Genomic DNA, 47,500 nt, shown 5'->3' with positions numbered 1-47,500 from the left:
TACCAAGGCGCTTGAGAGAACGATGCTGAAGGAACTAGGCAAATTGCTCGTGTAACTTCGGGATAAACGAGACCCAACCGTGGGCAACCATGATTGGGTGGCACAGACCAGGCGACTGTTTAGTAAAAACACAGGGCTCTGCGAAATCGTAAGATGACGTATAGGGCCTGACGCCTGCCCGGTGCCGGAAGGTTAAGAGGAGATGTGCAAGCATTGAATTGAAGCCCCGGTAAACGGCGGCCGTAACTATAACGGTCCTAAGGTAGCGAAATTCCTTGTCGGGTAAGTTCCGACCTGCACGAATGGCGTAACGACTTCCCCACTGTCTCCAGCATCGACTCAGCGAAATTGAATTCCCCGTGAAGATGCGGGGTACCCGCGGTCAGACGGAAAGACCCTATGAACCTTTACTGCAGCTTGCATTGAGTGTTTGTGAAGCTTGTACAGATAGGTCGGAGGCTTTGAAGCCGGGGCGCCAGTTTCGATGGAGGCACCCTTGAAATACGACCCTGAATTTTTCTGATGTCTAACCGAGACCAGTAAGCCTGGTGGAGGACCCTGCATGGTGGGCAGTTTGACTGGGGCGGTCGCCTCCCAAAGTGTAACGGAGGCGCGCGATGGTGGGCTCAGGCCGGTCGGAAACCGGCTGTCGAGTGCAATGGCATAAGGGAGCCTGACTGCGAGAATGACAGTTCGAGCAGAGACAAAGTGCGGCCATAGTGATCCGGTGGTTCCGCGTGGACGGGCCATCGCTCAACGGATAAAAGGTACCCTGGGGATAACAGGCTGATCTCCCCAAGAGTCCACATCGACGGGGAGGTTTGGCACCTCGATGTCGGCTCATCACATCCTGGGGCTGGAGCAGGTCCCAAGGGTTCGGCTGTTCGCCGATTAAAGTGGTACGTGAGCTGGGTTTAGAACGTCGTGAGACAGTTCGGTCCCTATCCGCCGTGGGTGTAAGAGACTTGAGAGGATTTGTCCCTAGTACGAGAGGACCGGGATGAACATACCTCTGGTGCACCGGTTGTCACGCCAGTGGCACAGCCGGGTAGCTATGTACGGACGGATAACCGCTGAAAGCATCTAAGCGTGAAACCCACCTCAAAACAAGGTCTCATAGAGCCGTGAAGATGATCACGTCGATAGGCCGGGTGTGAAAGTGCAGTACATGCATGCAGCTAACCGGTCCTAATCGCTCATAATCCTCACATCAAACACATGCACAGAAATCAGCCACACTCATAAAACACCAACCTCCACCCACTCTCAAAAAGACTGGGTGGGCTGGAAGACCTGGTGGCCATTGCGAGGGCCCTACACCCGATCCCATACCGAACACAGCAGTGAAATCCCTCAGCGCCTATGATACTGCACCTCAAGGTGCGGAAAAGTCGATGCCGCCAGGTCCCCCAGCCCACTCACAGCATCCTCCCAAAAACCAACATCATACATACCACCGCGGGGTGGAGCAGCCCGGTAGCTCGTCAGGCTCATAACCTGAAGGCCGCAGGTTCAAATCCTGCCCCCGCAACCAATCCCATCATAAATCCCTACAAATCGACCGCTGAACAGATGTTGCCGCGTCATATCAGTCGTCTCATGCCATGCGGCCCGACCCTCGTTAAAGAAGGCCAGGCAATCACGCACGTTTCCATCACACCAGCTTTAATGAACATAACACTAACTCAGAGCTCACAGGGCTCGTTGGGGGAGAGGAAGGGAGATAAATCTTTTTCCCGCAAGGGAGAGTTCTGATAAACGAAGGCGTACGTGACACAGAGATAGCTTCTTTGAATCTAGGCACGTCGGACTGCAGTTCAGTAAAGGTAAACTGCAGCAAGTTCATAACCAGCACGCGAACCTTTCTATCATGCTAAGCGCAACGTATGCTGGCTAGATAAGAATAAAATCAGAACATCGCTTCTTCCAATTGAGTTAAAATTTCTGTTCTTAATTTCTGAAGGGCTGGGTTGTCTCGGTCTCGTGGTTGAGCGTCTTCAATACGGAGATCGGCGATGACGCGTGCTGGACGAGGGCTGAAAATAATCACACGTGTCGCCAGAAGAAGGGCTTCTTCAACATCATGAGTGACCATGAGCGCTGTAAAGCCCTGAGACCTCCAGAGGCGATAAAGTTCAGTTTGCATCGCAAGACGTGTCAGGCTGTCCAGCTTGCCAAGAGGTTCATCCAAAAGAAGAAGACGAGGGTTATTGATCAACGCACGCGCCAGCGCAACACGTTGCGCCATCCCACCCGAGAATGGACGGTACACACTCACGAAACAGTCTGACGACTTTTGCATCAGATAACCAGATCAAGAGTGTGCCGACCCAGAGAATACATGAAAGACAGGTACTTAAAGAGGGCAGCAGTCTTTTTGGGAGCTCCTTTACCCAAGATCTGAAGTCCATGGCTTCTCATATTCTATAAATATATCTACAGAAAAAGACTCTAATCGTTCAGCCCGATCGAAATTCCGGCAAATACGCCAAATCCATCTCCGGGTTGCATTACCGAGAGTTGTTTGCCTCCAGCAATATATCCGGGCACCACAATGGATGCATAATGCTTGTTGGTTAGGTTATTGAACGAGAGGAATACCTGACGATGTTTTCCGGGCCATTCATAACCGATGTTGGCATTGTAAATATGGTAGGATGGGGCAAAGTAGGTATCGTCATAAGACCCGGAAACTTTTGATGAAACCTGAGTATTAAAACCAGCATAAAATCCATTCTTCAGGTCGAGACGGATTTCTCCCTGATAAAAGTGAGCCGGAATGCCCGGGAGTTTATTGTGTCCGAAAACAGCATCGTTTTTGAAATGGAAATCCTGATAGGTATAAGATTGATGTAATCCCAAGGTTCCACCAGACCACTTATACAAATTTGTTTCGAGAGATGCTTCGACACCCTGATGTACGGTTGGAGACGCATTTGAATACGTCGCGTTTCCATAAAGTTGCGACAGAGGGGTCATGACAGACAGGAGTTCATTCCTCACAGAAGAATAATAGTATGTCAGGCTCCATTTATTGCGGAGCCAATCGCCTGTTGTGCCAATTTCATAGGTTGTCGCTGTTTGATTTTCCAGGCTTGCTCCTGTGGCTGTCAGACCTGCAGCAGGTCCGGTTGTATAATTTGCACCAGAAAGCAGTTGCCAGTCGTTGGGGGGCTGAAAACTACGGCTTACGTTTCCATAAACAGAAACATGCGGATTAATGACATATCGAAATCCTCCGCGCGGAGTAAAGCCGACAGCCGACGTTTTAAGAGAGCTCTCTGTGGGATATGTGACAGCGGTTGAGCGCTGAACGAAGTCTAGGGCACCTGCGGCGGTTAGCCAGAAATTATGGAAGAGTTCGAAATTATCCCTGATATGGAAATAATTATCCGTGCCGCCGTAGGTGGCGTGCCGAAGTTTCGTGCCAAAAGGAATGCTCGCGTAAGTGCCGGTACTTGTTCTGGTCCGCGTCGTTTGCCAGGCGTCTAGATCGCTATAAGTGTCGATCCCGAATAAGGTATCGTTGCTATGCCCCCAAACCTTGTCTTTTCGGCTGTAACGGATCACGCCAGCAATCGTCTTGTATCCCCAGATTCCGGCGGTAGTACCATTTTCGATGTCAATCGGGGCATCCTGATAATTAATTCCCAACTCCAGTTTGGAGTGATCATCAATCCGAATGGTCGTCATGTTGCCGTACCATTTCGAACCGGGCTGGATGCGTTTGGAGTGCAGGGCGACATATGTAGATTGTGCCTGCTTGGGGTTATCAATGATCTGATCTCGGGTCAAAAAACCTGGATAACCATTCTGTGTCTGGCGATAGCGGAAGAAGAAGCGCGTGGAGACCTTGTCGTTGAAACGGTATCCATAATTTGCGTTAACACCAAAACTGCTCGCCGCTGTCTGTTGCTGATATCCGCCGCGGTATGATTTTGTAACGCTTATGTAATAGTCTGATTTTCCTATGACTTTCCCGGAACTGATCTGCTGTTTGTTGTAGTTGAAACTGCCCGCTTCGGCTCTGACCTGAAAAAGATCTGCATCATACCCTGTTTGGGTAACGTAATTGATCGCCCCACCGAGTTGTAGACCGCCATAATCAAAGGCATTGGCTCCACGGAGCACTTCTGTGTATCGCACTCCAAGCGTCTCAAAAAGTTCGTAGGGTGTTCCGGCTGGTGTTGTTACGGGAAGCCCGTCAAACATCATCAGAATGCCTGAACGGAAATAGTTTGTTCCTGTCTGGATTCCGGAACCGCGAATGGAAAGCCGCAAACCGTCGCCGCCACCGGAACTTTGTGCAAAAACACCGGGTTGGAACGCGAGGGCATCAGCGTTCGTAAAGTTACGACCTTTCAGAACCTCATGTGCATCAATTACACTGACACCGCCAGGAATAGTACTCAGAGCTGCTTTTGACTGATCCACGACGGAGCGTCTTCGAGTGGAAACCTTAATCGTTTCACTCGAGGGAGCAACAAATGGGCGAGGCGGTGATGCGTTATTCAATGCTGAGGGCGATGTCAGTTTTTTGCCAGAAGCATTTGTCCGATGATAATTTGTATGGATTTTATGCTCTGCAGCCTCGCTCATGAGCGGGGTCATAGCGACTGCGCTTAACAGGATTGAAGACAGACGCGCATGAGACATGCCAAAACGAAAATCTGTATGGGAATAAACCCGCTTTTTCTGGTTCTTCATTTCAAGCTCATTCCGGACGGGGAATTCATGCCCCGTATTACTGGTGTTTTATTTAGATCGCGGAGCGCGGAATTTGTGTGAATATTACGTGTGTCATGGCAACGAATAATAATCGGTTCCTTCTTCCTCTCACATTTGAAGGGAGAGGCAGAGGGCTGATACCGTTACTTTGACTTGGATCTGACGTAATTCACTGAAAGACTTTTCGCCGTTCAGGCGTTACCGCACTTACATCGCATTCTGATATTCCTCGTCGAAGAGAACCATAGATTATGGTTCATATGTCATATTAATTATATGAAAACTTTTCTATACAAAAAAATATAAGTATTATTCAGGTGTTTCATGAGTATTTCTGAATATATTGGGTGTAAAAATAAAATTTTTATCAATGATATCTGCTCGTTAAGAGATCTAACTGCGATCTGGCTCACCTCCAGATCGCTGAAGAAACTTCAACATGGGACGTTAAAAGCCCTTCTTTTAAAAATCCATCGGCAATCTGTTGTTGCTCCTGTATGACGCCCGCCTCCATCGGTTTATAGCCGAAATCTCTGGTTTTGATTGCCGAGTAGACGGTATCGTAAGGCAGTCCTGTCTGCTTCGCGAGAAGATGCGAGACTTCGGGTTTATGGCCCTGAGCCCACGCATCCGTTTGAGCGATTTGATGAAGTGCTTCCCGCAAAAGGCCCGGCTGATTGTCTGAAAATTCACGACGTGCGAGGAAAAACTCTCGATTTGCGACAATATTCTGCGCCGTTGTCAGAATGCGAGACCCACTGGAGAGCGCTCCCGACAGATAGGGGTCCCATATCGCCCAAGCATCAATTTGACCGCTTTCAAAGGCTGAACGAGCAGATGGGGGTGTAAGATAGGCCGGTTTGATGTCATGAAAAGACAGGCCAGCTTTATGGAGCGCCTGGAGCAGAAACCAGTGAACGTTAGATGCGCGATTAAGCGCGATCCGTTTGCCCTTCAGATCTCCAAGAGTTTGGATTGAACTGTCTTTCGGAACGAGAATAGCCTCGGCGAGAGGGGCAGGAGGCTCATGCCCGACATAGACAAGTGCATCAGGTGTTGCCGCCGATGCGAACACGGGAGGAGCATCGCCGGTCTGCCCTAAATCCAGCGCTCCTGCTACCAGAGCCTGCAACAATTGTGGGCCTGCGACGAATTCTGACCATACGACATTCGCTCGGTTAGCCAGAGCTTTTTCCAGCGCGCCAGATTCCTTGAGAATGACCAGAGTGCTGTAACGCTGATAGCCGATACGAATGACGGGTGTTGCTGCGTGCGCTGTGGACGCAAAAGTGAGTGCAAGACTGCCAGCCAAGAGGTTGCGGCGGTTGATAAGGCGATGTGTATCAGTCATGGCGCTGCCGTGTTGTATTGTGGTTCGGATGTTCCGAAGAGCTTTTCTCGAAGAGTCCCAGGCTGATATTCTGTTTTATACCGGCCTCGTTTCTGAAGTTCGGGGACAATATATGTCACGAAGTCCTCAAAACTGCCTGGTGTGATGGCGTAAGCGAGGTTGAGGCCGTCAATCCCGGTGTCTTCAATCCATTTTTCGATCTGATCCGCAACTTTTTGGGGACCACCGACAAACGTTACGCCCATTCCGCCGATTGCCGCATGTTCTGCGAGTTCCCTGACGGTCCAGACCCGTTTCGGATCAACAACAGTCAACGCATCAATTGCAGAGTGAATGGCATCATTACGGATATGGCGAACGGGGTCGTCCAGGTCGAACGTTGAAAAATCGACGCCTGTCCAGCCTGACATGAGCGTCAACGCACCTTCATGGCTGACATATTTTCTGTACTCCGCCCATTTTTCCACAGCTGCCTCGTCGTTCTCGGCCGTTACAATTGTGACAAGAGAGAAGATCTTGAGTGATTTTCTGGAACGTCCGGTGCGCTGAAGTTCCGCTTCCAGTCCTGAAACGGCATGCCGGGCGACTTCTTTGGAGGGGCCGGCGATAAAGACGCATTCAGCATAATCACCAGCGAAGGCCCGGCCTTTACTGGATGTCCCTGCCTGATAGAGGACCGGCGTTCGTTGAGGCGAGGGCTCGCAGAGATGGATTGCATCGACCTCAAAATACTTTCCTTTGTGTTGCAGGCGATGAACTTTCGTCGGGTCTGTAAAGATTCCATTTTCCCGATCTCGCAGAACTGCACCGTCCTCCCAGCTTTTCTCCCATAAGCCTCTCAGAACCTGCATATAATCGCGTGCGACGTCATAGCGTTCGTCATGTGACGTCTGTTGCTGCTGACCAACGCCCTTTGCCGCGCTGTTCAGATAGCCTGTCACAATGTTCCATCCTATCCGCCCGTTGGTCAGGTGATCCAGGGTACTGATGCGGCGGGCGAAGGGGTAGGGGTGCTCGAAAGAGAGAGTTGCCGTCAGTCCGAAGCCAAGGTTTTTGGTGACAGCGGCCATGGCGGAAATCAGCATGGCCGGGTCATTGACCGGGACTTGGGAGGCATTGCGCAAGGCCGCGTCCGGGCCAGCTCCATACACATCGTAGATGCCAAGAACATCTGCGATGAAAAGCCCATCGAACAATCCCCGTTCAAGCGTCTGGGCGAGATTCGTCCAGTATTCGAGGGTGTTGTAATGCCATGACTGATCGTCCGGGTGCCGCCACAAACCGCTGGCCTGATGGGAGACGCAATTCATATCAAAAGCGTTTACGGGGATAAGAGACACATGCGCTCCTTGGAAACGATCACGGTGAGAAGACGAGGTGTGGCAATGCAGATAATATGGTTCAGGTTCACTCAGCCTTCATTGAGAAGGCCAGACTGCTGAAGGGGTTTGTTTTTCCGGGAGAGGGGCCTCAGAACAGACTTCAATGTGTCGTCTCCATCCGGGTCATAATTGAAGACGTCCCAGCGGATGATCTGATGCAATGTCAGCCCGATTAAGGGGGCAGTCAGAATGAACCAGAACAGGTTTGTGCCGAAATGTGCATAGAAGTCCAGGAAGAGCCCACATGGCCATGGTGGCTCCCAGGCCAGAAATAAGCCGGTTCATACCGATGCCAACGCCTCGGATTTCTGTTGGATAGGTCAGGGTGGCGTAAATCATCTGCTGACAGCCCGGCCCGAAACCCTGACCGAAAAGATAGCCCGCAAATCCGCCGAGAACCGCTATGACGCCAGCCGTGGAATGCGGCGTTCCGACGATGGCAAGTGTTCCGATAGACGCAGCCTGCAGGATATAACCGGCGATATTGACTTTGCGGGAAGACATGTACCGTGCAAGGCGGACCCCAATCAGACCGCCTGTAAATGCAAAGACGAGGTTCAGGATGATGGATGTGATCAGAACCTGTTTGCGATCGAGGTGCAGCATTCCGGCCAGCAGGCTGGGCGCGCCGAACGCGATTGCTGCATAGGAATAGGCACTGACAATGGAAATGACACTGACCAGAATTCCGCGCCTGAGCAGCGGCTGGCGAAACAAAGGTAGAATTCCGTGAGAGTGTGGCTGGATCGGCGGAGCTTCGATCTGAAGAACTGGATCAATGCCATGAGACGCCCGCAGAATCTCGGCAGCTTTCTCCAGATCGCCATTTCGGGCAATCCAGATAGGGGATTCACTCATGTACCGGTTACGGACAAGAATGATCAGAAGGGCAGGAAGAGCACCGAAAGCAAGTGACGCGCGCCATAGCCAATCCGGATGAGTGGCCGGAACGACGGCATCAAGGGCAAAAACAAGGAAAAAGCAGAGCGAAGACGCTGCATACCAGGTTGGGCACCATGCGGCGGCGCGGCTTGCTTTGCTCCCTTTTCCGCTGAGTTTCGAAAATTCGGACAGAAAAGCCATGGCTACTGGCAGGTCCATGCCTACTCCGAACCCCATGGCGAAACGGGCAAGGATCAGGATGGTGGCTGTGGGCGCCATACCGGCCACAAGGGCTGCGATAACAAAGCAGATCATGTCCGCCATGAACACGGCGTATCGGCCTATCCGGTCCGTCAGCCAGCCGCCAGCGATACTGCCAACGACCGTTCCGGCATTCATCGCTGCTGCAACCATACCAGTGGCAGATGTTGAAAGACCGAAATGTTTTTGTACGTCTCCAATTCCGTAGGACAGAGTGGTCAGATCATACGCATCCAGAAAGACCCCGCCGAGAGCAAGAGCAACGATGATGTTGGCATGTCCTCCGCTCTGCGGTCCGGCATTGACGATGGCCGAAATATCGTCAGCATGACGGATGACAGGACGAAGCGTGCTGGATGTGACAGTTTGAGCAGACGTCATGAATCCACCTGTTCAACGTATGTTGAGTTCTGAAGGTTATCAGCCAGTCGGGCTGCTACGGATTGAGCGTTGGCTGTCACTTCCGGCAGGCCCATAAGCTCGCCGAATGTCCCGCGGGAGAGTGGTCCGGCAACGAACAGGCCGGATACTGGCAAGCCGTCAACAAGTGCGGAGTGGTCTTCATCCGTCCAAAGCCCAAGACCGACAGGATCTTTCTGCACAAAGCCATCCTCAGCCAGGCGGGAGAGAAAACCAGGTGTTGTCAGAATGCCTGCATGGTCGGGGCCGGTGGTATTGATCAGAATATCTGCATAGACCGTGTGCCTTCTGCCTCCACGCTCCTGAAGGTGTAGGGCAAGATTATCAGAGTGGGCTTCTGCGCTCTCAATTCGGGCGGCAAGAACGGTGAGTAATCCAGTTTCTGCCCTCAGGTTCAAAGTACGTTCGACCTGTGGTGCTATCCGAAAACGATGGACATCCCAGAAAGGCCGAAGATGGCGGACAAGGCGCCGCTGTTCTACGACTGGCAAGGCGGTCCAGATCGTCTTGCCCTGGCGACGTACGGCATCGAGGGTGTCTTGCCATGGCCTTTCAGGGGCAGACGTGAGTGTTTTACGAATGCGTTTGAGCAGGTCTGGCGCTGTCTTCTCGGGAGTGGTGGAGAAATCTCCGAAGAGGCTGGGAGCCCCACGGGAATGTCCCCGAGATCGTAGGCCACGGCGGGAGACTGCGGTAATGGGACCGAGATGTCCCTGGGCAGCCAGGGTCGCTACAACATCCGCCATTGTGAGGCCGGTGCCGATGATGGCAATCCGTGCCCGCGGATCCACAGTTTTGAAGGCGTCCTTCGCCCAGGGATCAGAGATCACTCGCGGGTCATGCGCGATCTCTTTGAGAGGGCCCGGCAGAGCCGGGGCAGGATGCGACGTCGCAATGACAACATGCGCTGCGGCATAAATCATCCCTTGAGCGGTCTGGAGACGCCACTGATCGCCATGACGCTGTACGGACACGACCGTGTCCTGAATATGCTGAAGCGTTTTGTTGATGAGGAACGGCGTTATTCTTTCAAAAAGATAGCGACCGAACTCTGAGCGGGTCGGATAAACCTCGCCCGAGGGCAGAAATGCTTCTGGGTCACAGGTTTTATGACTGTGCCATTTGAGCCAATCTGCAAAATCCTCAGGCTTGTTCGTGTCTATGCTCATCCGTGAAGCGGGCACATTGATGCGATGCTGAGGATCTTTGGTGCCATATGCGACGCCTGCTCCCAGCTTGGAGCGAGGCTCGAAAATCATAACACTGCCGGGCCCCAGGTCTCGGTGTTCGCGAAGCAGATGATACGCAATCATCGTTCCTGTCGCACCGCCACCGATAATTGCAACGGTGGCGGAAGCCGGCTGACGGCTGGTCTGAACTTCCGTTGTCATGAAGACGCTTGGGCTGGACGGTAGGAATTGGCAATCGTCTCCCCGAACGGACCCATATTGTTCTGACCGCCGGTTGCGCGTGTCGGATGGGCGGTCGGAAGCAGCGGAAGGACCAGTTCGCCAAAGCTGTAAGCCTCTTCCAGATGAGGATAGCCGGAGAGGATAAAGCTGTCACAGCCTGCGCGTCTGTACTCATCAATCCGTTCGGCAATGGTGGCTGGATCTCCGACCAGAGCCGTCCCCGCACCACCGCGGACCAGCCCGACGCCCGCCCAGAGGTTGGGGCTGACTTCCAGTTTGTCGCGGCGTCCTCCATGCAGAGCGCTCATGCGGGACTGACCGACGGAGTCCAGCCTTGAAAATACAGACTGCGCCTGGGCGATTGTTGCGTCATCCAGGCGTGAAATCAGGCGATTAGCCGCAGCCCAGGCTTCATCGGTTGTTTCACGGGCAATAACATGAAAGCGGATTCCGAAGCTGACCTCTCGCCCCTCACGGGCGGCAGCCTCACGAACACGAGCAATTTTTTCTTTTACGAGTTCCGGCGGCTCGCCCCAGGTCAGATATTTATCGATCCGTTTTGCCGCAACCTGAATGCCTGCATCAGACGAACCTCCAAAATAGAGAGGAGGCCCACCCGCCTGATGCGGCGGATAAAGGATCTGGCCACCTGCAATATGGAAGTGCTTCCCTTCGTAATCGACGATTTCTCCCTTAAGAAGGCGGGAGTAAATCGACAGGAATTCGTCCGTGATTTCATAGCGGGTTGCATGATCGAGAAAGAGGCCATCTCCCTCGTTTTCTTTTGGATCTCCGCCCGTCACAACATTGATCAGAAGACGACCACCGGACAGGCGGTCCAAAGTTGCTGTCATGCGTGCCGCAAAGGTTGGCGATTGCAGCCCAGGGCGTACAGCCACCAGAAATTTCAGCCTTTCAGTGGACGTAATGAGAGACGACGCAACAATCCAGGAATCTTCGCAGCTTCGACCTGTGGGAAGGAGAACACCATAATATCCAAGACTGTCAGCGGCCCGTGCAACTTGCTGGAGATAAGGCAGGTCAACGCTGCGGCCCCCTTCCTGTGTTCCCAGATATCGGCTGTCCCCATGAGTAGGGAGGAACCAAAGAACGTTGATTTTCTCGGGGACACCCCCGATGACGGTATTTGTGCTCATGAGAAACTCGCTATCTGGGCTTGTACGGGAAGGGAGAGCTGGCGGGCCGGATGGCTTGTCGGAAGACGGTCAAAACCGAAGAGGCGATGACGGAGCGTCTCTGGAGGGCTGTTCTGCTCTGGTAGACGACCACGCTTACGAAGTTCAGGAGCTATCAGCTCTCCGAAATCTCTGGCCGTCTCAAACGTATGGTATTGGCGAAGATTAATGCCGTCGATGCCATCAATATCGAGCCAGTCTTCAACGGCATCTGCGATCTGGGAAGGTGTTCCCGCGACGAAAAAGCGGCCTTGTTCAAAGCTGGCAATCTGATCCAGTGCGCTGCCCACCGTTTGATCAGGACCAAATCGACGTCCCATGTTGCCAAAAGGACGCCCTGACTGCTCAAGGGCTTCTCCGATGGTCAGGGAGCGGTCAAAATGCCGCAAATCGATTTCAGCCTGCGCATGCACGTGAGCGGCTTCGACACTGTAGCGCTCACGGTAACGCTTCAGCTTCTCATGAGCTTCGGCCTCTGTCTTCCCGGCGATAAGTCCAGCCATGACGTAGAATTTCAGATCATTGGGGTCTCGACCGTTTATGGCTGCCTGTTCGCGTGTCCGGGTAATGTTGTGGCGGATTTCCTCGCGGGTCCGGCCACCAATGAAAACAGCTTCCGCATGACGGGCCGCAAATTCAAGGCCACGCTTGGAACCGGTTGCCTGAAATAAAACAGGCGTGCGTTGACGTGTGGGCTGCACAAGGTGCGGTCCCTCAACCTGATGATGTTTTCCTTTGTGATTGATATAATGAACGCGATCAGGATGTGTGAAGACGTCGTTCTCGCGATCAATGACGAGAGCGTCTTCGTCCCAGCTCTGCTCCCAGAGCTTGTAGAGAACTTCCAGATATTCTTCTGCGCGTTCGTACCGCTCATCGTGCTCGATTTCGTCTGCAAGGCCGAAGTTCCGAGCCGCATTCGGGAGGTAGGAGGTCACAATGTTCCAGCCAACGCGCCCTTCTGTAAGAAGATCGAGTGTGCTCATGCGTCGTGCAAAGGCAAAGGGCGGCTCGTAGGTTGTTGAGAACGTTGCAGCAAAACCCAGACGCGTGGTGACAGCCGCCATGGCCGGGATCAGGGAAAGCGGATCAAGGTTTGGAATCTGCACACCAAGGCGAAGAGCAGGATCAAGCCCATTGAAACGGTCATAGACACCAATGACATCGGCAAGAAAAATTGCGTCGAAACCCGCGTCTTCCGCCAGACGCGCCTGTTCCAGCCAGAACCCCATTTCTCCAAACCGATGCCGATTGTTGTCAGGCGCCGTCCACATGCCGTGGACGATGTGACTCACGCACGCCATTTCGAAGAGATTTACTTTTAACTGTTTAGGAGCCGACGCCTTGCTCATGCCGGCTCCTTGGAGAGATTTTTCTTCAGACCTTCCCGGTAGGGCGTCCAAAGAGGAGTATTGTTCAAGGCCAGATCGCCGAGTTCCCGACGGCGCTGTGCCGCAGGATTGTGTGAGGACAGAACGCGGGCATTGCGCCAGTGGCGGTCCAGATTTCTGGTCTGGCTAGTGGCTGATGCGCCGCCAACTTCAAAAAGCAGGTTTGCGGCTTCAAGTGTCTGATCGATAACGATCTGCTGCGCCTTGAATGCGGCCTCTTCGGCTTCGCTAAACGTCACGCTTTCGGTGTCGCCTCTCAGCCAAGCAGGCTCGGCTTCCGCCAACGCATCTGAAACGCGATCGACCAGAGCCGAGGTCGAGAAGGCAAGGGCAGACAGTCGTCCCACAACTCCTTGCACAACAGAGTCTTCTCGTTGGACAACTTTTCCGGGAACACCGAAGGTTCGCGTTCTGGGGCGTACAAAGTCAACGGCATCACGCAGCACGGCGGCCGAAATGCCGGCTAAAGCTGCCAGATGAAACTGCTGATAATAAGCGGCGAGATAGGAGTGTGCAGGAATATTCCCGGGCTCAGAACGATCCAGAATCTGTGTCGGAGGAATTAAAACGTTCTCAAAAACAGTAGTTCCGCTTCCGGTAAGACGCTGGCCAAAGCCATCCCAGTCGTCAAGGCGTGTGACACCGGCAGCGTCTGAAGGAACCAGAACATGCGCGCGCTGCTCTCCCTCTGCGGCCCAGACAATGATCCAGTCAGCATAGAGAGTGCCAGTCGAATAGTACTTTGTACCATTCAGGCGAGACTCATTCCCGTCTGAACTCAGTTGGGTCGATACACCTGTTTCGTCTGAGCGTTCTGCCATCGCCGCACCAAAAAGAGCGCCCTCACGGATGCGATCAAACCATTCGGCTGATTTGTGGGCGTGACGGAGTCTGCCTTCAGTAAAGGCAAAATGGGCACGGAAAATCTGTGGCAGGTTGGAATCTGCTGTCGCCAGATCTTTCAGCAGACTGAAGCTCTGCTTCAGGGAGGCTCCGTACCCACCCAATTCGTTCGGAAGGCGGACGCGTCCCAGCCCCGCAGCTTTCAACTCCTGCACAATATTTCTCACAAGCGCAGGGTCGTGTTCGAATTCCCGTGAGGCGCGCGTTATCGTTTCGATGATCGGCTGAAAACGTTCTTTGGCAGAGGCAAAATTGGCAGAAGAGGACATACAACGACACCTAACGAATATAAGGTGAAATTAACTAGTTTTCGTCGTTTATGATGCGCACCAAACCGGCGGGAGCATAATTTTTAATTCGTCATTCCTCTTATTAATTATTTCAATGGAAACTCATAAAATGGCGTTTTTCCTAGGTTTTATGAGGATAAAAAGCGACTTCCAGATATAACATTAAAAATGCGTTGTTATTAACGTTCATACATTTGGATATGTGAATAAGGGAATCGCCTGTGGGGATGTGTCTCCTCAAGGTCGATTTTTATGTTCCGAGATATCACCCAAATGTTGAGAAACGAGTCATGAAAGCCTTTCACGAGCGGCACACACGTATTCTTCTCCTTGGCATGACCGTTCTTTCAACATGCGCCATGATTCCCGCTGCGTTTGCTCAAGACGCTGAACGAATCAAGCGCACTGGTTCACGCGCGTCTCACATCCGGCCAGTGGTCAACCCTGCGCCATCTCACGCCACAACGGCGCGCTCAAAAAATGGCCCGGTTCCTCCTTCCAGGAGTGAGGATATCAATGTCACTGGGTCGAATGGTGTTCGCGCGGCCGAAACGCGTATGAGGAAAGTGCCAGGAACCTTTACCGTCATCAGTAGCAAGGAGGTTGAGAAGGGAAGGTCAGCCACACTTGAGGATACTCTGGCATTCCAACCTGGTATTTTTGCGCAGGCCACAAGTGGAAGCACCGGAAACAAGATCTCCATCAGAGGGTCAGGAGCCGGTGTGTTCTACGGAGGTTACAGTCTGGGAATGAAATACCTGATCGATGGGTTGACTGTCAGCGGTGTGGGAGGATTCCAGGAAGACCGCCTCAACAATACCGGATACCAGCGAACCGAAGTACTCTATGGAGCCAACGCATTTGATTATGCGGCTACGGCTCTCGGCGGAGGTATCAATTTCGTAACCCATACGGGGGTCTCCGCGCCTGGGTTTATGGCTCATTTCGAAGCCGGAAGTTATGGCACACTGAAAGAGCAGGTGAGCCAGGGAGGGACATTCAGCAACAAGAAAGGTGATTATTACGTCACTGTCGCGCGCACCAATCGTCAGGGATTCCAGAGCTATACGGCGATGCACCGTACGGATGTTGTCGCAAATCTTGGCTATCGTTTTACCGACAAGCTGTCTGCGCGGCTTATTTTTAAATGGGATGAAGGGTTCGGCCATTATGGCGGCTTGCTGACACTGGCCCAGCTTCGCAAAAATCCAAGCATCAATCCAAACGATTGGGGAGGGCGCCCGACCAGGAGCACGATGTTGGGGTTCAAGACCAACTATATCTTTGATGATGATTCCAGGCTGGAATACGGCATAACGTGGAATGACTACCCGCTGTTTAATGGAACGGGGACGCAGCAATTCAATCTGTGGCGTTCCACGGATATTAACAATTCTATCAAATATAACCGGAGCGATCGCCTTCTCGGACGTAAAATCGAGAGTAATATTATTCTGAGCGACGTACATATGGTTTCTGGAGATTCTCGATATTATACGTCTTCAGTTCCATCAACAACTTATAATAGCGAAGACTGGACACTTCATCAGCGTGTAAAATACGGCGGGTCACACGATCTGGTTTTCGCTGCGGGGAATAATTTTAATATTTTTAATCATCTTTGGCTGACCAGCGGTTTTTCAGTCATCTGGATTGACCGTAATATTCGTCTTGTTGATCGCCTGGTCCCGAATTCAACTCTTCAGAGCCGGGAGCATTATAATAATGTCTTCATTACGCCACGCGTCGGCCTGCGGTATGAAATCAATCCAGATATCGATGTCTTTGCCAACTTCAGTCGCCTGATAGACCCGCCAGTGACTTGGAATTACCACGATGTCAAAGGAGGCAGCCCCTATAATGACACAGGAACTGTAGGGCCACTAAAGGCTCAGAGAGCCAATTCGGCTGAAATTGGTATTCGAGGACATGCGGGTATATTTGATGGAAACCTGACCCTTTATCGCAGTTGGGTCAGAGACGAATTGCTATCCGTCGTCGTTACGCGCGCTACAAATACTACAGCCGAAATCACCAGAACGTCTAATGCAAGTCCAACAATCCACCAGGGTATTGAGGCTGGTCTCTCGGCAAAGCTCTTTAATCTACATCAATATGGCGCTTTGACGTTTCGTCAGGCTCTTACGGTCAATGATTTTTATTACAAGCATGACCCACTTCTTGGGCAGAATAAACTCCCATCGATCCCGACATGGCAGTATCAGGCTGAGCTTCAGTATAATAATCCGCTGGGCTTCTATGCGAACTTCGATTTCAGATCGTCTTCCAGCTATTATGTTGATTACGCAAATACATTGAAGGCACCCAGATATGGAATCTTCGGTCTAAAATTGGGGTATGAAGCAAAAAACAAGCTCTGGAGTACTTTTCTTGATTTCCGCAATCTTGGAAACAAGCATTATGCAACGGCCGCTTATACTGCTTACAACCTGAATCATACAGACTCCGCAATGTTTTATCCGGGCGACGGGTTTAGTGTTTTTGGCGGCGTGACGGTACACCTCAGTGATCTGGGGAGGCATCTCTGATGGTGTCGTACGGGTTTCTGCGTCAAAGGATTTATGGACAAGACCTTGGCCAGCGCATGGTGATGTTCGCAGCATGACCAATTCTTCTTACCGCAAGATAGTTTTGGCGCTTGTTCCTGTAGTAGCGTTTCTTGCTGTCCTGTTTTATCTGCAGGATGCAGGCAGCAAGACGCATCATACAGCTACACAGTATGGAACTGTTCCCCGAGGCGGTGGAACCCTTGTCTTCGCAACAGAGCGAGAGCCTCTATGCCTTGATCCTCATGTTTACGGCGATATGCCGCAAGTCTATATCGCCGAGCAGTATCTGGACCGGCTCGTCTCCATGGACGAGCAGGGCATGCTTCATCCCTGGCTTGCAACGTCTTGGGAAGTAGCCGATGGCGGGTTGACGTATATCTTTCATCTCCGGCACGATGTGACCTTCACCGATGGAACAAGGTTCGACGCGACTGCTGTAAAAAGCAATCTGGACCATATGGTGGACCCAGCTACACAGTCCGGTACGGCGGGGGGGTATATCCGCCAATATACCCGGACCGACATACTCGATCCGTACACCGCAGCAGTTCATCTGTCTTCGCCGTATTCGGCCTTTCTGAATGTTCTGGCCCAGGGTTTTCTTGGGATTGAGTCACCCAAAGCTTTGTCGCGCCCCCGTGACGTAAACTGCCAGAGCCCTGTAGGATCAGGCCCCTTCATTATCACGCACTGGGATCACCAGAGCGAGGTCGTTCTCAAGAAAAACCCAGCTTATGCATGGGCTCCTCCCACGGCACGTCATCAGGGGCCTGCCTGGCTTGACGGGATCGTCTGGCGCTTCGTTTCCGAACCGTCAGTTCGTTTTGCCATGCTTCAGGCTGGCGAGGTTGGGGTCATTGACAGTGTGCCGCCTGAGAGCGAAACCCCGGCGAAGTCCAATCCGGACGTGTTATTGCTGATGGCGGACCGACCAGGAAACCCGACCAACGGAACTCTGAACACGCTTCGGCCACCATTCAATGACATTCGTGTTCGTGAAGCATTCATTCGATCCGCAGATATTGATGGTGCTTTAGGGAGCATATTTTTCCATCACTATGCACGTGCTGGAGGCCCTCTGAGCCCTTCCACACCCGATTACAGCCCTGATTTTGAACATACCAAGGATTACGATCCGAAACGTGCCAATGAACTTTTGGATGAAGCAGGCTGGCAAGACAGAGATCCTGAGGGATATCGCGTCCGTGAGGGTAAAAGACTGATTGTTCACATCCCGATTTCCACGGTTCTTGCACCCGCAGATCGTACCCTTTGGGAACAGGTGCAGGCGACTGCGCGCCAAACAGGCTTCGATGTTCGGATGGAGCCTTTAAGCGAAACGGCTAATATCGCGCGGAGTGACGCCTGGGATTACGATGTCCGCATCGGATATTGGAATACAAATACTCCAGACGTTCTTCGTATCGTCTTCGGATCTGCATTCACTAACCATTTTCAGCACGGCATTCATCAGAATGCTTCAGGGTATAGTAGCCCGGCTTTCGATAAGGTCGTGGCGCAGGCATTGGCGACGCAGGATGCCCGGCAGCGCAAAGCACTTTATCGACAAGCTCAAGAGATTATTGCCAAAGCGCACCTCCAAATCACGACTTATTCTCAAACTACGCGTCTGGGAGTGTTCAGCAATGTTCATGATGTACGTATTGAACCTTCATTACGAGTCATCAACTTTCACGATGCCTGGATGACACCATGATGCAACGCCTGATTTCCCGTCGCCTGATCAGTCGGGTTGGCTTGAGCGCCGCGATGCTTTTCGCATCCGCAACGCTGACATTTCTCGCGGTACGCATGATGCCTGGTGATCCGGCAACCATCATTCTTGGTGGGGCTATGGCCAATCCCACACCCGGTGCAGTCGAGGCGATTACAAAGGAATATGGCCTCGATCGTCCTCTTGTCGTGCAGTATGGCTTTTATATATGGCGGCTTTTGCATGGGGATTTAGGCGTTTCCTTCAGTCAGCATCTACGGGTTGCGGAGGTTTTGCGCCAACAAATGCTGCCTACATTGGCGCTCGCAACCATTTCACTGCTCTTCGCTTGGGTAATCGCACTGACTTCAGTCTTCTTCACGGTGCGGCGCGGGCGGATACTCTCGAGCGTTGCAGCCTCTTTTGATATTTCTGCGGCAGCGCTCCCGCCATTCTGGCTTGGAATTGTGCTACTTTGGATACTCGCATTCAGGCTGCATTTGCTACCGCCCGCTGGTAGCTCTTCTCTGTCATCACTCATTATGCCAGCACTTTCCCTTGCCATTCCTTTGGGGGGATTTCTAGCTCAGGTTACGCGTGAATCTCTGGAGATTGCTCTCGATCAGCCGTTTATTCTGAGTGCAAGAATGCGAGGCCTGAGTATGGGGCAGGTTCTGCGACGGCATGCTCTGCGTCATGCCCTTCTTCCGGGAATCGCGCTTTCAGCCTGGGCTTTAGGTGCACTTCTCGGCGAAACAGCAGTCGTAGAAGCTATTTTTTCAAGAAAAGGCCTTGGGCGGACGCTCGTTTATGCCGTTTCCGCGCAGGATATGCCTCTAACAACTGGCATCGTGCTCTTTGTCACAGTCTCATACATATTTGCGAGCCTGATTATCGAAATCATCCATGAAATGGTCGACCCGCGTCTTGCAACATTTCGCGTGCGGAGTGCTTCTCTATGAGTGCCGGGTCGAAAAAATTCATTGTGTGGACGCAGTTGCCCATTGCGCTCTTTCCAGCCACAGCTTTTCTGGCTTTTCTTCTTGCTTCCGCCATCATTCCAAGTGCGATCAGCGCGACTGACCCTTACGCCATCGCGCCACGGCATGCTTTTCTGTCTCCTAACTGGAGCCACCCTTTCGGAACGGATCAGTCCGGTCGCGATATTCTGACACGCGTTATTCATGGCACCCGCCAGTCTCTTCTTGTAGGAGCAGGGGCCGTCGCCGTCAGTTTTTCGGGGGGAATTATCCTTGGACTGGCAGGCGGTCTTGGTCCTCATTGGCTTCAAAGAGGCATTGGAGCTGTTATAGATGTGCTGTTTTCGTTTCCTGCATTGATATTGGCGCTTCTTTTCTCCGCCAGTCTGGGGACGGGGGCGGGACCACTAGCTTTGGCTATCGGGATCGCTGCTATGCCAGGCTATGGTAAGATGATCTTCAGTCAGGTTCTGTCGGTCAGGAATTCGGGCTATGTGGAAGCGGCCCGCGCCCTCGGCCACACGCCATTTTCCATTATTCGACGGCATGTTCTACCTAATGCACTTCGTCCGCTCGTTGTGACTGCGACCATGGGGGTTGGTCAGACGATTGTCTGGGCAGCTGGGCTGTCCTTTCTCGGGCTCGGAGCGCCACCTCCGACACCGGAGTGGGGCACCATGATGTCCATGGGGCGTGATTTTATTGCTGATGCCTGGTGGCTTACCCTGTTTCCAGGTCTTTTCATCGTACTGACTGTGCTTTCCACAACAATCGTAGGTCGCTTTTTGCAACGTCATTTCGAAAGCAGGCCCTTATGAGGTACGTGCTATGATCGGACAGGAACTTACAGTCGAAAACCTCTCCATATCTTTTGAGGGAAAGCAGGTCGTAAAAAACCTTTCGTTTCAGATAAAACCCGGTTCAATCGTGGCTATGGTCGGTGAATCCGGCTCAGGAAAAAGCGTCACTGCGCGTAGTCTGGTTGGGTTGGCTGGAGAAAGAGCGCAGATTACGGCACGAAGCTTGAAATTGGGCGATCAAGATCTTCTCGGGCTGGATGAGAAGGGGTGGAGCTTAATCCGAGGGCAGAAGATTGGCTTTGTGCTGCAGGACACATTAACGTCTCTGGATCCTTTGAGAACCGTTGGGCAGGAAATAGAGGAATCCCTGACGGCTCATCGTCAGTGGCGAGGGTGGCGTAATCGCCTGGCGCGACGGAAGCGAGTGCTGCAACTCTTGGAAAATAGCGCTATCTCTGAACCCGAAACACGTGTGCAACAACGTGCGGACGAGTTGTCTGGAGGGCTGCGCCAAAGGGCGCTTATTGCTTCTGCGATAGCACTCAACCCCGGAATAGTCATTGCAGATGAGCCAACTACGGCTTTAGACGCCAGCGCTGTTTCACGTGTTCTTTCTCTGTTTCGTGATTTGCGGGATGCGGGACATGGGATTCTGCTGATCAGCCACGACATCGCAGCAGTGTCTCAGGTCGCTGACACACTTATCGTGGTTAAAGACGGGCGAATGATAGAGCAGGGGAAGGCTGCCAGGATTTTACAGTCCCCTGCTCAGGATTATACGCGCGTGCTTTTGAATTCGATTCCAGGACAACAGTACAAGCCTCAGCGCGTTACAGTTTCACAAAAAGAAGATGTTCCTCCTCTGCTCGTCGTGAAAGACATCGTCAAGCATTATCCTGTTTCACACGGGTCATCACGGCTTGCTGTCGATCATGTCAGCTTTACCCTCCGAAGAGGACAGACACTTGGTATTTTAGGTGAGTCAGGATCTGGAAAGACGACAACAGCAAAGATTGTGACAGGTTTTCTCAAGCCTGATGCAGGCAATGTATGGTTTGATGAAAAAATGTGGAATGGAATACGGGAGGGCACTCATCAGAGCGTTAAAGAACGAGAGCGCCGACCATACCGACGTGGAATGGGGATCGTTTATCAAGACCCTCTTGGTTCTTTCGATCCACGCTGGACAGTTTGGCGGATTATTGCTGATGCGCTTGAAGCCAGTGGTGTCCCATATCAAGAGTTTCCAGACCGGATTACGTCCCTCTTGGAATTGGTACGATTACCATCAGATGTTTCTCGCCGTCTTCCCCTCTCTCTCTCGGGAGGCCAGCGTCAGCGGATTGCCATCGCTCGTGCTATTGCAGGCAGTCCCAAACTGATTGTCTGTGACGAACCTGTCTCAGCACTGGATGTTTCTGTGCAGGCACAAATATTGGAATTGCTAAAGGAACTACAGGATCGTCTTCAAATATCCTATCTGTTTATTTCTCATGATTTAGGGGTCATAAAAGAAATGAGTGATGAGGTTGTTGTGATGTATAAGAGTAAAATAGTAGATTGCGGCGAAGTCAGGGATGTTTTTCAAAATCCCCGTCATGAATTTACTCAGAATCTTCTTAAAAATATAACGCAATAATCGCATCTGCATGTTATCACGATGTAGAAAAGGGGATGAAATTTTCGATATTTGGAGAAATTCAAATTCGAAATTCGAAATGCGAGTGTATATGTAGGTATCATTGGTTTCGAAATAAAAATGTTTATGAAAAACAGATCCAGGAAGTTTTCTCCCTGGATCTGGTAACTAAAATATTTTCGTCTGATTTTATGGAAGCGTGTAAGCCATGACGTAATCACCGCGGTTTGCGTTGGTGCCCGTGCGGGTAGCGCCACCGACCACGACGACGACATATTGCTTTCCGTCCTGGCCAATGTAGGACATCGGAGCGCCTTGGCCACCAACCGGAAGTCGGTTACGCCACAACTCCTTGCCAGTGTCGTTGTCCAGAGCGCGGATATAATAATCAAGCGTGCCGTGGAAGAAGGTCAGTCCACCTTTGGTGACCAGTGGTCCGCCCATCGTCGGCATTCCCAATGGGATACGCACACCCGGAACAATACCATGCACCGGAGCATCCTGAATGCTACCCATCGGGACCTGCCATTTCGTTTTTCCTGTGGTCAGATCAATAGCGGTCATGGTGCCAAATGGTGGCTTAAAACAGGGAACTCCCAGAGGAGAAACAAACATTGAACGCTCGACACCCCACGGCGTGCCAGTCTGCTCTGAATATTCACCTTCTGCGCTCGGCTTCAGGCCGATACGCTTTGCTTCGTCCTGTTTGATGAACCGGCCCCACTGCGCCATGCGAATATCATTGACGATCAGCGTACCTGTTGAAGCGTCAATTGCGCCACCGCCCCAGTTGGAACCACCGTAATAGCTCGGATAGATCAGAGTGCGCTGCTTGTCGGACAGTGGTGTGAATTCCCCCTGCCAACGCATCTGCTTGAACAGGATCCGGCAGTATAGTTGATCGAGGATCGTGCCGCCCCACATGTCGGATTCCTTGAACGGCGTCGTACCGATCGAAATTGCGGAGAAAGGTTGTGTTGGAGCAATACGCATGCCCGGCATACCATCCGTTGGTACCTTTCTGTATTCTACCGGAACAACAGGTTTCCCATCACGACGATCCAGGACGAAGACTTCACCACGCTTGGTCAACTGGATAATGACTGGGGTCGTGGTGCCATCCTTGCCAGGAAGATCATAAAGGATCGGCTGGGATGTGACGTCATAGTCGAACTGGTCATTATTGGCCGTGCGGAAATGCCAGTGCTCCTTGCCGGTTTTGATTTCGACCGCAACGATGGCGTCCGTGTACTCATCAGAATATGGGAAGCGGTCACCATTCCAGAAGTCCGGTGTCTGGTTGCCGGTCGGGAAATAAGCGAGCCCTAGCTTTGGGTCATAAGCGGCTGTACCCCAGAAATTCGGCGTCTGTGGCGCATAATGTTCGCCCGGAGGAAGAGGGGTACTGTCCTTGGCGCCACGAGAAGCGTCCCAAGCCCAGAGAATTTTTCCAGTCCGGACATCGAAGCCACGGACCACGCCAGAAGGCTCTCCAACAGAAATATTATCGTTGATCTTTCCTCCGACCATGATGACGCCATCTGCAACCAACGGTGCAGCGGTTAAATAATACGATCCGTTTTCTGGGGCATCAGTCAGTCCCTCAAGCAGATTAACAAAGCCATGATCACCAAAGTCTTCACAGGGCTTGCCGGTCTCTGCATCCACCTCAAAGAGACGTGCATCGTTGGTGGTGGAAACGATGCGTTTACGACATGCGGTTGGCAGATCTGCAGCGGACTGCGCATTATTCTGATCTGTTACGGGCTGAATATCTTCAGCAGGAAGTGTGGAGGTATCTGCATACCCTACACCACGGCAGCGCTTCCAGCCTCTGTTGCTATCCGTAATCCTCAACTTGGGATCAAAGCGCCACCGTTCTTTTCCCGTGACAGGGTCAAGGGCAATCACCTTGTTCAAAGGTGTGCAAAGATACATTGTGTTATCGATCTTGAGCGGCGTAACCTGATATTCAGAACCATCAATGGCCAAATCTCCGGTACGATAAGTCCAGGCCAATTTCAAATCTTTGACGTTCGATTTGGTGATCTGATCAAACTGGGCGAAACGGTTTCCTGCCGTGTCGCGTCCCCAGGCTGGCCAATCATTTCCACTATCCTGTCCCGCTTGTGGCTGAATAACAGGTGCAGGCCCTGAAGAATCAGCCACGATAGTAGGGTGCGGAAAAAACATTCCAGCAATGAACGCACCGAGAGAGCCGAGCAGGACAATCCCCAGACTGTTGGCGACACTTCGAGGAAGTGCTGGACGACCATCTTTTTGGGATAGTCGACGTGCAAGGGCTGTAACGATCAGCGCAACAACGATGAATGCAAGAAGCCTGGGCACAAGCTGCCAGAAGTCAAATCCCACTTCCCAAAGCGCCCAAATTACGCTGACTGCAAGCAACCCAAGAGCCGTATAAAGAGCGAACGCAGCACGTTTGAAAAGGCCAAAACTAATGGCAATAATGGCGGCGCCTGCTAGTAAATAGAATGGTGATCCTCCAAGGAAGAGCAACCAAAGGCCGCCAAAAACCAATGTTAAGCCTAGAACTATGCCTAAAAACTCGACAATCCAGAAGGCTGTCTTTTCCAAGGTGAGCATCAGGAACTTCTCCCAGCCCGTTTTTGAACGGGATCAACGACAATCAATCTTCATAGAGTCTGGCTTAGAAACGCCACCACGAGACGTGTTGTGTCTGTGGGCGCGGAGACGCCCATGGAAAACGAACGTTTTTGTGTTTTACCCTCGGAGATAAAGGGATGAGTGGGTAAAGATCTTAACCAGTCAGTGATCATTACCTGTATCACTCAGTGGTCAAATATCAATCAAATCCTGCTCGAATGAGGGGGTGGGGAAATCACAGTATGGAGAGCATGCATTGAAGAGCGATGAAAACAGTATGCAGGGGGTGAGCCGGGCGGCAGCAATCCTGAGGGTTTTATCAAGCACGCATGTCAGCCTGGGGCACATCGCTAAAGCAACCGGCTTGCCCCGGTCCACCGTTCAGCGATTGGTTAACGCGCTGGCCGTGGAGGAACTGGTGGAAGTCACCAATGACGGAGTGGCTCTCTCATGGGGAATCATGCGGCTTGCGGAAGCAGCGCAATCTAGTCTGTTAACCAAATTCAGAGCGGCTCTTGAAACCCTGTTTCAGGAAACACACGAGACTGTTGACCTGAGTACAATTTATGGAAAGGAAGTCGCATTTGTAGAGAAAATCCACTCTGATCAGGAAATTCGCGTTGTCCCGAAAACGGGCCGCTCTATGCCCTTGCATGCGATGTCAAATGGCAAGGCCATGCTGTCGGTGATGTCAAAGCCTGAAATACGGTCTCTTATTGGTACGAGGCCAATTAAAATGACGGCTCACACGAAAACACATATTCCAGATATTCTTGCTGAAATCGCAACTGTTAGGATGACGGGCTTTGCTTATGACTTCGAAGAGCACAGCGACGGCGTGTGCTGTATCGCCTCTCCTGTCCATCTTCCAGGACACAAGCCTTACGCAATCTCAATTACAGTTCCCTTTTTCCGCTTTGAAGAAAATCTTCCCGTGTTCCGGGACGCCCTGACACGATGCAAAAACAAGATAGAGAAACTCTTCAATGAAGAGAAAAAAAATCGTCCTTCTTAGGTGCTTAGTCTTGGGTTTTGACTGTTTATTTGTCCTATCAATGATCGTCTGTCTTGCACGTGCTTTCTGGGAGCGTGATGCAGACGCGATGATTTGCTTCCTTAAGGTCATAATAACTTAACTTTCAAACGCTAACGTTCCCATGAAAAATTCTCATGGATCGAAAGGTCATTGAGAGGCCTTTGTGAAAAGGAGGACGCCTTGTCCGACATAGCGGTATTGCGTACGCGCTTTGCGCGTCCTCGTACGAGTGACGGGCAGAAGCCTGCTGTCAAAATGCTCTTTTTCATGGTGGGAATGATGGCCAGAAAGGAATGGGGCTCATCATGCTTATTCTGATCGGTGCAGCGCCCACTGCCTATGCGCTCAATCGTGTAATGCCCGAAACGGCCATGCCAGTCCTTTCGGATCCTCGGGTTTATAGCGCGTTGGCCGTGTTTTCACAGGACATCACGGGGGCGGTTGAGGGCTACCAATCCCTCAATGCCATTCCTGCCGCGCAGGTCCTAAACGTTCGTACGGATATGTATCTTGTTTCGGATTCGATCCGTACACTGAACCAGTCTTCCGATTTCAGTGGTGTTGAGGCCGGTCACCTCAAGCGGTTTATGGGGCAACTTAACGCGGGAACGCGTTTTATTCCGACCTGGGTGAAGATTGCAGTTGCCGCCGTGCTAGGGATAGGCACGATGGTCGGATGGAAACGCATTGTAGTGACGGTTGGAGAGAAGATCGGCAAGACACACCTCAACTACGCACAGGGCGCATCGGCCGAGATTGTCGCCATGGGGACAATCGGTCTGGCGGAAGGCTTCGGAATGCCGGTCTCCACCACGCACATTCTGTCGAGCGAAGTGGCCGGGACGATGACGGCTGCGGGTTCGGGTCTGCAATGGCGCATGCTCCGGACCATGGCCATGGAGTGGGTGGTGACGTTGCCAACTGCAATGCTGATCAGCGGTGTGCTGTTCTTTTTCCTGCGACACATCTTCTGAGCAGTTCGCTTCAACGCCCGATATCTGGTGCTGCACGAAGGGTAGCAGGTATTGTGACCTTGCTGTTTTTCTGCATCCTTCAGATGCAGGCGGCTTGGTCAGAGACGCGCCCGCTCGTCACTGATGTCTTGCCCTCTGGTGTGCCGCTTCCGGCACCAGCACCAGCTTTCGAACCGCCCCTTGAAGACCCGAATGCGGAACTGCTCGGAGACGCATACGGTGTCCGTCCATGGCTGCGACATTATGGTGTTCATCTGAACATTCAGGACGTCGAGGAACTCTGGGGCCTTGCCGCCGGAGGACTTCACCACGGCCCGACCTATGATGGCATTACGGCGGTTACGCTCCAGATCGAGACAGATCCACTCTTTGGGTGGCAGAACGGACTGCTGAACGTCAGCGCCCTCCAGATCCGGGGGCGCTCGTTTACCGGAGAGCGGCTTCAGGCGCTGAATAGCGTCAGTGGTTACGATGTCGGCCGTTCAACGCGACTTTTCGAGATATGGTACGGGCAGGGCTTTTTGTCCAACAGTCTTGACCTGCGCGTTGGCTCCATAGATCTGGATACCGAATTTCTTGTCAGTTCGAGTGCGTCCTTCTTCCTTAACGCCAGTTTCGGCTGGCCGCTCTCGACGTCGAGCAATTTATATTCCGGCGGTCCGTCCTGGCCTTTTTCAGCGGTTGGTGGACGCGTGAAATGGAGTCCGGCTTCACCGTTTGTGTTGATGGGAGCCGTCACCAACGACAACCCGACGCACGGTCCGTTCTATAGCAATATCGCAGCGACGCAGCGGGATCCGTCAGGTACATCGTTTTCAACGGCGGGAGGCGCCCTGTTCATGGGAGAGGCACAATACCAGATGAACATGGCTCCGCGCCGGGCGAGCGGAAAGGAAGCTGGCCTGCCGGGGACGTGGAAGATTGGTGGCCTCTATGATACGGGCCATTTCCCCGATCAACGGTATGGTAGCCACAGAGTCCCGCTTGCCAGCCCGGAGAGTTCAGGCACGCCGCTTTATCATCGGGGGAATTGGTTGGCCTATGCCGTGGTTGATCAGATGATCTGGCGGGACAGTCGTGATGCACGCAAGACAATCAACATATTCATGCGTGCTACAACGAGCGATACTGTTCGCAATATCTTTGCACATGAAGTTCAGGCCGGTGTAACGTTCGACGGCATGATCCGCGGTCATCGTGACGATACAATCGGCGTGGCCTGGGGGACCAGCTTCTACACGACTTCTGCCGAGGCGCATGCCCGTGATGCCATTCGCTTCGGCACCAGCACGACGGGGCAACTCCGGCAGGAACATCATGTCGAAATAACGTACCAGGCCGCCATGACACCATGGCTCATTCTCCAGCCTGATTTCCAGTATTTCCGGAATGTTGGCGGTACTTCATTAAGTTCAGAAACTGGCCGACCGGTCCGTGATGGCTTTGTGCTGGGCCTGAACATGACGACCACGCTCTGATGCGCTCCCGGAAGGGAGAGTCTGTTGTGATGTCATCTAAATTTCAAGCCGCCATGAGCCAGCATTGGCTATGTCAGGTAGGGGCGTGCTGCGCCTCATAGGGAAATGGAAGAGAGAGCGATGAACGACGCCATTACGGACGGGTTTTCAGCGGAAGAGCTGGCGCGGATACAGATGCGCCAGGAGATCATTGACGATCTTGACGAGGAATTCGAACTTTCGCTTGAAGAAGAAGCTGTCGGCGGCCCGATTGACGCGACAGATCGCGCTTTTCGCCGTGTCTACTTCCGCGAACTCATCCGATTGCAAGGCGAATTGATTAAGGTGCAGGACTGGGTGCAGGCGACTGGTCATCGTCTTGTCGTGCTTTTCGAGGGGCGCGATGCCGCAGGTAAGGGCGGAGCCATCAAACGCATTACCCAGCGCCTTAATCCACGTATCTGCCGTGTGGCCGCACTGCCTGCGCCGAATAATCGTGAGAAGACGCAATGGTATTTTCAACGCTACGTCTCTCATCTGCCCGCGGCAGGAGAAATGGTCCTGTTTGACCGGAGTTGGTACAACCGCGCAGGTGTCGAGCGGGTTATGGGCTTCTGCACAGATGAAGAATACGAAGAATTCTATCGTTCGGTTCCTGAATTCGAGCGCATGCTTGTCCGGAGCGGTATTCAGGTTGTAAAATTCTGGTTTTCCATCACCGATGACGAGCAGGAAGCCCGGTTTCGTGCGCGGATAGAAGACCCGATGAAGCAGTGGAAACTCAGCCCGATGGACCTTGAAAGCCGCCGCCGCTGGGAGGACTACACGCGGGCCAAGGAAACGATGCTGGAGCGGTCGAGCATTCCGGAAGCGCCCTGGTGGGTCGTGCAAGGGGTGGACAAGAAGCGCGCGCGACTGAATTGCATAACGCACCTTCTTTCCATGATTCCCTATGAACCCGTACCCCGCCCCGAGGTGATTTTGCCGCCGCGTGTTCACCACCCTGACTATGAACGCCAGCCAACACCAGAATTCATGATTGTACCCGAGTATTTCTGAGGCGGCTGTCTGCTCCGGGTTTGTTATCCAAAAAGTCTCCGTCATGTCAGTCGCAACGGGGTCTGTGCCCCTATTTTCTGTCGTGACGGAAGCCGGATTGAAGCTGCCGGACTTCTTTTTATGTTGAAGCGCTTCTGGCTCGCCTGAGCTGGGTTATTCGAGACTTTCGAATTTTCGAGGTGTTTCGGGCTGATCTGCAGAAGACTGCCGCTGAAGGGCGGATGTCCTTCTTCAGATCAGCCCGGTTTCATTCTTCTGTGGATTAGGCCTGACTTTACATACTGAGGCCAAATGCTTTTGTCAGAGTGTCATACGACTGGGACAAAGCTCTCTCCTCTTTTGTAGTGAAGGAGAGTCACGATGTCTTTCATTGCTTTCTCGAGATCGCTGATATTGGAAATACTTCCCAAGGAAAGCCGAACATTTGCTGGAGAAGGACCGCTTACGGCAAAGACACTACTTGGGACGAGTGCCAGACCTCTGTGATGCGCGTAGGCGACAAAGTCAGAACTGTTCCACCATGGAGGAAGATGTAGCCAGATATGCGGACCGTTTGGATCCATTCCTGGACGATCCCCCAGGATGGTTCGGGCAATGGATTGGCGCAGACGTAACTCATGTTTAATGGCTGCAAGGATCTTTGCTGCTTGCCCGGACTGCATCCATTTAAGAGTGAGGGCGCTGAGCAGGCCTGCGTTGGTCAAGGAAAAGGCCCGGACTGCTGCAACAAAACGTTGGTGAATTTCTGCATTGGGAAGTGCAACGTAGGCTGTTCTCAGCCCTGGGCTGAGAACTTTTGCAAGAGTGGCAATATAGATAACCCGCTTGCGTTCAAGTGAAGATAAAGCGGGAATGGGGTTGTCGAGAAGCAGGCTATAGGGGTCGTCTTCAATGACATAAATACCCGCGTTATGTGCAATTCTCATAAGAGACTGACGGCGGGACAGCGGCAAGGTTACTGTTGTCGGATTTTGGAGTGTAGGCGTGCAATATATCGCTTTGGGACGATATGTCTGGCATGCGTCTTCAAGAGCAGATGGAAGAAAACCATTTTCGTCTCCTTCGACTCCTACAAGAAGAATACCAAGCTGGTTCGCGACAGTTCTTAGCCCAGGATACGTCATTTTTTCAGTGAGAATAATGTCGCCTGGTGACGTTAAAATACTGATCGTAGCCGCCAGCGCGGTCTGCGCTCCTGGTGTAACCACAATGTCGTCAGGTCGTCTGGAGCCTATGAGCGGCTCAATCCATTTCGCACCCTGATAACGTTCGTCATGTGTCCCACCAGTGACGCGGTAGGACATGAGACTGTTGATGCTCTGACTTTTGAGCAGGCTTTGGAAGTCAGTCTGTATTAATGTCGTCAGGGAAGGCAGGCTGGGCACAGGAGGCAAATTCATCGTCATATCGACGATACTGGCTCTTGACGTTTGCCATTGGCCGGTAGTTGCTCCAATCCGGACAAATGTACCGCGACCGACAGTCGCATCGATCAACCCGATCTGATGGGCCTCCCGAAAAGCGCGGGTCACGGTCGTGAGATTGGTTCCGAGGGAGGATGCTATCAGTCTCTGGGTAGGAAGACGATCACCCTCGCGCAACACGCCCTGTTGGACTGATAAGGCCAGAGCCTGGACAATACCTTTATAAAGTGGCCCTGTATTCTGTTTTACAAGTTCCTGCCAACTTCGCAAAAGTTCATGCTCTTCCATCATATTTTCTCCGGAAAAAGATCGTAAAAGCAGTTTTGATTGCGAAGAACAGCTCGGCTGTACTGAATGAGCCTGCCCATGGCGATTGCAGATTTTAAGTTCTTGGCGGTAGATTTCGTGAAGACTTCGCTTGTCGGACCTGCATAAAATATTGTGGTAATCTTGCGCTCGAAAATATTTTGCATAAACTCTGGCCGGTTTAGATTTACATGAATATTTGAGCGGGAGATTAGATGCACGCTGATATTATTCTCCTCTCAAAGTCTGAACACACATCAATAACTATGATATCGCGGGTATCTGCCAGAGAATAGGGAAGCCAGAAACAGCAGCAATTTGAAAGGATGCTGTGTTGGCTTGATCCCATATTCTCTTTTGGTAAGGCTTGAGAAAAGTGCCGGACAGTCTTCGTCCAGCTCTGTCATGCTCTTCTAGAGAGTTTCCCAAGAGCCACAAACATTTTGTCTAACGCAGGTCCAATAAAATAACCGATCAAGATAGAAGCGAAAGTCAGAGGCCATGCCCATGCACTGTACCGTACGAACCAGGGCTGCCATTGGAAAATGGAGAGGGCGGCAATGACGATCAGAACGAACCCCCACAATGAAGGAGAAATCAGAGGAGCCAGATAGCGACCGTAGAGGCCGTTATTCTTCTCGGAAATTACTTTCGAAATGCCAATATGATAGCAGAAAATCATAGAGCAGATAAAAGTTCCGAAAAGAGCAAGCCAACTGGTATGAAAATGCCCCTTATCGTCAATTGATGTATAATACAGAGCCAGAGCGACATAAACGTGAGCGAAGAAGAGGCCAAAAACCATTCCGATGAGCCGGTTTTTCAGGATACTCTCTGCTTCTTCGTTCGTGTTGATGTAGATTTCTTCTGGTTTTATTTCATCTCGCGTCATGTCAGTACTCTTCTTAAGGTGGATCTTTAAACGGAGATCTGAGGTCGCCGAGATCACAGGAAACTCACTTCATACGGCATTGTCTTCTCATTTGATGGCATATTCAAATTTATTGACCCATACAAAGATAGGATATTGCTTTATAAAAAGGTTCAATCCTCAAGATTGTCCCCCATAAAGCCATACAATTGTAAGATTTTTATCAAAGAATTTTCGCTAATTTATGTAAGATATTGAAATTGCTAAATTTTTTATATAAAATATAAGTAATATTATAATTGCTTTGTTGGCCTTATGAAGATCCGTCAGGGTAAGATCTCACAAATATATATATCAAAAATAGAAAATTTATCTAGGTTAAAGCAATCAGGCCGTGCAATTCCCTGTACTCTGGTCTAGCCACGCGTGTTGAGCGCACTCATTTTTTAAGTGAAAAGTAAGGTCTTGTAATAATTGACTTTTTACTCTTGGTGTAACCCAGTAGAGATCGACAGAAAGACGACGACCGGGAACGATTTCGATCAGATCGCCTTGAGATAAATACTTTTCTACGAGGGCGAGCGGCTGTAACCCCCATCCAACACTCTTGAGTGTAAAATCAAGGAAGCCTTGCGTAGAGGGAATATAGTGGGTTTTTCGAGGTAGCTGTGTCTTGTGTAAGGCATACAACCATCGTGCTTCCAGCTCATCGTTTCTGTCAAAGCATATACAGGGAGCATTTTGAAACTCAGTCGCGCTCGCTCCGGAACTGAAGTATTTTGCTATAAAATCAGGAGTAGCGCAGGCAATATACTGCATTGCTCCTAACCGGACGGACCTGCATCCTGGGACCGGCTCTGTCTGGGCGGTAATCGCAGCTGTAACCTCGCCTGAACGGAGACGATCGGCTGTACAGGTTTCGTCCTCAACGAGAAGATCCAAGTAAATGGCTGCTTCTGTGGCAAAGCGCGCGATGGCATCTGGAAACCATGTTGCAAGACTGTCGGCGTTCACGGCTATTCTCAGAGTCACATTTGGCTGAGACAAGAGGCCGGAGGCATGAGAAAGGTGAGGGATCTCGGCTTCGAGCAGATGAACTTTATCAAGATGTGTCACCAGAGCCTGCCCCAGGTCCGTGGGTCTGCAGGGTTGCCCGCGAACAATCAGAAGCGCACCCAGTCTGTCTTCGTATCCTCTGACACGTTGAGAGACAGCAGAAGCCGTAATGTTCAATTTCCTGGCGGCGCCGTCAAAGGAGCCTTCCCGGACAACAGCGCTGACGGCTGTAAGAGCGTTATAATCCAACATCAATTAAGGATTGCTTTAGTGTGATAAGAAAAACAAGTTTTCCTTCATTGACTGAACTACGTAAGAAGACTGGATGATGCCTTTCATTATCAGTTTTTTATCCGGATTTGCGCTCTCCGCTTCACTGATTGTGGCGATCGGGGCTCAAAATCTGTTCGTTCTTCGGCAGGGTTTGAAGAGGGAGCATGTCGGTGCAATTGTCTTGTTCTGCGGCTTTTCCGACGCGATCCTTATTATCGCAGGGGTGAGTGGGATGGGGGCGTTACTGAGTGCGCTCCCACAGGTTGCAAAAGGATTTACGATTGCTGGGGCAGGGTTTCTGTTTTGGTATGGCGTGAGAACGCTGCGGCAAGCCGCGCAGTCTGAGAGTATGACAGTTACCGAAGCCGCTTCTGTCTCTTTACCGAAGGCCTTGGCTTCAGTGGCTGCATTTACCTGGCTCAATCCGCACGTCTATCTAGATACGGTTCTTTTGATGGGTACAGCATCAACAGCGCGACCGCTCCATCTTAGACCCTTTTTTGCCGCGGGGGCTGCATCGGCCAGTTTTTCATGGTTTGGGGCGCTGGGATATGGCGCGCGCTTTTTGCAGCCAATTTTTGCAACGCCCCGATCTTGGAAAATTCTGGATATTGTTATCGGATGTGTGATGCTTCTCCTTGCTGCACTGCTGTTGCGACAAACCTTCTGAAGTTTTTGACACTACTGGAAGACTTTGATGAACTGGGTCGCTCTTATTGTTGCTGGTGTCTTTGAGGTAATCTGGGCCTCGGCCATGAAGCAGTCAGAAGGATTTTCGAAGTTATATCCTTCTATAATTACGTTTTTAGGGATGTTGATCAGCTTCGGCCTTCTTTCTCTGGCCATGAAATCTTTGCCTATGGGAACGGCTTATACTGTTTGGACGGGAATAGGAGCGATTGGGGCATTTCTGGTTGGAGTAATCTTCTTGGGAGAAGCGTTTACTTTGGCCAGGGCTATAGCTGCGACTTTTATAGTTTGTGGCCTCATTCTAATGAGGGTTTCTAGTCACGAATAATATTTTATCATAAGTTTAGATAATAGAAATATTTTAATCAATTATTATTTCAATATCGGAATGTAATTTAAAATTAATAGTAATTGTTTGACATGAATCATTTACATGATTGTTTTGGGAATATATTTTTAGAGAAATAAATTCCGGGAAATCAAATCGTGCAAGCGCTTACTACTTTTCTGTCTAATTTTTTTAGTGTGTGCCCGGAAATTGCCCTGTTTCTTGCTCTTGTCCTTGGGTGCTGGATAGGGCGTTTTCGTTTCGGTTCATTCCAGCTTGGTGGTGTAGCTGGCTCGCTTCTCGCTGCCGTCCTTATCAGCCAGATTGGTATACATATTGACTCTGGTATTAAGGCCGTTCTGTTTGCTCTCTTCATTTACGCCGTTGGTTACCAAAGCGGTCCCCAGTTTTTTCGTTCTTTAGGGCGGCAGTCCCTAAAAGAAATTTTGATGGCTGTGGTTCTGGCGGTTACAGGATTAATCACAGTCGTTGCTGTCGCGCGTGTTTTCCATCTTGATAAAGGGCTTGCAGCGGGGCTGCATCACCGAGAAAAAATTGGTTTGCCTCTTGCGCAGGTACAGCAGCTTCGCTGTGCAGCGCGGTAACTTACATTTTGCTGGCTGCAGGCGGTCTCACCCAATCGGCTATTATTGGGACCGCTGGATCATCACTGGAAAAAATTGGTTTGCCTCTTGCGCAGGTACAGCAGCTTCAGGGGAATGTCGCGGTCGGATATGCGGTAACTTACATTTTTGGCTCTATTGGCCCCATCCTTCTGTGCATCAATGTTTTGCCATGGCTTATGAAACGTAGCATCCGCGAAGATGCTATTCGTGCTGAGGCGGAGCAGGCTGGAGGAGTGCACGTCATGGGAGAGGGGGAGGTTCCTGCTTTCCCTCGTTTGGTTGGACGTGCCTACCGCGTGACACAGCCCGATCTGACCATTGAACGCCTTGAAGGAATGGCAGCAGGCATCACGGTCGAAAAAATGCTTCGTGAGGGAAAGTTGATTGCGATAGAGCCTTCCTTGGAGCTGGTCTCAGGAGACCAGATTCTGCTGGTTGGTCAGCGTCCAAAGGTGTTGATAGCGGGGCAGAAAATTGGCCAAGAAATTGGCACATCGCCTGATCTGGAACTGTCTCTTATTCGTCGGGATGTTGTTCTGTCTCGTAAAGATTTTGTGGGACAAACAGTTTCACAATGCGTGCAGTCCCTTTCGACTGCTGTGCGGCATGGGGTTTATCTTGTTGCTCTTTCCCGTGCGGGCAAAACTGTTCCTGTCGCAGGTTCCATGAAGGCTATGGCAGGAGACGTTGTGACGTTACTGGGAACGTCCACGGATGTGGATCGAGCTGTGGCCCAGATCGGTACTGCTCTCCTTCCCAGCTTCAAAACCGACCTGGTTTTCCATGCTCTGGGTGTCGCAGTCGGGTTGTTGATCGGTCTGGGTGTGGTGCATCTGGGGTCAATTCCACTTACACTCGGTAGCGGAGGTGGTGCCCTGCTCTCCGGGCTGCTGTTTGGCTGGTATCAAAGTCGCCATCCTGTTACGGGCAATATGCCCCAAGGTGCTTCAACATTTCTGGTTGACTTTGGTTTGGCTGGTTTTGTGGCTGTAACGGGCTTGCAAACAGGTCAGCAAGCCATTGCCACAATCATGCAGCACGGCATTACGCTCTTTCTTCTGGGGGTAGTTGTGACGCTGGTGCCGCTTATTCTCACAATGCTCTTTGGCCGTTATGTGCTGCGTTATGACAATACGGCGATCTTCGCGGGTGCGCTGGCTGGATCACGGAGTGCTAATCCGGCCTTTGGCGAGGTTTTGAACAAGGCAGGAAATGCCGTTCCTACGACACCGTTCGCCATTACATACGCAGTTGCAAATGTTCTTCTTACCCTTCTTGGCCCCCTTGTGGTCGCATTTTCCTGAGCTTTCAAAAAGGATAGTCAATCATGTCTTTCGATTATTCCAAATTCCGCAATCTCAGTCCTTTTGAACTCAAGGATACGCTTATCGAACTTGCCTCATCCAAGGCAGATCGGGTGATGTTGAACGCTGGGCGCGGTAATCCCAACTTTCTGGCAACGCTTCCGCGCGCAGCATTTTTTCTGCTGGGACAGTATGCCTTGTCGGAAGCGCGTCTGTCTCTCTCCTATCTCTCACCTGATCTCGGTGGTACGGTGCGGATTGAGGGCATTGAAGGTCGATTTGATCATTTTGTTGCCAGCAATCAAAGCCAAAAGGAAGCTCGGTTTCTGGGACAGGCGGTGAGTTATGTCCGGGATCAGATGGGGCTTCCTGCCGATAAATTTCTTGTTGAAATGGTTGAAGGTATTCTCGGCTGCTATTATCCAACACCACCACGTATGCTTGCGTTGAGTGAAAAAATCGTCGGTCAATATGTGCTGCGTGAAATGGTCGGAGGTAGGGTTGCTCTGGATTCCACAGACTTTTTTGCGACCGAAGGTGGCACGGCAGCCATGGCTTACGTGTTCAATTCATTCAAGCAGAACAGGCTGATCAAAAAAGGAGACAAGGTGGCGATCGGTATGCCGATCTTCTCTCCTTATATTGAAATTCCACAGCTTGAAGAATACGGCCTAGAGGTCGTTTCAATACAGGCGGATCCAGCTCTGGATTGGCAGTATCCAGATAGCGAGCTGGAAAAGCTGCGTGATCCGGAAGTAAAAATATTTTTCTGTGTAAATCCCAGTAATCCGCCTTCAGTTAAAATGAACGATGCATCGCTGGAAAAAATTGCTTCTATCGTACAGGAACGTCCGGACCTGATGATTCTTACGGACGACGTTTATGGTACATTTGCGGACGGTTTCCGTTCCCTTTATGCTGTTTGTCCCCGTAATACGATCCTTGTTTATTCCTTCTCAAAGTACTTTGGGGCAACAGGATGGCGTCTCGGCGTCATTGGCATGCACAAGGATAACGCAATCGATGCACAACTCAGGAATTTACCGGTTGATGCAAAAGAAGCTCTGACAACGCGTTATTCCAGTCTGACAACAGATACTGCGGATCTTAAGTTTATTGACAGGCTGGTTGCGGACAGTCGTGCTGTGGCACTGAATCATACTGCTGGACTGTCTACGCCACAGCAGGTGCAGATGGTGTTCTTTTCTCTCTTTGCCCTGATGGATCATGAGGGGCGTTACAAAGCGACACTCAAAAGCCTTATCCGTCGCCGTGAAGCTGCTCTTTACCATGAATTGGGTGTTGCTCCTTCGGAAGACGCGAATGCCGTAGATTATTACACATTGATTGATTTGGAAGACACAAGTCGCGCGCTTTATGGTGAAGACTTTACACACTGGATGCTCAAGCGCGCCAGTACCGGGGAAGTCCTGTTCCGTATTGCAGATGAGACCGGTATTGTATTGCTTCCTGGGGCCGGCTTTGGAACTACTCGACCATCCGCGCGCGCGTCTCTCGCCAATCTCAATGAGTTTCAGTATGCGGCAATTGGTCGTTCATTGCGCATGATGCTCGATGAATATCATTCTGAATTTCTGAAGTCTCAAGGCTGAATTCTGACTGAACCCGAAAAGGGGTATATCTTCTTTTTCGGGAGTGCAGGTTTTGGTGTTATGGCATGCAGAAGCACGACAATCCGTCTAGATCGAAATATCAAAAAGGTGTTTATGTCTATGATTTTCGCGCGTGCCCTGTTTGTTTGTGCGGTAATTGGGGGAGTATTTTTTGTGGCGCCTGTTGTTTCTCACGCTGAAGGGCACGATGCATCTTCCTCTCTCCATAAGGATGCATTGCCTCGTGTGCTCATTTTAGCCACAGGCGGCACAATATCCGGTAAAGCGGATGCGCGTTCTGCTATCGGCTATGATGCTGGCGCGGCAACTGGTGAGCAATTAATCGACAGCGTTCCAGGCGTTGAAAAACTCGCACAATTAAAGGTGGAGCAGGTTTCGAATATTGCTTCGCAAAATATCAATAGTCGGATCTGGTTCATATTGACCGAGCGTATCCGGAAGGCTTTTGACAACAATGAAGCAGATGCTGTTGTGATCACCCACGGGACAGACACAATGGAAGAAACAGCTTTTTTTCTGGATAACGTGATCGGGGACGCGCACCCGGTTGTTTTAACAGGGGCAATGCGCCTGTCTGCAATCAGTGCGGATGGTCCGGCCATATTTACGTAAAAGTGGCAGCCGATCCTGGTACTCGGGACGAGGTGTTTTGGTGGTGTTTAACGGTTGTTTTAACAGGGGCAATGCGACCGAGTACTGCAATCAGTGCGGATGGTCCGGCCAATATTTATGAAGCCGTAAAAGTGGCAGCCGATCCTGGTACTCAGGGACGAGGTGTTTTGGTGGTGTTTAACGATGAAGTACATTCAGCCCGCGGTGTAAGCAAAACGCATACAACTGCTCTTCAAACATTCCATTCACCTAATCTTGGCCTCGTTGGTTATGTCGATCCGGCCAGTGTGCGTTTTGTAAGTCCACCGAAAGTCCATAAATATTTTTCTCTTCCAGAAAATTATCAGCTGCCGCGCGTGGAGATTATATACGCGTATGCAGGTATGGATGCGCAACAGATCGATGATGCTATCAGAGCTGGTGCGAAAGGGATTGTTCTTGCAGGTATGGGGGATGGAAATATTTCTGCAGAAGCCTTGGCGGGAATAGAGCGGGCTACAAAATCTGGCATTATTGTTGTGCGGTCTACTCGCGTTGGAAGCGGCTTTGTCAACCGTGATGTGGAAGTCGATGATGACAGGTACGGACTTGTCGCGTCAATGGATTTGAACCCACAAAAAGCGCGGATACTTCTTCAGCTTGTCTTGTCTAATAGTAAGAATACACCTGCTGAGGTTCAGAGAGAATTTGCTTCGGGACTTTAAATAAAAATAAGGTAAACCAAGGGATGATAGGCGGCATTAAGCCCCATGGGAGGAGCACGTTATCTGTAATATTGACATGTTTCTTCCTTATTCTGGCTGCGGACTTTTTTGCTTCACCTGCATATGCAGGCCAATGGTATACAGGCTCGCTGGTTTCTCCGTCGGGGACTACGCGGGAAGGCGTATTTAATGTTGAGCCTTATTCTTCCTATAGCCAGCCTCTGGGGCGGTTCGGTCCACATGGTCGGACATTACCTGCCGCACATCCAGTACAGCGTATGTTTTCCAATTCGACGCTCTGGAAATATGGTGTTTCCCAGGATTTTAGTATTCAGGTCCATACTATTGTTGATTACGGATGGAAGCATAAAGATGGGCATTCTCATGGCCCAAAAACAGGGGATATTCCTGTTGATTTACTCTATCGTCTCGTTCGGCCCGATCCTGAACACTATATTCCTGCTTTTAATCTGATTGTGGGCATGATTTTTCCTACGGGCGATTATACGAGACTAGGCAACGCTCAGGATGGCGTTGGAAGCGGCGCGTATGTTTTCCGTTTTGCGTTGACTGAGCAGTCGACTTATACTCTGCCAGGTAATCACGAAATACGTCTCCGGGTCTGGAACTGGTTTCGGCGCGCTGTTACTTCGGCCAAACTTGTTGATATGACGAGTTACGGAACTACTGAAGGATTTCGTGGCTACGGTAAGCCCGGTATGAGTGGGCAGACGGGATTTTCATTGGAATATGGGCTAAATCAAAAATGGGTTCTGGCCATGGATCTTGCACGGGATTGGTCCAATGGTTCTACGCTGCATGGACATGATAATAACGGAGCTTACGTTTACAAGGTAGGGACTTCTGCAACGGATTGGCAGATTGCTCCTGCAGTCGAATACAATTGGAGTCGACGCTGGGGAGTGATCATTGGGTCAGCTTTTTATTTTTCCGGTCATAACAAAAATATTCAGGTTTCACCGCAATTTGCTGTTAATGCCATGTTTTAATTCGGGAATGATATTTTGATTTCCTCATTTGAGGATGCGCAGGTTCTTTAGATAACTGTCAGGATTATCGACTGATTCATGAGAGTTCGTAAAGTAAGCTCGATGGTTTTCTAATCGTTTCTCTCTCATGGAAAGGTGTTGATGACTTTCAATTCATCGTCATTAAAAAAAGTCAGTCCTGCACCAATCATAGCTTGTTCATTGACGATAGACAGATCATGCGGTGACACGACAGAAAGAGCCTTCAACTGGGTCGATGAAAAGATGTTGTGCCATTTCTGCTGTAACTCCGAAGCATTTTGGATGGTCAGAGATGGAGGGTTCGAAAAACTCTCTGTTTTTGATGCTTTCTATGTGATTCCCTTTCTTTGGTTTTGGTTGAGGGAATGCCGCTATGAAACAGCTTGGTTTCTTTGATGTTGAAGAGCGGCTTGCCCGTTTGAGCGGGCTTGGCGATCAGCTCGAAGCGTTCTCCCGGACAGTGGATTTTGAAGTGTTCCGCCCTGATCTGGAGCAGGCTTTGGCCTATTCAGACGGCAGTAAAGGCGGGCGTCCGCCGTTTGATTTCCGGTACTGATGTTCAAGATCCTGGTGATCCAGACGCTGAACAATTTGTCTGATGAACGGACGGAATATCTGATCAACGACCGCCTCTCTTTCATGCGCTTTTTAGGTCTGAGGCTGTCGGACCGTGTGCCTGATGCCAAAACGGTCTGGCTGTTCCGTGAACGCCTGACCCAGGCGGGGGCCATTGAAACGATGTTTGACCGGTTTGACGCGACCCTGCGGAACGCGGGCTGTCATGATCGGAAAGATGCCGATGTCGGGCCAGATCCTGGATGCAACATTGGTAGCCGCTCCAAAGCAGCGCAATACGAACGCTGAGAAAGCCGACCTCCGGGCAGGACGTACCCCCGAAGACTGGCAGGACAAGCCGGCAAAGCTGTCGCATAAGGATCGTCATGCACGATGGACACTGAAGTTCACGAAGGCGAAGCGTCAGGATGACGGGACGATCCCCACAACGGATCTGGCCATTCCGTTCTTTGGCTACAAGTCCCATGTCTCCATCGACAGGAAGTTCCGGTTCATCCGGAAATGGAAGACGACAGATGCCGCCGCCAGTGATGGTGCGCGATTGCGAGAAGGGCTGTTGGATAACACCAATACGGCCTCAAGCGTCTGGGCAGACACGGCGTATCGCTCCAAAGCCAATGAAGACTTCATGGAAAAGCAGGGATTTGTTTCGAAGGTTCACAGAAAAAAACCGCATCTCAAACCGATGCCCCGGCATATCCAGAGATCCAATGTCGAGCATGTGCGGTCCTGCAACGATGTCATCCGTGTCGAGCATACAGCGGACTGGCCGTCGGGTCTGTGATCTCTTCCTCGAGATCTACGTGTCAGCATGTCTTTGCCGATCAGAAATCGCAGACGGGACTGTTCATCCGAACTGTCGGTATCACCCGGGCCACCATGAGGATCGGACTGGCCAATATTGTCTACAACATGCGCCGCTTTCTCTTCCTCGAACGATTGAGCGCGAGCGCGTAGTCATCCAGCGGGAAACAGCACTCGATCTGCTCAAAACGCAAACAGAAAACGCCCCAAAGAACCGTCAATCAAATCGCCAAAACCCAGAAATCACGGGCCAAGCACATCAATTGATGGTTCTTCGATCCCTCCATATGGAAAGCCGGTCTTTCTGTGTCTTCTTCCAGGCGCCCAGCAGGATAATCTTGTGTGGGTTAAGCGGAAAAGGAACACAGTTCTTCGAACAGGACATTCATCACTTTATATGGGCCTTTTTTATAAGGAACATGGAATTCCAATGGACCAGCAGACACACATAGAACAGGGAAAATACTGCGATCATGGAGGGGGATTCCCCCTGACGTTCGAGAATGGAAATGTTTTTGGTGCTGTCACTATCAGTGGTCTCCCCGCCATTGATGATCATGACATGGTCTTCCAGGGGCTTGTTCAGTACCAGCACCTTAAAACTGCATAATTTCGTTAGGAGAGAGCCATGAAAATCGGTCTTCACGGGGTTTCGACACATTATTCCAATGTCATGACGGATGTCAGAATCGCAAGAGATACTGGGTATGACTCTCTTGAGATCCTCAGTAGTAAAATTCTTCGTTTTCTCGATAATGAGGGCAATATTCATGAGTTGAAAAAACGAATAAGCGATTTTGGTCTGGAAACAGGGTGCGTGAATGCGCTTTTGTCTATTGAAAGGCACAAGGGCGAACAAAAAGACGAGATGTTGGCAGAGGCCCTGCGCCTCACGAGGGTAGCCGCTGATCTGAATTGCCCTACAGTTCAAATTCTGGCCCTCAACGGCATTGACGATAAAAGCGATACAGAAATCATGGATATCATGGCGCAGAATATCCATGAGATCAGCCTGATTGGCCAGAAATACGGGGTTCGTTATCAGATTGAAGTCGTTGCTTTTACCAAGTTCCGAACGCTCCAGCAGGGCCTCTCCGTCATTGAGCGGGTTGGCCAGCCTAATGTTGGAATGGTTATTGATTTTTGGCATCTGTACGACCGGTGCTACGCCAGAAGACGTGGCTCGCATGGACAAAAACCTGATTTATGGTGTGCATTTCTGTGACGGTCGGTTGCCTCGCAAGGGAGAAGCCTGGGATCAGCTTGCGCAGAGAAATTATCTTCCAGGAGAGGGAGAAGTGGATATGTCAGCGCGCAGCTCTTGTGACCGGTGGTTCCCGTGGTATCGACCGGCTATGATGGTTTATGCAGACGGCTATGATGTTGCCATCCTAAGCAACGAGGCGGCTGCCGCTGCCGTTGAAATTGCAATTCAAGGCTCGTGGCCATCAACAATGAAAAAAATCATTGCTGTTGTCGCCAAGGCTTTTGATTTTTGGTCCTGGATGCCCTAATTTATATTTACTTGGTGATCCATGCCTATTTTTATGAATTAAATGGGATTGCAGAATTTTAAAATAATTACTCTCCTATTTTTGGGGAAGAATTAATCATAGCGGTTGCTCGATCAGAATATCTTCTTTTGAAACGCAAGAAAATTTTTCGGAGCAATCGCTTTCTCTCTGATATTTTGCGAAGGGCGTCGCGTGATACCTTAAGGATTACCAATGTTGTGGAACCGATTATAATCATAATCCGTTGATGGCGAAGTCTTTCCGCAGCTTCACGGCGACGGAGTCTTACGGAAAAGTAGCGGATATTGCTGATTTTGTTGGGTTTCTCGCCAGTCCGGCTGCGTCCTATATCACCGGTGCGTCCCTGCCGGTTGATGGTGGTCTGACCGCCTGATCGCAAAATCCATCCGGACCATCCTGTTTTCTCGTCTTGTGATCAGACCGGCTTCGCAACATCCTGTCAGATGGTCAGGCTGAGTGTGCTGGCAGGATGAGAAGGAAAACAGGATGACGTTCGGGCGCAGGGCCTTTCTGGCAAATACAACGCTTTTTGCGGGGACTTTCGCACTTGGCGCCCGAGCAGCTGCAATGCCGTCTCCCGGTAGTGATGATCTGACGGCGTTCATTTACGCCATGCCGAAAGCCGAAATGCATGTGCATCTTGAAGGGACGCTGGAACCGGAAATGAAATTCCGGTTCGCTCGCCGGAACGGGGTGACGCTCCCTTACAAGACCGTGGAAGAGATGCGGGACAGCTACAACTTCCACGATCTTCAGAGCTTTCTGAAAATTTTCTATGAAGGCAAAAGTGTTCTGCTCAAGGAGCAGGATTTCTATGAGCTGGCCTATGCCTATCTGACGAAGGCAGCATCCCAGAACGTTCTGTACACTGAGATGTTCTTTGACCCGCAGATGCATACGGATCGTGGCATTGCTTTTTCGACGGTCATGACTGGCCTGACCCGCGCGCAGGCAGATGCTCGAAAGAACCTGAAAATCGACTCTCAGCTTGTGCTCTGTTTCGAGCGGGAACTGAGTGCTGGATCCGCCATGAAGACGCTGGAAACTGCGCTTCCGTACCGCCAGCATATTGTGGGGATTGGGTTGGATTCAGATGAGAAGAACAATCCGCCTGACAAGTTCCGGGAGGTCTTTGCCCGGGCGAGGAAGGAAGGCTTCCACCTGACGATGCACTGCGATCTGAATCAGCTCGATACGCATGAGCACATCCGCCAGGTTCTGGAAGACATTCAGGCAGACCGGATCGATCACGGCGGCAATATTCTGGAACGCCCCGATCTTGTCGCCATTGCCAAACGCCGGGGAACGGCTTTCACGGTCTGTCCTGTTGCGTGTGGGTGGCTGCGGGAAAATGGCGAGAATATCAACATCATCCGCGGGATGCTGGATTGTGGTCTGAAGGTAACGGTAGCGTCCGATGATCCGGCTTACATGAAGGGTAACTACGTCGCAGAAAGCCTTGTGGTGGCGCAGGGGGATGCAAACCTGAGCAAGCAGGATCTGTTGACGTTGGCGCGCAACAGTTTTGAAGCGTCCTGGATCGGTTCGGCTCAACGGAAAACCTACCTTGCAAAGCTTGAGGCTTTTCAGCGGCAATGGGCTTGAAGGTCTGGCCAGCGGCTCTGATATGAGATAGGCAATTGTGATGAGGGTTTGATCTGTATTCGGTCTGACCGATCAATCATATTGACAGGAACTGTTTCCTGTCCCTCTCATTCTGTGGGACATAGGTTCCGCAACACAACACGAGCGACAAAGCAGGAGACCTTCTGATGGTTCGCATCAATTCGCCGCTGGCACCGTTTTCGACCGACGCATTCCGCGACGGCAAGTTCCTGACCGTCACGGACGCAGACGTCCGCGGCAAGTGGTCCGTTTTCTTCTTCTACCCGGCTGATTTCACGTTTGTCTGCCCGACCGAGCTGGAAGACCTCGCTGACAACCAGGCTGCTTTCGACAAGCTGGGCGTTGAACTCTACGCTGTCTCCACGGACAAGCACTTCACGCACAAGGCCTGGCACGATACGTCCCCGGCAATCGGCAAGATCAAGTACACGATGCTCGGCGACCCGACAGGCACGATCTCCCGCAGCTTCGGTGTTCTGATCGAAGAAGCTGGTCTGGCTGACCGCGGTACGTTCCTGCTCGATCCGGAAGGCAAGGTTCAGTACATCGAGATCACGGCTGGTGGCGTTGGCCGCTCCGCGACAGAACTGCTCGCCAAGATCGAGGCTGCGCAGTACGTTGCAAGCCACCCGGGTGAAGTTTGCCCGGCCAAGTGGAAGGAAGGCAGCGCAACGCTGAAGCCGTCCCTCGACCTCGTCGGCAAGATCTGATCCTGCCCGGTGAGGCATGACAGCCTCACCATCCTCCTGCCTCTCTTTGGGAGGCAGGATTTAACAAGAATTTTTTCTTACAAAACCGCTGGAGAAAACGATGCTTCAGGACGACCTGAAAACCCAGATGCGCGCCTATATGGAGTACCTGCGGAGCGACGTCGTGCTCGAAGCCACGCTTGGCTCTGACGACCGCTCTGCTGAAGTGCGCGGATTGCTGGAAGATATTGCCAGCTTGTCAGACAAAGTGACGTTTTCCGATGCGGGAACGGCATCGCGCCGCCCCTCCTTCGTGATCCGTCGTGCCGGTTCCGTGGAGGAGGTGACGTTTGCCGGCCTGCCCATGGGGCATGAGTTTACATCTCTGGTTCTGGGCCTGCTTCAGGTCAGCGGCCATCCGCCCAAGATCGAGGCCGATCTTGTTGAACAGATCAAGGCGCTGGATGGGGACTTCCATTTCGAGACGTATTTCTCCCAGTCCTGCCAGAACTGCCCGGATGTTGTGCAGGCTCTGAACGCCATGAGCGTTCTGAACCCGAAGATCCATCATACGGCGATTGATGGCGCGGACTTCCCGGAAGAAGTGGAGCGTCTTGGTATTCGTTCTGTGCCGCAGGTCTATCTGAACGGGGAGCCATTCGCGTCTGGCCGTATGGAGGTCGCGGATATTCTCGCCAAACTGGATGCCTCTTCCGTTGAGCGCGCGGCTGCAAAGCTGAAGGATGTGGCACCGTTTGATGTGCTTGTGCTGGGTGCTGGTCCTGCTGGTGCATCGGCTGCCATCTATGCCGCGCGTAAAGGCCTGCGGACGGGACTTGTGGCTGATCGTTTTGGTGGTCAGGTCATGGATACGGCGGGTATCGAGAACTTCATTTCCGTGAAGGAGACGGAAGGTCCGCAGTTGGCCGGGGCGCTGGAAGCCCATGTGCGGCAGTATGATGTGCAGATCATTGCGTCTCAGAAGGCAGCCAAGCTGGTTCCGACAACGCAGCCGGGCGGCTTGCACGAGATTGTTCTGGAAAGCGGAGCGACCCTGCGGTCCAAGACGATTATTCTGGCTACAGGCGCGCGCTGGCGTCAGCTTGGCGTCCCTGGGGAGGAAGAATATCGCACGAAGGGCGTGGCCTATTGCCCGCATTGCGATGGTCCGTTCTACAAGGGGCGTCCGGTTGTCGTGACTGGAGGCGGTAATAGCGGCGTGGAAGCTGCGATTGATTTGGCGAACATTGTGTCTCACGTCACGCTTCTTCAGCGTGGGGCGCATCTGAAGGCGGACAAGGTTTTGCAGGACAAGCTGCTGAGCCTGCCGAACGTCACCGTTCTGATGAGTGCGCTCACCACGAAGATCGAAGGCGATGGCAAGGAAGTCACCGGCCTGACCTACAGTGATGCGGATGGGGGACTGCATCATATCAAGACGGATGGTGTGTTCGTGCAGATCGGATTGCTACCCAACACAGATTGGCTAAAGGGTTCTCTGGACCTCAGCCCTTATGGTGAGATCGTCATCAACGATCATTGTGCGACATCTGTACCGGGTATTTTCGCGGCCGGTGATGCGACGACAGTGCCCTACAAGCAGATCGTGATTGCGATGGGCGAGGGGGCAAAGGCATCTCTTTCGGCCTTTGATTACCTGATCCGCATGCCAGTTGTTCAAAAGGAAGTAGAGCTGGCCTGATCGGGGATTGGGGAGCGGAAGAAGCGGGTGTATGATCTGGTTATGCATCCCTATCTGCTTCCCCTTCTAGCATTTGCCGCCACGGCGGCGATTTTCACCATTACGCCAGGTCTCGATACGGCCATGACACTGCGAACTGCTACCACATCCGGCTGGAAAGCCGGTTTGGGGGCTGTTCTGGGGATATGTCTTGGTCTCGCTGTCTGGGGGCTGGGCGCGGCGTTCGGTCTGACTGCTCTACTTGCAGCGTCTGAAACGGCGTTTACGGCCGTGAAATGGGCCGGCGCGCTCTATCTGGGATGGATGGGTCTCAAGTTGCTGCTCCATCCACGCACGTCCCTTGCCCATGAGCAGGAAGAAGCGGCTGCCGAACAGCCGACGAACCGGCCCGAAATCGGGGTTGCGTTCCGTCGTGGCCTGCTGAGCAATTTGCTCAACCCGAAAGTCGGCGTGTTTTACATGACATTTATGCCGCAGTTCATTCCCCCGCATGTGAATATTCAGGAGTTTTCCCTGCTCCTCACGGCTATTCAGGCCGTACTGTCCTTTGCATGGCTCGGTCTTCTTGTCGCGCTGACCATTCCGTTGGGGCGGTTTTTGTCCAGCCCTGTTGTGGTGCGGCGGATGGATCGTCTG

Annotated in this window: 34 protein-coding genes, 1 tRNA gene, 2 rRNA genes and 5 pseudogenes (1 of these 42 cut by a window edge); 29 read left to right on the top strand and 13 right to left on the bottom strand. The window is 51.5% G+C overall.

The window, feature by feature from the left end:
- From AC3B6F_RS12525 to AC3B6F_RS12515, 3 genes are all read left to right on the top strand, one after another.
- Nucleotides 1-1,212: ribosomal RNA gene (locus AC3B6F_RS12525) — 23S ribosomal RNA — on the top strand; it begins 1,624 nt to the left of the window's first position.
- 80 nt (nt 1,213-1,292) lie between these two features.
- Nucleotides 1,293-1,406, top strand: a 5S ribosomal RNA gene (gene rrf / locus AC3B6F_RS12520).
- Between the two features lie 51 nt (nt 1,407-1,457).
- Nucleotides 1,458-1,534, top strand: a tRNA-Met gene (locus AC3B6F_RS12515).
- A gap of 375 nt (nt 1,535-1,909) precedes the next feature.
- Here the strand turns inward: AC3B6F_RS12515 and AC3B6F_RS12510 are convergent.
- The 9 genes and pseudogenes from AC3B6F_RS12510 to AC3B6F_RS12470 form a co-directional block, all read right to left on the bottom strand.
- Nucleotides 1,910-2,257, bottom strand: a pseudogene (locus AC3B6F_RS12510) (ATP-binding cassette domain-containing protein); the annotation flags it as partial.
- Nucleotides 2,258-2,451: 194 nt separating this feature from the next.
- Nucleotides 2,452-4,656: a TonB-dependent receptor family protein gene (locus tag AC3B6F_RS12505; protein ID WP_408871204.1), complete on the bottom strand. Its 2,205-nt coding sequence runs from the start codon at nt 4,654-4,656 to the stop codon at nt 2,452-2,454.
- A gap of 481 nt (nt 4,657-5,137) precedes the next feature.
- Nucleotides 5,138-6,079 (bottom strand): aliphatic sulfonate ABC transporter substrate-binding protein, encoded by a 942-nt coding sequence (locus AC3B6F_RS12500; protein WP_489824615.1) that lies wholly within the window; start codon nt 6,077-6,079, stop codon nt 5,138-5,140.
- Nucleotides 6,076-7,389, bottom strand: coding sequence for an LLM class flavin-dependent oxidoreductase (locus tag AC3B6F_RS12495; protein WP_489824699.1), 1,314 nt, complete (start codon nt 7,387-7,389; stop codon nt 6,076-6,078). The genes AC3B6F_RS12500 and AC3B6F_RS12495 overlap by 4 nt, the downstream gene beginning before the upstream one ends.
- 101 nt (nt 7,390-7,490) lie before the next feature.
- A pseudogene (locus AC3B6F_RS12490) lies at nt 7,491-8,985 on the bottom strand (MFS transporter).
- Nucleotides 8,982-10,415 carry an FAD/NAD(P)-binding protein gene (locus AC3B6F_RS12485; RefSeq protein WP_489824614.1) on the bottom strand — a complete coding sequence of 478 codons (1,434 nt, stop codon included), beginning with the start codon at nt 10,413-10,415 and terminating at the stop codon, nt 8,982-8,984. Before AC3B6F_RS12485 ends, AC3B6F_RS12490 begins: the two are co-directional and overlap by 4 nt.
- Complete coding sequence (gene ssuD, locus AC3B6F_RS12480) at nt 10,412-11,593, bottom strand: FMNH2-dependent alkanesulfonate monooxygenase (RefSeq protein ID WP_023943475.1); 1,182 nt, start codon at nt 11,591-11,593, stop codon at nt 10,412-10,414. Before ssuD ends, AC3B6F_RS12485 begins: the two co-directional genes overlap by 4 nt.
- Nucleotides 11,590-12,984 (bottom strand): NtaA/DmoA family FMN-dependent monooxygenase, encoded by a 1,395-nt coding sequence (locus AC3B6F_RS12475; RefSeq protein ID WP_023943473.1) that lies wholly within the window; start codon nt 12,982-12,984, stop codon nt 11,590-11,592. The genes ssuD and AC3B6F_RS12475 overlap by 4 nt, the downstream gene beginning before the upstream one ends.
- Nucleotides 12,981-14,195 (bottom strand): acyl-CoA dehydrogenase family protein, encoded by a 1,215-nt coding sequence (locus tag AC3B6F_RS12470; RefSeq protein ID WP_489824612.1) that lies wholly within the window; start codon nt 14,193-14,195, stop codon nt 12,981-12,983. Before AC3B6F_RS12470 ends, AC3B6F_RS12475 begins: the two co-directional genes overlap by 4 nt.
- A gap of 311 nt (nt 14,196-14,506) precedes the next feature.
- Between AC3B6F_RS12470 and AC3B6F_RS12465 the strand changes: the two genes are divergently transcribed.
- From AC3B6F_RS12465 to AC3B6F_RS12445, 5 genes are all read left to right on the top strand, one after another.
- Entirely contained in the window at nt 14,507-16,765 is a 2,259-nt protein-coding gene (locus AC3B6F_RS12465) for a TonB-dependent receptor family protein (protein WP_489824611.1), read from the top strand.
- Between the two features lie 73 nt (nt 16,766-16,838).
- Entirely contained in the window at nt 16,839-18,503 is a 1,665-nt protein-coding gene (locus tag AC3B6F_RS12460) for an ABC transporter substrate-binding protein (protein ID WP_489824610.1), read from the top strand.
- On the top strand, nt 18,500-19,462 hold the full coding sequence (locus AC3B6F_RS12455) for an ABC transporter permease (RefSeq protein WP_489824609.1): 963 nt from the start codon (nt 18,500-18,502) through the stop codon (nt 19,460-19,462). The genes AC3B6F_RS12460 and AC3B6F_RS12455 overlap by 4 nt, the downstream gene beginning before the upstream one ends.
- Entirely contained in the window at nt 19,459-20,298 is an 840-nt protein-coding gene (locus AC3B6F_RS12450) for an ABC transporter permease (protein WP_489824608.1), read from the top strand. Before AC3B6F_RS12455 ends, AC3B6F_RS12450 begins: the two co-directional genes overlap by 4 nt.
- Before the next feature lie 10 nt (nt 20,299-20,308).
- Nucleotides 20,309-21,919 (top strand): ATP-binding cassette domain-containing protein, encoded by a 1,611-nt coding sequence (locus AC3B6F_RS12445; RefSeq protein ID WP_489824607.1) that lies wholly within the window; start codon nt 20,309-20,311, stop codon nt 21,917-21,919.
- 189 nt (nt 21,920-22,108) lie between these two features.
- Here the strand turns inward: AC3B6F_RS12445 and AC3B6F_RS12440 are convergent, their stop codons facing one another.
- The gene (locus AC3B6F_RS12440) at nt 22,109-24,526 is read right to left on the bottom strand and encodes a membrane-bound PQQ-dependent dehydrogenase, glucose/quinate/shikimate family (RefSeq protein ID WP_489824605.1); all 2,418 of its coding nucleotides are present in this window, start codon (nt 24,524-24,526) and stop codon (nt 22,109-22,111) included.
- A 277-nt stretch (nt 24,527-24,803) separates the two neighbouring features.
- On the opposite strand from AC3B6F_RS12440, the gene AC3B6F_RS12435 reads away from it, so the two are divergent.
- The 4 genes and pseudogenes from AC3B6F_RS12435 (at nt 24,804) to ppk2 (ending at nt 29,073) form a co-directional block, all read left to right on the top strand.
- Nucleotides 24,804-25,562 (top strand): IclR family transcriptional regulator, encoded by a 759-nt coding sequence (locus AC3B6F_RS12435; protein WP_211568319.1) that lies wholly within the window; start codon nt 24,804-24,806, stop codon nt 25,560-25,562.
- A gap of 278 nt (nt 25,563-25,840) precedes the next feature.
- Nucleotides 25,841-26,557: pseudogene (locus AC3B6F_RS12430) on the top strand (inorganic phosphate transporter); the annotation flags it as partial.
- Between the two features lie 53 nt (nt 26,558-26,610).
- Nucleotides 26,611-28,035, top strand: coding sequence for a carbohydrate porin (locus tag AC3B6F_RS12425; RefSeq protein WP_489824604.1), 1,425 nt, complete (start codon nt 26,611-26,613; stop codon nt 28,033-28,035).
- 120 nt (nt 28,036-28,155) lie between these two features.
- Nucleotides 28,156-29,073: a polyphosphate kinase 2 gene (gene ppk2 / locus AC3B6F_RS12420; RefSeq protein ID WP_489824603.1), complete on the top strand. Its 918-nt coding sequence runs from the start codon at nt 28,156-28,158 to the stop codon at nt 29,071-29,073.
- A 308-nt stretch (nt 29,074-29,381) separates the two neighbouring features.
- On the opposite strand, the gene AC3B6F_RS12415 is transcribed toward ppk2, so the two are convergent.
- The 3 genes from AC3B6F_RS12415 to AC3B6F_RS12405 all read right to left on the bottom strand — a co-directional run bounded on the left by AC3B6F_RS12415 (nt 29,382) and on the right by AC3B6F_RS12405 (nt 32,982).
- On the bottom strand, nt 29,382-30,785 hold the full coding sequence (locus AC3B6F_RS12415) for an aminotransferase-like domain-containing protein (RefSeq protein WP_023943451.1): 1,404 nt from the start codon (nt 30,783-30,785) through the stop codon (nt 29,382-29,384).
- Nucleotides 30,786-31,206: 421 nt separating this feature from the next.
- Nucleotides 31,207-31,752 carry a hypothetical protein gene (locus AC3B6F_RS12410; RefSeq protein WP_489824601.1) on the bottom strand — a complete coding sequence of 182 codons (546 nt, stop codon included), beginning with the start codon at nt 31,750-31,752 and terminating at the stop codon, nt 31,207-31,209.
- Nucleotides 31,753-32,061: 309 nt separating this feature from the next.
- On the bottom strand, nt 32,062-32,982 hold the full coding sequence (locus tag AC3B6F_RS12405; RefSeq protein WP_489824600.1) for a LysR family transcriptional regulator ArgP: 921 nt from the start codon (nt 32,980-32,982) through the stop codon (nt 32,062-32,064).
- Between the two features lie 73 nt (nt 32,983-33,055).
- On the opposite strand from AC3B6F_RS12405, the gene AC3B6F_RS12400 reads away from it, so the two are divergent.
- From AC3B6F_RS12400 to AC3B6F_RS12320, 17 genes and pseudogenes are all read left to right on the top strand, one after another.
- Nucleotides 33,056-33,673: a LysE/ArgO family amino acid transporter gene (locus tag AC3B6F_RS12400; protein WP_489824599.1), complete on the top strand. Its 618-nt coding sequence runs from the start codon at nt 33,056-33,058 to the stop codon at nt 33,671-33,673.
- Nucleotides 33,674-33,700: 27 nt separating this feature from the next.
- The gene (locus AC3B6F_RS12395) at nt 33,701-34,021 is read left to right on the top strand and encodes a DMT family transporter (RefSeq protein WP_489824598.1); all 321 of its coding nucleotides are present in this window, start codon (nt 33,701-33,703) and stop codon (nt 34,019-34,021) included.
- A gap of 158 nt (nt 34,022-34,179) precedes the next feature.
- On the top strand, nt 34,180-34,626 hold the full coding sequence (locus AC3B6F_RS12390; protein WP_489824597.1) for an aspartate-alanine antiporter-like transporter: 447 nt from the start codon (nt 34,180-34,182) through the stop codon (nt 34,624-34,626).
- Nucleotides 34,627-34,706: 80 nt separating this feature from the next.
- The gene (locus AC3B6F_RS12385; protein ID WP_489824596.1) at nt 34,707-35,951 is read left to right on the top strand and encodes an aspartate-alanine antiporter-like transporter; all 1,245 of its coding nucleotides are present in this window, start codon (nt 34,707-34,709) and stop codon (nt 35,949-35,951) included.
- A 23-nt stretch (nt 35,952-35,974) separates the two neighbouring features.
- Complete coding sequence (locus tag AC3B6F_RS12380; RefSeq protein ID WP_489824595.1) at nt 35,975-37,564, top strand: bifunctional aspartate transaminase/aspartate 4-decarboxylase; 1,590 nt, start codon at nt 35,975-35,977, stop codon at nt 37,562-37,564.
- Nucleotides 37,565-37,684: 120 nt separating this feature from the next.
- The gene (locus tag AC3B6F_RS12375; protein WP_489824594.1) at nt 37,685-38,197 is read left to right on the top strand and encodes an asparaginase domain-containing protein; all 513 of its coding nucleotides are present in this window, start codon (nt 37,685-37,687) and stop codon (nt 38,195-38,197) included.
- Between the two features lie 71 nt (nt 38,198-38,268).
- A complete protein-coding gene (locus tag AC3B6F_RS12370; protein ID WP_489824593.1) occupies nt 38,269-38,901 on the top strand; it encodes an asparaginase in 633 nt (210 codons plus the stop codon).
- A 23-nt stretch (nt 38,902-38,924) separates the two neighbouring features.
- Complete coding sequence (locus AC3B6F_RS12365) at nt 38,925-39,911, top strand: hypothetical protein (protein WP_489824592.1); 987 nt, start codon at nt 38,925-38,927, stop codon at nt 39,909-39,911.
- Nucleotides 39,912-40,305: 394 nt separating this feature from the next.
- Nucleotides 40,306-41,465 (top strand): annotated as a pseudogene (locus AC3B6F_RS12360) (IS5 family transposase).
- 67 nt (nt 41,466-41,532) lie between these two features.
- Nucleotides 41,533-41,922, top strand: a complete 390-nt coding sequence (locus AC3B6F_RS12355) for a heme-binding protein (RefSeq protein ID WP_489824698.1) — start codon at nt 41,533-41,535, stop codon at nt 41,920-41,922.
- An 18-nt stretch (nt 41,923-41,940) separates the two neighbouring features.
- Nucleotides 41,941-42,537 (top strand): sugar phosphate isomerase/epimerase family protein, encoded by a 597-nt coding sequence (locus AC3B6F_RS12350; RefSeq protein ID WP_489824591.1) that lies wholly within the window; start codon nt 41,941-41,943, stop codon nt 42,535-42,537.
- Nucleotides 42,500-42,826 carry a hypothetical protein gene (locus AC3B6F_RS12345; protein WP_489824590.1) on the top strand — a complete coding sequence of 109 codons (327 nt, stop codon included), beginning with the start codon at nt 42,500-42,502 and terminating at the stop codon, nt 42,824-42,826. Before AC3B6F_RS12350 ends, AC3B6F_RS12345 begins: the two co-directional genes overlap by 38 nt.
- A gap of 250 nt (nt 42,827-43,076) precedes the next feature.
- A pseudogene (locus AC3B6F_RS12340) lies at nt 43,077-43,220 on the top strand (SDR family oxidoreductase); the annotation flags it as partial.
- A gap of 113 nt (nt 43,221-43,333) precedes the next feature.
- On the top strand, nt 43,334-44,452 hold the full coding sequence (add, locus tag AC3B6F_RS12335; RefSeq protein ID WP_489824589.1) for an adenosine deaminase: 1,119 nt from the start codon (nt 43,334-43,336) through the stop codon (nt 44,450-44,452).
- Between the two features lie 167 nt (nt 44,453-44,619).
- Nucleotides 44,620-45,183, top strand: a complete 564-nt coding sequence (gene ahpC / locus AC3B6F_RS12330; protein WP_007281520.1) for an alkyl hydroperoxide reductase subunit C — start codon at nt 44,620-44,622, stop codon at nt 45,181-45,183.
- 100 nt (nt 45,184-45,283) lie between these two features.
- Entirely contained in the window at nt 45,284-46,864 is a 1,581-nt protein-coding gene (ahpF, locus tag AC3B6F_RS12325; RefSeq protein ID WP_489824588.1) for an alkyl hydroperoxide reductase subunit F, read from the top strand.
- 27 nt (nt 46,865-46,891) lie between these two features.
- Nucleotides 46,892-47,500: LysE family translocator (locus AC3B6F_RS12320; protein WP_489824587.1), on the top strand; the 609-nt coding region annotated here is incomplete at its 3' end.

The organism is Gluconobacter sp. ESL1110 (assembly GCF_058107395.1).
This window is presented reverse-complemented; position numbering and strand designations above follow the sequence as displayed.

What these genes read in the sequence shown, in the direction of transcription:
- AC3B6F_RS12460 (WP_489824610.1), top strand. Translation starts at nt 16,839, where the DNA reads ATGACCAATTCTTCTTACCGCAAGATAGTTTTGGCGCTTGTTCCTGTA.
- AC3B6F_RS12440 (WP_489824605.1), bottom strand. Translation starts at nt 24,526, where the DNA reads ATGCTCACCTTGGAAAAGACAGCCTTCTGGATTGTCGAGTTTTTAGGC.
- ssuD (WP_023943475.1), bottom strand. Translation starts at nt 11,593, where the DNA reads ATGAGCACAAATACCGTCATCGGGGGTGTCCCCGAGAAAATCAACGTT.
- AC3B6F_RS12485 (WP_489824614.1), bottom strand. Translation starts at nt 10,415, where the DNA reads ATGACAACGGAAGTTCAGACCAGCCGTCAGCCGGCTTCCGCCACCGTT.
- AC3B6F_RS12470 (WP_489824612.1), bottom strand. Translation starts at nt 14,195, where the DNA reads ATGTCCTCTTCTGCCAATTTTGCCTCTGCCAAAGAACGTTTTCAGCCG.
- add (WP_489824589.1), top strand. Translation starts at nt 43,334, where the DNA reads ATGACGTTCGGGCGCAGGGCCTTTCTGGCAAATACAACGCTTTTTGCG.
- AC3B6F_RS12395 (WP_489824598.1), top strand. Translation starts at nt 33,701, where the DNA reads ATGAACTGGGTCGCTCTTATTGTTGCTGGTGTCTTTGAGGTAATCTGG.
- ahpC (WP_007281520.1), top strand. Translation starts at nt 44,620, where the DNA reads ATGGTTCGCATCAATTCGCCGCTGGCACCGTTTTCGACCGACGCATTC.
- AC3B6F_RS12405 (WP_489824600.1), bottom strand. Translation starts at nt 32,982, where the DNA reads ATGTTGGATTATAACGCTCTTACAGCCGTCAGCGCTGTTGTCCGGGAA.
- AC3B6F_RS12455 (WP_489824609.1), top strand. Translation starts at nt 18,500, where the DNA reads ATGATGCAACGCCTGATTTCCCGTCGCCTGATCAGTCGGGTTGGCTTG.
- AC3B6F_RS12450 (WP_489824608.1), top strand. Translation starts at nt 19,459, where the DNA reads ATGAGTGCCGGGTCGAAAAAATTCATTGTGTGGACGCAGTTGCCCATT.
- AC3B6F_RS12445 (WP_489824607.1), top strand. Translation starts at nt 20,309, where the DNA reads ATGATCGGACAGGAACTTACAGTCGAAAACCTCTCCATATCTTTTGAG.
- AC3B6F_RS12380 (WP_489824595.1), top strand. Translation starts at nt 35,975, where the DNA reads ATGTCTTTCGATTATTCCAAATTCCGCAATCTCAGTCCTTTTGAACTC.
- AC3B6F_RS12350 (WP_489824591.1), top strand. Translation starts at nt 41,941, where the DNA reads ATGAAAATCGGTCTTCACGGGGTTTCGACACATTATTCCAATGTCATG.
- AC3B6F_RS12375 (WP_489824594.1), top strand. Translation starts at nt 37,685, where the DNA reads ATGATTTTCGCGCGTGCCCTGTTTGTTTGTGCGGTAATTGGGGGAGTA.
- AC3B6F_RS12500 (WP_489824615.1), bottom strand. Translation starts at nt 6,079, where the DNA reads ATGACTGATACACATCGCCTTATCAACCGCCGCAACCTCTTGGCTGGC.
- ahpF (WP_489824588.1), top strand. Translation starts at nt 45,284, where the DNA reads ATGCTTCAGGACGACCTGAAAACCCAGATGCGCGCCTATATGGAGTAC.
- AC3B6F_RS12370 (WP_489824593.1), top strand. Translation starts at nt 38,269, where the DNA reads ATGCGACCGAGTACTGCAATCAGTGCGGATGGTCCGGCCAATATTTAT.
- AC3B6F_RS12505 (WP_408871204.1), bottom strand. Translation starts at nt 4,656, where the DNA reads ATGTCTCATGCGCGTCTGTCTTCAATCCTGTTAAGCGCAGTCGCTATG.
- AC3B6F_RS12365 (WP_489824592.1), top strand. Translation starts at nt 38,925, where the DNA reads ATGATAGGCGGCATTAAGCCCCATGGGAGGAGCACGTTATCTGTAATA.
- AC3B6F_RS12495 (WP_489824699.1), bottom strand. Translation starts at nt 7,389, where the DNA reads ATGAATTGCGTCTCCCATCAGGCCAGCGGTTTGTGGCGGCACCCGGAC.
- AC3B6F_RS12400 (WP_489824599.1), top strand. Translation starts at nt 33,056, where the DNA reads ATGATGCCTTTCATTATCAGTTTTTTATCCGGATTTGCGCTCTCCGCT.
- AC3B6F_RS12475 (WP_023943473.1), bottom strand. Translation starts at nt 12,984, where the DNA reads ATGAGCAAGGCGTCGGCTCCTAAACAGTTAAAAGTAAATCTCTTCGAA.
- AC3B6F_RS12415 (WP_023943451.1), bottom strand. Translation starts at nt 30,785, where the DNA reads ATGGAAGAGCATGAACTTTTGCGAAGTTGGCAGGAACTTGTAAAACAG.
- AC3B6F_RS12345 (WP_489824590.1), top strand. Translation starts at nt 42,500, where the DNA reads ATGGACAAAAACCTGATTTATGGTGTGCATTTCTGTGACGGTCGGTTG.
- AC3B6F_RS12465 (WP_489824611.1), top strand. Translation starts at nt 14,507, where the DNA reads ATGAAAGCCTTTCACGAGCGGCACACACGTATTCTTCTCCTTGGCATG.
- ppk2 (WP_489824603.1), top strand. Translation starts at nt 28,156, where the DNA reads ATGAACGACGCCATTACGGACGGGTTTTCAGCGGAAGAGCTGGCGCGG.